Genomic DNA, 57,671 nt, shown 5'->3' with positions numbered 1-57,671 from the left:
AACACTGTACAGACAACTGATGTAATGATTCTCATCTCTGTTTATATCCCGATGTCACAGTTCCCGGATGCAACATCTATATTACAATAAAAGCGTGGGAACTGTTGCCACTATCTGTCAAAGAGGTATCGCCAAACACCCAGATGTAGATAATAAAGACAACAGCCCACGCCCAAGTATATATGTGGATATATACAACGAGCATGAGCGTTTTGTTGCCTATTACTCTCACATCATTTTTGAAATTGGCGATTTCCTTTGACGAGAATAATATGGTAAACGCTTCTAACTATTTATGTTATAAATCCTTAGAAATATATTAGAACATTCCTAAAGACGTTGCAAAGTTAATGAATAATTTATAAAAGCCAACAACGACCTTATCTTTTCTCATATTATGAGGAGATAAAGCCATTTCCTGAAAAGTTTTTAAGGTATGGGGAAAAGGGGATAGTCAATCTTTTAATTCCTTCAAGGCTCTGTTTAGGCTTCGGATATCCACTCCCAGATAAGAAGCCATATCTGATTTTGATAATTGGAGATTTTGCTTGGCTTGTAATTCAATCAGCTTTGAGACTGCGTATTTTATGGTATATAATTGCTGGTAGGCGGCTCTGCTGCTGGTATTGTAAATACGTTCCGCCAGTTCATCGAGAAGCAGATTACTGAATGAATGTTCCTTCTCCAATAAGGACTTAAAGTAGGAAGTGGCAAATGTATAAGCCTGGGTATCAGATACTGCTTCTACGCTGCACAGGCATTTTATGTTGCGCAACGCTTCGATTTCTCCAATAATTTCTCCTTTTCCCAAGAATTCAAAGATATAATCCTTACCGTTTTCTTTGCTGTTGAAACATTTCACAAATCCTTCCTTCAGAATTGAAACCCTACGGGGCATCTCGTCTTGTTTGTACAAAAGAGTCCCTTTGGGATAAGTTCTCAGAACGATGTTCTTCTGCTCCGGTTCATTGTAGAGCTCTTCGATAAATGACAAAAACTGAATATTGGTTCGTAACATTTGGCGGTTTCAGGACATTTGTCCTTTTTTATAATTGGATACTGACGTAACTTTGCACGCAAAGATAAACAATAACCCTAAAATAAAGGATGTATGAAAGATAAAATCAAGTTTATAGCCTTTGATGCCGATGACACACTCTGGGAAAACGAACTTTACTTTCAGGAATTTGAGCAGAAGTTCTGTAACCTGCTGAGTCCGTACCTGTCTGCCGAGTCCGCTTCACAGGAGTTGTTCAGGACTGAAATGAAAAACCTGCACATGTATGGATACGGGTTGAAAAGCATGATGCTCAGTATGATTGAAACGATGTGCCGGGTGACGGAGGGAAATGCCGACGTCCATTGTGTGGATGAGGTTATCCGGCTGGGGCAGGAACTTTTGGGAAAACCCGTAGCTTTGTTGGAAGGTGTGCAAGAAGTGTTGTCGGAACTTCAGGGAAAGTACCGGCTGGTATTGGCAACAAAGGGGGATTTATTCGATCAGAAACGAAAAATAACGAACTCCGGGTTAAAGCAGTATTTCTGTCACATTGAAATTATGAGTGACAAAAGGGAAGAAGATTATAGAAAATTACTTGCTCATATAAACTGTCGGCCGCAAGAGTTTCTGATGATTGGAAATTCAGTTAAGTCGGATATCCTTCCTGTATTGGAACTGGGCGGATATGCGGCCCATGTATCCCATGATGTAACTTGGCAATACGAGCACCATGAAGGAGAAGTACAGCATCCCAATTATATCCGTCTGGAAAGTATCAGGGAAGTATCGGACTTCCTGTAACATTCACCGGAATAGCAAAAGGAGTGTGTCGGGGACTTGTTTGCCCGACAACACTCCTTTCTATGTTTAACTAAAAAGAAATATTGTTTTGCTCTGTCTTAGAACTGGAAGAATTTCTTGGCATTGTTATAGCTGATATCTTCAATCATCTGATTGACACGTTCCATTTCCGATGCAGGAATTTCACCATTTTCCACATCACGGCCTACAAGGTTACACAAGGTGCGGCGGAAATATTCATGACGCGGATAGGAGAGGAAGGAACGGGAATCGGTCAGCATACCTACAAAGCGGCTCAGTAGACCCAGAACGGAAAGTGCATTCATCTGCTTTTCCATACCGTCTTTCTGGTCAAGGAACCACCAGCCTGAACCGAACTGTATCTTTCCTGCAATAGTACCATCCTGGAAATTACCCAGCATCGTAGCGATTACCTCATTTGCGCACGGATTCAGGTTATAAAGAATTGTCTTCGTCAGTTTACCCGCTGAGTTCAGGCGATCGAGGAATTTGGACATTGCCTTTGCCGTTGTAAATTCACCGATTGAGTCAAAACCCGTATCAGGGCCGAGTAACTTGAACATCTTGCTGTTGTTGTTGCGGATAGCTCCGTAGTGGAACTGCTGTGTCCATCCTTTTTCCCAATCCATTTCGCCAAAGACAACCAACATGGCAGACTTGAACTTCAAGATTTCTTCTTTACTCAATGCCGTACCGCCATATACCTTATTAAAGATAGCCTTGATTTCAGCATCGGTGTAGTCTTCCGCATAGAATTCTTCGATACCGTGGTCGGATAACTTACAACCCTGTTCTGCAAAAAAATCGTGGCGTTTACGCAGCGCAGCAACCATATCGTCGAAACCGGAGATCGATACCCCGCTTACCTCAGATAGCTTTTCTACGTATGCGCGGAAATCGGCAGGAACTTCTACCGCCATTGCTTTGTCGGGACGCCATGTAGGCAGCATCTTGATTTCAAAACCGCTTTCACGTGTCTTGATGTGGTATTCCAAAGAATCAATAGGGTCGTCGGTAGTACATACTGCCTCTACATGATAACGGCGCATCATGCCACGGGCAGAATATTCAGGTTGTTTTAGCTTTTCATTACATTCATCGTAGATTTCACGGGCAGTCTTCGGGTTTAATATCTTATCAATACCGAAAGCCGTTTTCAGTTCCAGATGAGTCCAGTGATACAACGGGTTACGGAAAGTATAAGGAACAGTCTCTGCCCATTTCTCGAATTTCTCCCAGTCTGTCGTGTCTTTTCCGGTGCAGTAACGTTCGTCCACACCATTGGTACGCATGGCACGCCACTTGTAATGGTCGCCTCCCAACCAGATTTCAGTTAATGACTTGAATTGATAATCATCTGCTACCATTTGAGGAATTAAGTGGCAGTGATAGTCGATAATCGGCATTTTAGCCGCATGTTCGTGGTACAACTTCTGAGCAGTTTCTGTTTGCAACAGGAAGTTTTCGTCCATAAAGTTTTTCATCTTCTTGTGTTTTAAGTATCTAAAAAAATTACTTTCCGTTTATAGTACCTATATAGTATTGATTGTAAAGCTAATAGGCATGATATTGGTTTTTGCTTTTATTAACCGTTATCGAACACAAAAGTAGAAATTTTACTTGGAGAAACAAAATAATTCGTATCTTTGCGGCAAATATTTATAATATTTAAGTTTTAAAACATCGAACCTTAATCACCCTGAAAGGGCAGCGATATGGAAAGCAAGAATTATACCATCAAAGACATTGCCCGTATGGCAGGTGTATCTGCCGGAACGGTAGACCGTGTACTCCATAACCGGGGAGACGTTTCTCCTGCGAGTCGTGAAAAAGTGAAGAAAGTCCTTGATGAGATAGACTATCGCCCCAATATGTTTGCCATCGGGCTGGCTGCCAAGAAACGCTATCACATTGTTTGCATTATACCTTATTATATAGAGAATGATTACTGGCATGCGGTTTCGTGTGGAATTAATCGGGCGGCACAAGAGTTGCAACCGTTCAATGTAGGGGTAGATTATTTGTACTACAACCATGCCGACCGGATTTCTTACGAAGAAGCGTGTTCCGGGTTAGAACAATTGAAAGCGGACGCCGTCCTGATTGCTCCTAATTTCAGGGAAGAGACGCTGAGACTGACTGCCCGTCTAGAACAAGAGGGGATACCTTACGCATTTATCGATTTCAATATAGAACAGACGCATGCGCTCTGCTACATCGGACAAGATTCCCGGAGGAGCGGGTATATCGCCGCCAAAATCCTGATGCGCCATTACGAGGAAGGGCAAGAACTTGTACTTTTCCTGCATAACCGGAGGAACAGTCCCGCAGAAATACAGATGCAACGCCGCATGGAAGGTTTCATGCAATATCTTGCTGAAGACTACAAGCATCTGACGGTACATGATGTTGTGCTGCATAAAGAAGACGCTTCCATTAACAAGCGGTTATTGGATTGCTTTTTTGCCGGGCATCCGCAAGCTGTGTTGGGGGCGGTATTCAACTCCCGCATCTATCATGTGGCAGACTATCTGCATGAGAGAGGACTGAAACTGAATGGTTTTGTAGGCTACGACCTTTTGCAGAAGAATGTGGATTACCTGAAGTCCGGTGAAGTGAACTATCTTATCGGTCAACGTCCTGGATTGCAGGGTTACTGCGGAGTGAAAGCTTTGTGCAATCATATCGTTTTCAAACAGGAGGTGGCGGTTGCGAAGTATATGCCCATTGACATCCTGATGAAAGAGAACATCGATTTCTACTTTGAATTTGAATAAAAATAATCATATCAATCATTTAAATCATTTTTTAAGATGAAAGCATTAAACAAGCAGACGGCACCTAAGTCTGTATCTCCCGAGAGAATTATTCAGTTTGGCGAGGGTAACTTCCTTCGCGCGTTTGTAGACTGGATTGTGTACAATATGAATCAGAAGACCGATTTCAATAGTAGTGTTGTAGTGGTTCAACCTATCGAAAGAGGTATGGCTGAATGGTTGAACGGTCAGGATTGCCTTTACCACGTCAACTTGCAAGGCCGGTTGAACGGCGAAGCCGTGAACAGCCTGACACGTATTGATTGCATCAGCCGTGCATTGAATCCCTACTCACAAAACTCCGCATTCATGGCGCTTGCCGACCAACCGGAAATTCGTTTTGTCATCTCCAACACTACGGAGGCGGGTATTGCTTTTGATGCAAGCTGTAAGTTTACCGATGCCCCCGCATCTTCTTATCCGGGCAAACTGACCCAATTGCTGTATCGCCGTTTCAAAACCTTCAAGGGTGACAAGACCAAAGGACTTATCATCATGCCTTGTGAGCTGATTTTCCTGAACGGACATCATCTGAAAGAATGTATCTACCAGTACATCGAATTGTGGAAAGAAGACTTCGGTGCAGATTATGAAAAATTCAAGACTTGGTTTACGAAGTATTGCTATGTATGCGCTACGTTGGTAGACCGTATCGTTCCGGGTTTCCCACGTAAAGAGATTGCGCAAATCCAGAAGAAAATCTGTTATGCGGACAACCTCGTTGTACAGGCCGAAATCTTCCATTTGTGGGTTATCGAAGCTGCTGAAAACCTCTCTTTGCGCCAACTGGCGGAAGAGTTTCCTGCAAACAAAGCCGGACTGAATGTGCTTTTCGTGAAGTCTGAAGCTCCTTACCACGAAAGAAAGGTTACATTGCTGAACGGCCCGCATACGGTACTCTCTCCGGTGGCATACCTCAGTGGCGTAAACATTGTGCGTGACGCTTGCAATCACCCGGTAATCGGTAAATATATCCATAAGGTGCAGTTCGATGAGCTGATGCAGACACTGAACTTGCCGATGGATGAACTGAAGAAGTTTGCCGGTGACGTATTGGAGCGTTTCAACAATCCGTACGTTGAACATCAGGTAACCAGCATCATGCTGAACTCCTTCCCGAAATTCCAGACTCGCGATCTGCCGGGATTGAAGACTTATCTGGAACGCAAAGGCGAACTGCCGAAAGGTCTGGTACTCGGTCTTGCAGCTATCATCACCTATTATAAGGGTGGTGTCCGTGCCGATGGTGCCGAAATCGTTCCGAACGATGCACCCGAAATCATGCAGTTGCTGAAAGATTTGTGGGCAACCGGAGATACCCGCAAGGTAGCTGAAGGCGTGTTGGCTGCCAAAGACCTTATCTGGGGCGAACATGGTGACTTGAACGCGATTCCGGGATTGACGGAACTGGTTGCCGGTTTCCTGAACTCCATTCAGGAGAAAGGTATGTTGGAGACGGTGAAAAGTATTTTGTAAACCGAACATAAATGAGTAGGATAATAGGGTAAGGTGAAAGTCTTGCCCTATTTTTGTAATAAGACATTGTAGATTTAAGATTATTTCATCTAACTTTACCGGATAAAACGATATTTATCAAAATCCAAGTAAATGATGGAAAACAATTCTGGCTTTAACGAAAAATTAGCCCGATACATTTTGTGTCTCAATAACCAATGCACACAGGCGGAAAATTGCCTGCGTCACAATCTGATGCAATACAATACGAAACAGATCTCTCATGTGTCTGTCGTTAATCCTCTCTGCTATCCCGAAAAAGGGAAAGAGTGTCCATTTTTTCGTACCGACAAGAAAATACGTGTAGCATGGGGCTTTAAGCATTTATATGACGATATGCCTGCCCGTGTTTCACGTGCCGTTCATTCGAACTTGGAGGGTATTTTCAGGCATTCTCCCTATTATCGGTACCGAAATCAGCAGTTGGGACTCTCCCCGCAGCAACAGGAAATCATCTGCCAAGTATGCCGGAGGCATGGATGGAAAGGGGAGGTGAAGTTCGATCGCTATACGGAAGAATATGATTGGTGACACCGATAAAATATTACTCTTTCGGTGAAATGACGTTTGTCTATCGGGATAAGTAGGATACCCTTGCAGGATATTCAATATACCTTCGGTTGGTATTCAATATACCTTGCTATGGTATGTCTTGTACCTTAGTGTGGGATGTGCCGTATCATAGTAAGGTATAAGACGTATCAACCGTTGGTACAAGACGTACCAGGACGTGGCATTTTTAGGTATATGTATATGTCTGACGAACAGAAAAATAGCTCAAGACAAATTTGCGAACAAATTTTTTATACTTTTGTTGCCTATGCTAATAATATAGTTAAAAGTAAAGTCATGAAATACGGAGTCAATAGAAAAGTTTTACTTATTACAGCCGGTATCGTATGGATTATAGCGGGTGCCAACATTCTGCGGATTGGTATAGTGACATGGCTCAGCGATTCCGAATACTGGCTTTTCAAGATAGGAGAGGCTACGATTGTGTTCCTCCTGTTCTTTTTATTTGTATTTAAAAAGCTCTATTACAAGCATACTCGACGGATTGAACGGAAAAAAGACAAGAATTGCCCTTTTTCTTTCTTTGATGTAAAAGGATGGATCGTTATGGCTTTTATGATAACGTTCGGTATCATGATACGTTCTTTTCATTTATTTCCCGATGCTTTTATATCTGTGTTTTACACCGGATTGTCTTTGGCACTGATGTTTACCGGCGTACTTTTTATCCGCTATTGGTGGAAAAATCGTCAGGGAAGTTCTCTTACTCTGCCGCACGCAGAATGAAAGTGGTGGCGCCGATAGTGACAATCGCACCATCTTCAATGCGGATGCGGTCTTTATCGTTTAAAATCTCATTATTCAGGAAAGTACCTGTCAGACTAGGGGCATCACGTAGTGTGTAAATCAGTATTCCTTGTTTATTACGCTTTACATTGATGACGCAATGGCGGCGATCCATACTCATGTCCGAAGTTTCTATCGGTACATTGATAACGGTTCCTACACAACGGCGACCAATCACATTGTCACCCTCCTGTAAAGGCAATATTTGCTTGAAACCAAATACATTTTCAATGACGGTAATGCTGCCAAAAGCTTCCCGAAATTCTGTCTCATCCGGTTTTTCTTCTTTTTGGGGAACTTTCATCTTTGTTTTTCCCAAACGGATGCTGAATTGTTTCTTACATTGTTCACAGACGAATACCAATGACTGCCCTTCGCTGTATTTAGTTTCATCGAAGGTTAGATAATTCTCACATTTGGGACAACGGATACGTTTCATGCGGCAGATTAATTGAAAGTTGATAATTGATAATTCGCTTCCTGTTATTTTTTCAATACCCAGGCATTCTGGTAAGCTGCATTCTGGCGAATTTTATTTAAAGCTCGGTATGCTTCTTCCTGTGTGGCACAAGACTGAATGCTGACACGCATCTTGCCGTCGCCAATGATGGCTTTTGCACCAGAGAAACCATTTTCAATCAGCCTTTTGGCCATCATTTCAGCATCTTTTTCGGTACCTACGCTGGCAATAATGATATGATAATACTTTTGGGTAACTTGTACGGGCTGTGTTGATTGTGTTTCCTTGAGTTGAGGAGCAGCTGTCGGAGATTGTTGTTGGTTTATCTTAACTTCTTTGACGGCAACCGGAACAATCACCTTTTTTCTTGGAGTTTGAGAAAGCTTCGATTGAGAAGATGTCGCTTTTTTATTCTGTTGATGAACCACTATCGGAGTAATAATCAATGATTGTTTCTCTATTTTCTCGAAAAGTTCGTCGGGAAGAAGCTGCGCATAATTGGCTTCGATTACTTCCGTATTCTCTACCGGAGTGGAAAAAAAGAAAAATAATGCGATGATTGCAATCGTGGCAACAGTATTTACCAAATAAGAACGTTTAATTCCAATTTCAAATCTACGCTTTTTCGTTTCAGCTACTGCTGGCACATTGAAAGGAATTGTTTTTCCGGTAGGTTTCTGCAATTCAGACAGCTCTTGTATTTCAAAGCTATCGAGGCCATATAAATAAGGAGTAGTTATTTTATTGTCGTAAGGAATAAAATCGTAAGTGTCGTAAATAGAATAACGCAATTCACCTACATTAGGCAAATCAATTTTACCATCATCATGGAGAACAACAAGCAAATCTTCTACCGTTTTATCTACAATTTTAGTGGCATCGGAGAAGTTTGTTCCATAAACAGACATATATGATTGCACCAGCAATCCGTCATTCATCTTCAGTTGGGGATTAAAACCAATGATACGGGTTGGTGGCAGAAATATATTTTCTTCAACCACTCTCACTGCCGGAGTATAATGGGCGACAAATCCACCCAAACCCGGAACAATGACACAATCATTCTCCAATAACAATACTTCTATGTGTTGTGCTAATTCAATCATGTCACAAAAGTAGCGGATTAATCGGAAATACGCCACTTTCATGTACTTTTTCTTATTAACAATTTATCAACTCATATACTATTTGGAAACTCATTTGCTTCAAAACCGGATATATTGGATTTTTTTCCTAATTTTGCATCGTTTTTACACATTATCAATTATTATGCGTATCTCAATTTGTTTATTAGCTCTTATGTTCGCCGGAGGCAGTGTTGCCACAGCACAAGTTTCTTCTTTCGTAGAATATGGAGCAACCGTACATACGGGAGACAATACCCCGCTTTGGCAAGTTAGCAATCAGCAAGGACTCGGTTCTATTTATAATAACACCTACATACGGGGAGGCGTGGATTATAAACATAACTTGGGTAAGTGGAAATTTGAAGAGAAACTGGATATGGTGACAGCCGTCGGTATGAACTTTAAAAGCGATAAGGATATTTATATTCAGCAGGCGTATGTGGATGTACGCTACAAATGGCTCGGCTTGTTTGCAGGAAGTAAAGAAAGATGGGCAAACTTGCTGAATAATACACTGAGTAGCGGTGGAATGACTTGGTCGGGAAATGCGCGCCCTATTCCTCAAATAATGGTAGGTATTCCCGAATATCTTTATATACTTCCCCGATTGGCTATAAAAGGGGAAATATCATACGGCTGGTTTACGGATGATAATTATCAGAAGAAGAAAGTGGGTGAGGGGTATTGGTATACGAAAGGTATCAAATATCATCATAAAGAAGGTTTTATCCGTGTTGGTATCCCTGAAGGCAAATGGCAATTCGATTTGGGAATGACGCTGGATACTCAGTTTGGTGGTTATCAGGTAATCGGAGCTACTGAAACGGATTTGGGTAACAAGTTGAAAGATTATTTCAGAGTGTTCATTCCGGGGGCAGGTGATGAAGACAAGCCCGCCAACGACAATATGTTTTATCAAGGAAACTTCTTAGGTAGCGAATATTTGAGAATGACCTATCGGAGTAAAGACTTCTCGGTTAGTGCCTATCTGCATAATCATTTTGATGACTTTTCTGCTATGGGTAAACAGAACGGTTGGGATGGTTTATGGGGACTTGAATTTAATTTCAGGTATTTTCGCCCAATCAATGCGGTTGTACTGGAGTATTTGCAGACGACGAATATGAGCGGACCGTTGCATGGTTTACATGAACCGTCAGAAGGTCCCGTACATAAGACTGGAGGTTCTGACAATTATTATAATAATGGTTTATATCCCGGTTGGTCACATTGGGGGATGATGATAGCCAATCCATTGATTGCATCACCTATTTATAATGAAGACGGGAACTTGTCTTTTATTTATAACCGTGTAAAAGCTGTACACGTAGGATGGAGCGGAGATATCAGTTCTGAATGGCGTTATGTGGCAAAACTGAGTCATAACAGGACGTGGGGAACTCCGGGTAGACCGACATTGGATATATTGGAGAACTTTTCGGCGTATGCTTCGTTCTATTATTCTCCGAAAAAATGGAAAGGATGGGATTTTAATGTATCTCTTGCCTTGGACATGGGAGATATATATGGTGATAATTTAGGATTTCAACTGAAGGTACATAAAACATTCTGAAACAATGAACTATATACAAACAGAGATTGATGGCGTCTGGGTCATTGAGCCCAAGGTGTTTAACGATGACCGTGGTTACTTTATGGAGGCATTCAAGGAGGAAGAGTTTCGTGCTAATATAGGAGATGTACATTTTGTACAGGATAATGAGTCGAAGTCTTCTTTTGGCGTGTTGCGTGGACTCCATTATCAGAAAGGTGAATATAGTCAGGCTAAATTGGTGCGTGTTATTAAAGGTAAGGTTTTGGATGTTGCTGTAGATTTGCGAAAGTCATCTCCTACATTCGGTAGGTATGTCAGTGTAGAGTTGAGCGAAGAAAACAAACGCCAGTTTTTTATTCCCCGTGGTTTTGCCCATGGATTCCTGGTGTTGAGTGATGAAGCGATTTTTACATATAAAGTAGATAATATGTATGCTCCGCAGGTTGAAGCTTCTATCCGTTTCAATGATGAAACGATAGGTATAGACTGGCCTGTTACAGAAGAACAACTTTTATTATCTTTAAAAGACGGACATGCCGTGTCTTTTAAAGATGCGGTTTATTTCGAATAAGATATGAAAATAGCCATTGTCGGTACAGGGTATGTCGGTTTAGTGACTGGTACTTGTTTTGCGGAAATTGGTGTCAACGTTGTTTGTATAGATACAAACTGTGCAAAAATTGAAGCACTGGAGAAAGGAATTATTCCTATCTATGAAAATGGATTGGAAGAAATGGTAAACAGGAACATGAAAGCCGGGCGTTTAAAGTTTATCACTTCTTTGGCAAACTGTTTGGATGAAGTAGACGTTGTGTTCAGCGCCGTAGGTACGCCACCTGATGAAGATGGTAGTGCAGATCTGAGCTATGTGCTTGAGGTAGCACGTACCATAGGTCGTAACATGCGGAAGTACATTTTGGTAGTTACCAAGAGTACAGTTCCCGTAGGTACCGCGAAGAAAATACGTGCTGCCATTCAGGAAGAATTAGATAAACGGAATGTACAAATTGAGTTTGATGTGGCTTCTAATCCAGAGTTTCTGAAAGAGGGTAATGCCATTAATGATTTTATGAGCCCTGACCGGGTAGTGGTAGGGGTGGAGTCTGAACGTGCCAAGAAGCTAATGACTAGACTATATAAGCCGTTCTTACTGAATAATTTTCGTGTTATCTTTATGGATATTCCTTCGGCTGAAATGACAAAATATGCGGCAAATTCTATGTTGGCTACCCGTATCAGTTTCATGAATGACATAGCCAATCTTTGTGAATTGGTAGGGGCAGATGTAAATATGGTACGTAGTGGTATTGGTTCGGATACCCGGATAGGTCGTAAGTTTCTCTACCCGGGTATCGGGTATGGCGGTTCATGTTTTCCGAAGGATGTAAAAGCTTTAATTAAGACGGCTGAGCAAAATGGTTATCAAATGCGTGTACTTCGTGCTGTGGAAGAGGTGAATGAAAGACAAAAAAGTATTTTGTTCGAGAAGTTGCAAAGATATTTCAATGGTGATTTGCAGGGGAGGATAATAGCTTTATGGGGATTGGCCTTTAAACCGGAAACGGATGATATGCGTGAGGCTCCGGTTTTGGTTTTGATAAATAAATTGTTGAATGCGGGATGCAAGATACGTGCTTATGACCCTGCTGCTATGCAAGAATGTCGTCGGAGAATAGGAGATGTTATCTATTATGCTAAAGATATGTATGACGCTGTTTGGGATGCAGATACTTTGATGCTGGTGACCGAGTGGAAGGAATTCCGTTTGCCATCTTGGGCAGTCATCAAGAAAACGATGCAGCTCCCAGTAATATTGGATGGCCGAAATATTTACGACAAAAAAGAAATAGAAGAACTTGGATTTACTTATCATTGTATAGGTAAATAAAAGAAGAAATCAACAATGAAAAAGTTTATCATAGCAGTATGTTCCATCATACTGCTATTTGCTTGTAGCAACAGTAAGGATACAAAATCTGCGGAGGAAGATTTTACTGCCAAAACTCTGCTTCAGGGTATTTGGATAGATGATGAAACCGATATGCCTTTATTGCGTATCGAGGGAGATACGATTTATTATACTAATCCACAAAATATCCCTGTGGCATTTAAAGTAATCCATGATACTATATACATATATGGTAATCAAACTGTAGCCTACAAAATAGACCGGCAGACTGGGGATAATTTCTGGTTTCATTCTTTAGCTGATGATATTGTAAAATTGCATAAATCAGAGAATGTGGAAGATACGTTATCTTTTATTAAACAGGAAGTGGAAGTAATACCGGGTACTACAGAGGTGACAAAGAAAGATAGTGTAGTGATGTATGGTGGTAAACGTTATCGCGGATATGTCTATATTAATCCTTCCCAAATGAAGGTTATCTGTACTTCTTATTCGGAAAATGGTATTGGCGTTGATAACGTCTATTATGACAATGTAATACATATCTGTGTTTACAAAGGCAAACAGATGCTTTATGGAAAGGATATTATCAAAAAGGATTTTTCTGATATCTTTTCCGTGGAACTTTTAAACCAGATGATTCTCGCTGATATGAATTTTCTGGGAATAAACAATAAAGGTTATCATTATCAGGCGACTCTTCGTATTCCGGAAAGTTCTGTATACAATTTAATAGATATAACTATCGGTTTTGACAAACAGTTGAAAATAAAAAAAGCGGAATAAATCCGCTTCATTTTATTCTTGTTTTTTAGTAGGTGACCGCTTGCCTCCTTTTCTGTTCTTGTTTCGGAAATTACCTTTTCCATTTCCATGGTTACTGTTTCCATATTTCTTGTACCTTTCATTGGAACGTGGTTTGAATTCTGGAGCTTCACCAAGTTCTTCCGGTACTGGAATTTTATAGATATCTTTTTCCAAGAAGGTTTCTATACTCTTAAAGTAGGTTTGTTCTTTTTCACAGACAAAAGTCAAAGCGACGCCATCATTATTAGCACGTGCCGTACGACCAATACGGTGTACATAGTCTTCACTGTCATGCGGAACATCATAGTTGATAACCAACCGAATATCATCTATATCAATCCCTCTTGCCACAATATCCGTAGCTACCAGTATATTAATTCTTCCGGCTTTGAATTCATACATTACTTCTTCTCGTTGCGTTTGCTCTAAATCAGAGTGCATTTCTCCAACATTCAACTGCATTTGTTTTAAAGCTTTGGTTACTTCTTTTACTTTCAGTTTGGAAGAAGCAAATATAATAACGCGTTCCGGTGCTTGCTCCGCAAAAAGACTACGGATAATACCTAATTTCTGGTTTTCATAACAAATATAAGCAGCTTGAATGATTTTTTCAGCAGGTTTGGATACCGCTAATTTAACTTCTACGGGATTGTTTAAGATGGTGTTGGCTAATTGTTGTATTTTGGCAGGCATTGTTGCTGAGAACATGACCGTCTGTCGTTCTTTCGGTAGAAATTTGACAATCTGCATAATGTCATCATAAAAACCCATATCCAACATACGATCCGCTTCATCTAAAATGAAATAAGATACACGCGAAAGATCTACATATCCTAAACTTAGATGAGCTATCAATCGGCCGGGAGTAGCAATAACCACATCAGCTCCCAAAGTCAGACCTTTTTTTTGCTGTTCAAAAAGTATTCCGTCGTTACCGCCATACACTGCTACACTACTGATCGGCATAAAGTAAGAAAAACCTTCCATTTGTTGGTCTATTTGCTGCGCCAACTCGCGGGTGGGAGCCATAATGATGCAATTAATGGCATCTTCAGGATGTCCTTCTTCTGAGAGTCTGTTTAATATAGGCAACAGATAGGCTGCCGTTTTTCCTGTACCAGTTTGTGCTACGGCAATTAGGTCTTTTCCTTCGAGTATGACGGGAATTGATTTTTCTTGTATTGGAGTGCACTCCTCAAAACGCATCGCTTCAAGTGCTTCAAGCACTTTATCATTTAGTTGTAGTTCGGAAAACTTCATGTTTCTTTATTAATTTGTCAACAAAGATAGAAAAAAAAGAGTTAATTGGGAATATCTATATAGGAATCTTTGAACCCTAAGAAATAAAGAACTCCGTCTAATCCAATTGTGTTGATAGATTGTTTGGCATTTGCTACAACTTTCGGTTTGGCATGGAATGCAATTCCTAGTCCGGCAATGCCCAACATAGGTAGGTCGTTTGCTCCGTCACCTACAGCAATTGTTTGGGCAATATCCACTTTCTCTACTTGAGCGATTAGGCGTAGGAGTTCAGCTTTCCGTCTTCCGTCTACTACATCGCCCAGATAACGGCCAGTCAATTTTCCATTTTCAATTTCCAATTCATTGGCATAAACGTAGTCTATTCCGTATTTCTTTTGCAGGTATTGTCCGAAATAAGTGAAACCACCGGAGAGAATGGCTATTTTATAGCCATATTTTTTCAATACATACATCAAACGGTCAACACCTTCGGTAATAGGTAAGTTTTCTGCAATTTCCTGCATCACGGACTCGTCTAATCCTTTCAATAGCGCCACACGTTCACGGAAGCTTTCTGTAAAATCAATTTCTCCGCGCATGGCACGTTCTGTTATAGCTTTCACTTGGTCGCCTACACCGGCACGCATTGCCAGTTCATCGATTACCTCTGTTTCAATCAAAGTAGAGTCCATATCGAAACAAATTAATCGGCGCATACGACGATACATATTATCCAGTTGGAAAGAGAAATCCATTTCTAGTTCACTTGCCAGTTTCATAAGTTGTTCTTGCATAGCTATACGGTCTTTGGGTGTACCACGAACTGAAAACTCAATACAAGCGCGTGTCCTTGCTTCACATTCGTCTAGCGGGATACGTCCTGTCAGGCGCTTGATGGCATCAATATTCATGCCTTGTTCTGCAAGGATACGGGTAACGGCTGAGATTTGGCGGGCAGATAGTTTACGTCCGAGTAAGGTAAGGATATATCGGTTTTTACCTTGCATGTTTACCCAATCCTCGTATTCTTTTACCGTGATGGGATAGAAGCGGATGGTGACTCCCAGGGAAGAAGCTTTAAAAAGTAGTTCTTTCATGATGAATCCGGAATGTTGTTCTTCCGTCTTGCACAAAATGCCTAATGATAAAGTATTATGAATGTCTGCCTGACCGATGTCAAGAATAGTCGCGTCATATTTGGCAAGGATTTCAGTAACCGAGGCTGTTAATCCCGGACGGTCTTCGCCCGTAATCCGGATAAGAATTAATTCAGTGTTCAATAGTTGCATAAGCTATCTTTAAAAGAATAATATAGGTTACAAAAGTAAGGAAAATTCTTGCTATTTATGCTAAATAACATAAAAATGTATATTAAAATAACGAGAAAATTACTTGTTTATTTGGAACTTACTTTAATATTTACTTACCTTTGCACCCGATTTCAGAATTAAAGGCTTTGATTATCAATGAATTCCTCTCATTGTAAAGCCAGAGAAGACGATGTTCTGGGAAGAAATCACTGTCATAGAGGACAGTCTCCCAGATAGTATTAACTAAAACCGCGTTACATGAAATATGTAAAATGGATTTTTGTTGTATTACTAGTAAGTTCCTTAACATCTTTCGTAGAAAAAGACAAACCTACAGGAGGTTTGAATGTGGGTGACATAGCCCCAGATTTTAAAATCGAAACTATGTCGGCTGAGCAGCCATCTGCCGAGCTTTCTGGTATGAAAGGTAAATATGTACTGCTTAGTTTTTGGGCAAGTTATGATGCGCATTCCCGGATGCAAAACGCAAGTTTTAGTAACGCGCTTCGTTCCGATCCCTTTAATAATAATGTGGAAATGGTTTCTGTTTCGTTTGATGAATATCCATCCATCTTCAAGGAAACCATTCGTAAGGATCAAATAGTTACGCCCACTTGTTTCGTGGAAACTAAAGGCGAATCTTCCGGCTTATTTAAAAAATATCGTTTGAGCCGTGGATTTACAAACTATTTATTGGATGATAATGGTGTAATTATTGCCAAAAACATCTCTGCTGCAGAACTTTCATCTTACTTGAATTAGAGTTTCAATGAAGTTAACTATGAACACTTAAAGAACCTGTAAGACGAAAGTGAGGGTTCTTCTGAAAATAGACAGATATAACTATCTTGTTTGTTGAAAGAAAGGACAAAACAAAAGAGGAAATAATACAACAAAAAAGCCCTCCCGCACTTGTAAAAACACAAGAGTAGGAGGGTCTCTTATTTTTTATAATTATTTCTTGTTATTTCAGAACATGTTCTTTTTATCCGGTATTCTACTGTCCTTACTTCGGTGCTTTCTTATATAGATAGAATGCAATGAATGCATATAGCATATTAGGTATCCATACAGCAACAAATGGCGGAACATTACCGTTTATGGCGAAAGTGGATGCGATTGTCTGAAATAGAATATACGAGAAACTTAACCCCAAACCTATACCTAAATGCAATCCCATACCTCCTTTGGTCTTTTTTGAAGAAAGAGACACACCTATTAACGTCAAAATGAATGAAGCAAATGACATGGCGATACGCTTGTGATATTCTATCTCAAATTCCTTGGTATTAGCAAAACCACGCTGACGTTGTCTGTCAATATATTCGCTTAGCTGAGGACTAGTCAACATTTCTTGTTGGTTTTTCATTATCAGGAAATCAGCAGGTTCCATAAACAAGGTAGTATCAATTCGTTCACCTTTAATAATACTCTCTTTCATGCCGTCCATCTGGCGAATCATGTAATCTTTAATCGTCCATTTATGTACACATGCCGTATCATACGTGATACTACGCGCTGTCAAATGAGATACCAATTGTTTATCCTTGAATTTATCTAATGAGAAGCGATAACCTGTTTTGCTGTAATCTTCAAACCGTTCGATATAAGCTATTACACCGGAATCAACTTCCAGTTGAATATTTCGTGCTGTCGTTTCTTTACGAGGTTTGTAATATTTATCTTCAAAATTAAGACGCGTCACACTACCTTTAGGAATAACATACGAACCTAAGCAAAAAGTAACCACGGCAATGATTGCAGCTGATACCATGTAAGGTCGAAGCATACGTTTGAAACTCATTCCTGTGGAAAACATCGCAATAATTTCAGAGTTCTCCGCTAATTTAGATGTAAAGAAGATTACAGCAATAAATACGAACAACGGACTGAAAAGGTTGGCGAAGTAGGGGATGAAGTTCATATAATAATCGAAGACAATGGCTTTCCATGGCGCTTCATGCGACATAAAACGATCCATTTTCTCATTGAAATCGAATACTACTGCAATAGAAATAATCAGAGCGATGGCAAACACATACGTTCCCAAGAATTTCTTAATGATGTACCAATCCAACCGTTTTAGGAACTTATCCCTTCCGACAGGCATCTTTATATCCTTAAATATTTTCCAGTCGATTTTTCTCATAATCTTGTCGATACACGTTTTATCATCATTGGTTTCCAAGTTGAGAAATCACCGTCAATGATGTGTTTACGGGCTTCTCTCACCAACCACAAATAAAACGCCAAATTATGAATGGAAGCAATCTGCATTGCCAGTAATTCTTGTGCATGGAACAAATGACGCAAGTATGCTTTACTATATAAGGTATCTACGCAGGATGCACCATCAGTTTCGATGGGAGAAAAGTCCGTCTCCCATTTCTTGTTACGCATATTGATGATACCATCTTTGGTGAACAGCATACCGTTACGTCCGTTGCGGGTAGGCATCACGCAGTCAAACATATCCACTCCACGTTCAATACCTTCCAATATATTTACTGGCGTACCTACACCCATCAGGTATCGTGGTTTGTCTTTCGGAAGGATTTCGTTGACCAGTTCTATCATTTCATACATCTTCTCTGTAGGTTCACCTACTGCCAATCCACCGATAGCATTTCCTTCAGCTCCTTTAGAAGCAATGAACTCTGCCGATCGTTTCCGCAGATCAGGATAAACGCATCCTTGGACAATAGGAAAAAGAGCTTGGTGATATCCATATTTAGGCTCAGTTTCATTGAAACGTTTGAGACAACGGTCTAGCCAGCGATGAGTCATTTCCATTGATTTTTTTGCGTATGCATATTCTGCATCTCCAGGAGTACATTCATCAAATGCCATCATAATATCTGCTCCGATAGTACGTTCAATATCCATCACTTTTTCCGGTGTAAAGATATGCTTACTACCATCAATATGAGAGCGAAATTCAGCACCTTCTTCTCGTAGTTTACGAATACCTGCCAGAGAAAAGACCTGAAAACCACCACTGTCAGTCAGCATCGGACGATCAAAGCCGTTGAACTTATGCAGTCCACCGGCTTTTTCAATAACATCTAATCCCGGACGAAGATAAAGGTGGTATGTATTACCTAGAATAATCTGTGCCTCAATATCTTCTTTCAGTTCTGTCAAATGTACTCCTTTTACAGTTCCTAACGTACCTACCGGCATAAAGATAGGCGTTTTAATCTGCCCGTGATCGGTAGTAATCAATCCTGCACGTGCATTTGTCTTGCTGTCTGTATACTGTAACTCAAATGTCATTCTTCTTTCTTTTCAGTCTTTTCTTTTTTTACGGACAAATCAATTGCATCGGCTACCTTTTCATTAGTAAGTGCAATGGCAAATACTTCTTTCACATCTTTCACATAATGGAAAGTTAGTCCTTTCAGGTAAATATCCTGAATTTCATCAATATTTTTACGGTTTTCTTCGCTCAAAATAATCTCTTTGATCCCAGCACGTTTGGCAGCCAAAATTTTCTCCTTAATTCCACCCACAGGAAGTACTTTTCCACGGAGTGTTATTTCACCTGTCATGGCAAGATTTGCTTTCACTTTACGCTGAGTGAGGGCAGAAGCCAATGATGTAGCCATGGTGATACCCGCAGAAGGACCATCTTTGGGAATTGCTCCTTCCGGTACATGAACATGGATGTTCCAATTATCAAAAATATCCTCATCCAAATAGAGCAATGATGCATGTGCTTTGATATATTCCAAAGCCAGCATTGCTGATTCTTTCATTACATCACCCAAATTTCCGGTTAATGTCAGACGACCACCTTTTCCACGACTCAAACTGGTTTCAACAAAAAGAATTTCACCGCCTACAGCTGTCCATGCTAAACCGGTCACAACACCTGCGTATTCATTTCCCTGATATTTGTCACGGGTATATTCAGGAGCTCCGAGGAAATCGTACAAATCTCCTGGTTTGATTTCTGTTTTTACAAAATAACCGTCTGTAGCATATTGACGTGCGGATTTACGCAATATTTTTCCAATTTTCTTTTCAAGTTCGCGTACACCACTCTCACGGGTATAAGATTCTATAATTGCTTCCAAAGTATTTTTTGGAATTTTAATATCATTCTTTTTCATACCATTAGCTTCTAATTCTTTAGGAACCAGGTGACGACGAGCAATTTCTATTTTCTCTTCTGTGATGTAACCACTTACCTCAATCAGCTCCATGCGATCGAGCAATGGCCCGGGGATAGTATTCAGATTATTGGCAGTAGCGATAAACATGACTTTTGACAAGTCATAGTCCACATCTAGAAAATTATCATGGAAAGTCGTATTCTGTTCAGGGTCGAGTACTTCCAAAAGGGCAGAGGAAGGATCACCCTGACGGTCTGCACTTACTTTATCTATCTCATCTAAAATAAATACAGGATTAGAAGAACCTGCTTTAATTAGGTTTTTGATAATCCGTCCGGGCATAGCACCGATATATGTTTTACGATGTCCACGAATTTCAGCTTCATCATGCACCCCCCCCAAAGACATACGAATATATTTTCGTTTCAGAGCCGCGGCAATAGAACGTCCTAAAGATGTTTTTCCGACTCCCGGCGGACCATACAAACAGATAATGGGTGATTTCATGTCACCTTTTAACTTTAGTACAGCAAGATGTTCTAGAATACGCTCCTTAACTTTCTCCAAACCATAATGATCTTTGTTTAACGTTTTTTCTGCATTTACCAAGTTCAGATTATCCATAGTATATATACCCCAAGGCAGGCTAAGCATGGTTTGCAGATAATTTAACTGTACACTGTAATCTGGCGACTGCGGATGCGTACGTTCCAATTTATCTACTTCTTTCAGAAAAAGAGCTTTCACTCCTTCACTCCACTTGATGGTCTCAGCTTTTTTACGCATTTCTTCGATTTCCTGCTCTTGACCACCACCACCCAATTCATCCTGAATGGTTTTAATTTGTTGTTGTAAGAAATACTCGCGCTGTTGTTGGTCGATATCCTCACGTGCACGCATCTGTATAGATTCTTTTATTTCGGCAAGCTGTACTTCGCGATTTAGAATTTCCAGTAATCGGTAAGTACGAGCACGCAATGAATCAATACGAAGCAATTCAATTTTTTCATCTTTTTTTAAAGGTAAATTCGTACAGATAAAGTCTACCAGAAACATTGGATTCGTGATATTCTTGATTGCAAACGAAGAGTCCTGAGGAAACATGTCGGACGATTTTATATAACGTACAGACAAGTCTTTACAAGCCTCTACCAAAGCTTGGAACTCTTTATCGTCTTTTGCAGGTATTTCTTCATTTAATGTGCTTATATGTCCCTTCAAATAAGGTATAGTATCTGTAATATCCTTTAATTCCATACGTTTGGAACCCTGTAAAATAACAGTCGTTGTTTGATCTGGCATTTCCAGTACACGAACAATCTTGGCTATAGTACCTACACTATGTAAATCTTCAAACAGAGGAGATTCTGTTTCTGCAATTTTCTGGCATACTACAGCTATATAGAGATTTTTCTTCTCCGCTTCGCGTATTAATTTTAAAGAAGCCTTTCTTCCTACAGATACAGGCATAAACACACCCGGAAATAAGACCATATTCCGAAGAGGTAATACCGGTAGGATTTCATCAACCTCTATATCCATCAATTGTTCTTCACTTCCCTCAAAATCAGCAATCACAGAAAATGCATTTTCTCTCCTATCTTCGATATCACTAAAGTAATTTCTTTTCTTCATTTCTTTCCTTTTTAGTTTATGTCATATTGGCAGACCTATAAAGTGTTTGCAAAGTTAAGCTTATTTCTTCATTAAATGGCTGTTCCTTTCTTTAAAAAGACAAAAACGATGCCAAAATTGTAACTCTTTTCTTGTCTTTGATTATTTTTGAGCCCGATTAACAGAGATAAACTATGTCAAATTCTTGTTTTAAGTTTAAACAATTTACCATTTATCATGATAAATGTGCAATGAAGGTCGGTACAGATGGTGTACTTTTAGGAGCATGGGCTCCGGTTGATGATATAAAACAGATACTCGATGTGGGTACTGGTACTGGGTTGATAGCATTACAATTAGCTCAACGAAATCAACAAGCAAGAATAACGGCTATTGAAATTGATGAAGTGGCTGTAGAGCAAGCTAAAGAAAATATAGCTTGTTCTTCTTGGGCCGACAGAATAGAGGTGGTATGTAATGATTTTAGATATTATCAACCTGAAAAGAAATTTGATTTGATAGTTTCAAATCCACCTTATTTTATTGATGCATTGAAATGTCCAGATGAACAGCGTCGGATGGCTCGTCATACTGGAAGGCTGAATTATGAACTTTTATTTTGTAATTCGGCGTATTTATTGTCTGAAAAAGGTTTTGTTAGTATTATCATTCCTGTAGAAGTAGAAAAGGAAGTTGTTGATACTGCCTGGAATTATAATTTGTATCCACATCATCGTTTACATGTATATACAAAACCTGGAAAGCCTTGTCGTCGGGTATTAATTACTTTTGGATTTCTGGAAAAAGTATGTAAAGAGGAAGATCTTTGTATTGAAATAGAACATAATCGGTATACTCCCGAATATATAGCTTTAACCCGTGATTTTTATCTAAAGATGTAGTAGAGAGACTTTATAACACTCCGAAAGAAAAATGCAACCAGTTAATTAATAACCGATTGCATTTCTTTTAGTCGGGGTAGCGGGATTCGAACCCACGACCCCCTGCTCCCAAAGCAGGTGCGCTAACCGGACTGCGCTACACCCCGAGTGCTTTACTTCCTAAAAGCGTGTGCAAAGGTAAATACTTTTTTTATATGAACCAAATATTTTTATTATTTTATATTCAAGAATTTTATAATAGACTGAAATGCAATAATCAACGATAATAAAAAAATCTTTTCTTTGCTTTATTTTTTTTTCTATCTTTGTAAAAAGAAAATCTATAATATTCTAAAAATATGAATGTAATCAAACAGACTTTATTTTTTTCCATTATCTCGTTGGGATGTATCTCTTGTAAGAGTAAGGCGGAGAAGTCAGTAGTAAATACTGAAACGAAGATAGTTGTTGCGGATGATTCGTTGTGTCATGTACAAGGTGTAGTGATAGATGCTACAATGAATGGTTTTACAATGATAACATCGAAAAACGATACATTATATTTCAGTACCATGGATCAGAATATATCTTTGGAAGGTGGATTGCTTTTGGGAGATACTTTGGATGTTTCTTATACGGTTACAGATGATGAACCGGGCATTAATATGATTTCATTTGTAAAAAAAGTACATTAAAATTACATTTAAATAAAATATATTATGAAGAAACTTATTTTAGGAGTTGCTGTGTTTGCAATGGTATTCGTAGCTTGTGACAGTAAAAAGAGTGCAGACTCTGTTGTCGGTTCATGGGTGATGCCTATTGAGGGACAGCCGGGAAAAATGCAAGGAATTAAGCTGGAAGAAGGGGGTGAAGCATCTTCCATTAATATGGCAACGTTAGTATATAAGTATTGGGAACAACAAGGTGATAACTTACTTTTGACAGTTAAAAGTATTGGTAATGGTATTGAAATAGAGGGCATAGATACCTTGAAAATAGAAAAGCTGACTGCTGATTCATTAATTTTAAACTCTAATTACGGATACACATTGCGTTACGTAAGAGAGAAATAATTCTGGTCAAAAAGATTTGTACCACAGTAATCTGTGGTACAACTGTATCATCCAAATTGTAGCGTAAAGCAACTGCCTTTTCCTACTGTCGATTTTACTATAATATTTCCTCCATGTCGATTCATTATCTGTTTGCATAGACTGAGTCCGATGCCTGAACCTGATACCTTTGTTGTGAAAAATGGAACAAATATCTTATCCTGTATTTCCGGTAACATTCCGTCCCCATTATCATCAACGACAATCAAACATTGCCATGAAATGGAAGGAAGCATTTTTATTTTGATTTCCGGTTTGTTTTTCTTGCTACATGCTTCCCGTGCATTCTTAATCAGATTGATGAGTACTTGTTCTATTTGAGTTCTGTCAATTTGTAAAATTCGGTCTTTCTTGGGTATTTCAATATGGATATATCTTTCGGGAAACAGCTTTTGCAAATCCAGAAAAAGTTCGCTAACAGATACTGGATGACGGACAGGAGCGGGTAGACGTGTTAATCGACGATAATTTTCTACAAATTCAAGTAATCCTTTGCTACGTCTGTAGATTGTCTTCATACCTTGCTGCATCACAGGGTAATTTTTTTCTGTCACCTCCCGTTCACTTAAAGTTTCAGAAAGAGATAGAATCGGAGTAATCGAGTTCATTATTTCATGCGTCAATACTCTAATAAGTTTTTGCCAAGCTTCCATTTCATTCCGTTCTAATACGCGTGTACGGAAGTTCTTCATTGCCTCTGAAAGTTCATCGACCATTTCTTCCATGGAACGATTACGATAAGGAGAATGGAACGAAAGCATCATGTCATCATAACGGAGACTTTCTGCCAAGTGACGCATCATTCGTACTTGCATCATCTGAAGATGATACAAGTGTACGACCGTTAACATCAATAGCATAGTTATCATTAACATACTAAACCACAATCTGGCATCCATCAGCAGATACAATCCTATCGACATCAGTACAATACCGATAATATGTAGTATGACTACAAAAGAATAACGTTTCATAAGCCTAATTTTTCAAGTTTACGGTATAAGGCGAAGCGTGTGATACCCAGATATTCTGCTGCACGAGTTACGTTACCTTCACTCAGACGCATCGCCCTTTCTATAGCTTGACGCTCCAATCGCTCCAGATTGAGTATGTCTTCATCTTCCTTTATACGGGGAGTAACAGCCTGAAAAAGAAAGTTGTCCGGTTGAAGCAAAGAGCCATCTCCTAGTATTACCGCTCGTTCCATAGTATGTTGTAGTTCTCGTACATTACCCGGCCAGACATATTTCAAAAGTTTATTTTTCGCTTCGCGAGTTAACCCTCGCATTTCTTTTTGGTATTTTCGGGCATAACGTTGAAGGAAAAACTCAGCCAATAAAATAATATCATTCCCACGTTCTCTTAATGGAGGAATGTGTAACTCAATGGTATTGATACGATATAATAAATCCTGTCGGAAAGTACCTTCTTCCACTAAGCGGCAGATATCAGCATTGGTGGCACAAATCAATCTTACATCGATAGACATAGTCTGTGTACTTCCCAAACGGTTGATTTGACGTTTTTCAATGGCAGTCAATAGTTTAGCCTGCATAGGAAGCGATAGATTTCCTATCTCGTCCAAAAAAAGTGTACCTCCTGTCGCCACTTCCATACGTCCAGCTTTGGGTTTTCGGGCATCGGTAAATGCCCCTTTTTCATAACCGAATAATTCACTTTCAAACAATTGTTCTGGGATACTACCAAGGTCAATGGTTACAAATGGTTTTCCGAAACGTGGAGAATTACGATAGAGTAAACGAGCTATAATATCTTTACCCGTACCGTTTTCGCCTAATATCAGGATATTGGCATCCGTATCGCGCAGTTTCTCCACTGTCAAGAAAACATCTTTCATTACTTTGGACTCACCGATGATTATATCTTCTATGTTTCCTACTGCTCCGTTACTCAGGATCTCGACTTGTTCTTTTAACAGATTGATTTCATACCGCGAACGTCGTAACTTCATGCCTGAAGATAAGGTTGCCAGCAATTTTTCTTTTTCCCACGGTTTAGGAATAAAATCCGTAGCACCTGCTTTGATGGCACGTACGGCTTTATCCGTATCAGCATATGCTGTCATAAAGATAACAATGGCTTGCGGGTCGATATGTAGGATTTGTTTCAAGCTTTCAAACCCTTCTTGGCCACTTATTGCGTCACGGCTGAAATTCATATCTAATAATACGATATCCGGTTGAAAAGTAGTCATAAAATGTTCGATACGATCAGGCGTAACAGCTACTTTTATTTTTTCTACGTAAGGTTCTAATAATAAATTGAGGGCAAAAAGTACATCCTCATTATCATCAACTACTAATATTTTTCCTAATTGTTCCATATTATTTACTTATGGGACAAAGATAGGAAATATATCAATGTGTTGTACGTGTGAATTCGCACTGTTTTTGTGCGAAAATGCACATTGAGAAAATGTCAAATTTATTAGTAATGTATTGATTAATAGTATATAATCTGTTTGGCACAAGATTTGAATGTTTTGCAGAAAAACATACTATGCAATTAAATATATATTTATCCTTACTGACTTGTATTACTTTCATTTCTGTCTCGGCTCAGGAACATGAAATGAGACTGACACTGCAACAGACTGTGGAATATGCCTGCCGGCAATCGCCTGATGCGCAAAATGCTCGCCATAGTTTTCGTTCTGCCTATTGGAATTACAAATACTATCGAGCCAATTATTTACCAACACTTAAACTGACATCAACCCCTTATTTAGACCGAGCTATTAATAAGGTGACATTGGGAGATGGTAGTGTGAAGTTTATAGAACAGAATTTATTGAATAGTGATCTAACTTTGAGTTTGACGCAAAATATTCCTTGGACCGGTGGTAAATTGTTTGTGGAAACAGCAGCCCAACGAATAGACTTGTTCAGCAATGACAGTCATTCGTGGCAAACGTCTCCTGTCAATATCGGTTACAGTCAATCATTGTTTGGATACAATAATCTGAAATGGGATCGTCGTATAGAACCCATACGTTATCGGGAAGCTAAAAAAAAATACATGGAAACTTTAGAATTAGTTGCCGCCCGTGCTACGGAGAAGTTTTTCGACCTTGCCCGTGCACAAAGCAATTATGAGATAGCCAATACCAATTACGCCAACGCAGACACCTTATATATATATGCTGCAGGACGTTATAATATCGGTACTATTTCTGAAAATGAAATGCTCCAACTGGAGCTTAATAAACTTACTGAAGAAGCCAATCAGATGAATGCACGTATTGATATGGACAATTGCATGCAGGAACTTCGTTCTTATCTCGGCATCCAGGAAGATATAGAACTGAAGACTGATATTGACGATCATGTTCCGGATTTGAACGTAGACTTGAATACTGCACTTTTATTAGCGAACGAAAACAGTCCGGAAATCCAAAGTATGTTACGCCGTAAGTTAGAAAGTGAGAGTGCCGTTTCAAAAGCACGTGCTAATGCCGGACTTAAAGCTGATATTTATTTACGTTTTGGATTGACCCAGACTGCCGAGAAACTGAAAGATGCTTATCATAATCCTTTGGAGCAACAATATATCAGCTTGGGTATCAGTTTGCCTATTCTGGACTGGGGGCGGGGAAAGGGACAGATACGTGTGGCTCGTTCTAACCGTGACTTGGTTCACACACAGATAGAGCAAGATAAGACGGATTTCAACCTTAATGTAAGAAAATTAGTCAAGCAGTTCAATCTGCAGGCGCAACGGGTACACATTGCTGCCCGTACAGATGAAACTGCGCAAAGACGCGCTGAAGTTGCCCGTCGGCTCTATTTATTGGGAAAATCTTCCGTACTCGATTTAAACGCTTCCATTACAGAAAAAGATACTGCTCGGCGGAATTATATAACAGCCCTCTACAATTACTGGAGTCTGTATTATACTCTTCGGAGCCTGACACTTTATGACTTTGAGAAGAACAGTCCACTAACAGAAGATTTGAACAGGATTATTGAAGAAAAATTTACACAGTAGAAAGAAAAGAGAATTTTTAGTAAAAATAGAATGAAGATTTAGTAAGAATTCCGTCCCTATTTAAAAGATGTTTTTAGGTAGGGATAAATTGAAAATAAATATAGATTATATATTTGACAAATCATGGATATTAAACTTGAAAAGAAACCTTGGTATATTCGTTACCGTTATTATTTGGCAGGAAGCATCCTTTTTTTTGCTTTCCTCATTTATGTGATTAGTCTTTCTTGGGGTCCCAGCAAATTACGTATCGAAAAAGATAATATACAGATAGCTGAAGTGAAAAATGGGAAGTTTATGGAATATGTTGATGTGGAAGGACTGATTCAACCTATTCTCACTATAAAAATCAATGCTCGCGAAACTGGGAGTGTGGAACGTATCATTGCGGAAGAGGGAAGTTTGTTGGATAAAGGTGATACTATACTTGTACTAGAGAATCCTGATCTGCTACGAAGTATAGAAGATCAACGCGACGATTTGGAAAAGCAATTGATAACGTATCGTGAAAAGGAAATAGAAATGGATCAGCAGAGTCTTCATCTTCAACAACAGACATTGCAAACTAACTATGAATTGGAACGGTTACGCAAAAGTTTTCAGCTTGATCGTGAAGAATATAGAATGGGAATTAAAAGTAAAGCGCAATTGGAGGTTTCTGAAGACGAATACAATTATAAAGTAAAAACTGCTCGTTTGCAACGTGAAAGCTTACAGCATGATTCTGTCGTTACCGTCATTCGTAAAGACCTTATCTGCAATGATCGCGAAAGAGAGCGGAAAAAATACGAACGTGCATGCGAACGGATGGATAATTTGATTGTAAGATCTCCTGTCGCAGGACAACTTAGTTTTGTAAAAGTAACTCCTGGACAACAAGTTAACTCAGGAGAAAATATTGCTGAAATCAAAGTGCTGGATCAATACAAAGTACACACTGCTTTAAGTGAATATTACATTGATCGTATCACTACGGGATTACCTGCCACTATCCATTATCAAGGAAAAAAGCACCCGTTACGTATCAGTAAAGTGGTACCAGAAGTGAAAGATCGTACCTTCGATGTGGATCTTGTTTTTACGGAGGACATGCCCGATAATGTGAGAGTAGGAAAGAGTTTTCGTGTACAGATAGAACTTGGACAGCCGGAAGAAGCACTCGTCATTCCTAGAGGTAATTTCTATCAAAATACCGGAGGACAATGGATTTATAAGTTAAATGCATCTCAAAGTAAAGCCATCCGTGTTCCGTTGAACATAGGTCGCCAAAATCCGCAACAATATGAAATTACAGATGGTTTGCAACCGGGAGACTGGGTTATTACGACAGGATATGATAACTTTGGCGAGGTGGAAGAATTGATCTTGAAATGAATGTAAACAGAATTATGATACAATATCATCTAAAAATAGCATTTGTAGTTTTCTCGTGTACTTATCTGGTAATGTCACATGAGTATCTGTGTTTTTTCGCACGGTATTCGTGCGGAATTGCACAGATTTTGAAAGTAAATAAGATTATTTAGTATTGATTATTAGAGATTTGTATTCTGGCATATAATTTGATTTTATATTTTGTAAACACACATATTATGATATTACATTATTTTAAAACAGCATTCAGAAACTTATTGAAACACAAAACACAGAATGTAATTTCCATTATTGGATTGTCGGTAGGTATATTATGTTTTAGTATTTGCATTTATTGTAGCCGGTTTATAAATTCGACCAATCAATGTTTTATTCATCACGAACACATTGTAGATATAAATTTGTATCATACTTCGGCCAAACGTTCTTTTTCTGGTATCCCTGCTACATTAATTGAAGAATTGCGCCGGATACAGTTCAACGAAGTAGAACAATTTGCTTTTGTTACTTATCCTCGTTCACGTAGTTATAATGTAGAAACATTGGATGGAAAGAAATTACCCTATGAAGATTTGTATACTATGGAAGTAGATTCTTCCTATTATAGTGTGTTTACTCCCAAAGTACTACAAGGTTCATGGGAAGTTGCTTCGCAGACTCCCAATACTGTGATATTGACACGCTCTTTGGCACAGAAGATATTTGGTATTAAAGAAAATCCGATCGGAAAACAGATGATTTTGGCTCAGCGATTATTTTCTTCACCTAGTACTACACCGAGGACAGGAGGTATTACTTATACAGTTCAAGCCGTGATAGAAGATATTCCACTCAATACCAGTCTGAGTTTTCTTAAGAAAGTTGATATGTTGACGTTGAACGACAGTGAGGGGCTTATGCAATTTAAAAAGCGGAATAATATGAGTGGTGGTTTCGGATTTGCTTTGTTGCGTCCGGGTACACTCCCTCTAGAGTTGGAGGCACATTTTCGTACTATGAATTTGAAGCATTCATTTGTCGATAAGGAATATGTTGTGACAGCTTCTACCTTTGGAAAGAATTTTCAGGAGGGATCCGTGGCTCCTTATTTTGCCAGAATAACGTTCATTGTTGGAGTACTTATTTTACTAATTGGATTACTTAATTTCTTTCAATTTCTGGCAGGTAGCTATTTAAATCGTTCACATGAATTCGGTATACGTAAAGTTACGGGTAGTGGTAGTCGACAGTTATTCCAGTTACTTTTTATCCAAGCTATTGTTATATTACTGATTGCTTTTTTCCTGACTTTTTGTTTGATAGAGATACTTAGTCCATTATTGTCATTCTCTCTGTTCAATTTTACATTAATAGTAGAACAAAATATATTATTGATACAGACGGCAGAATACATGGCTGCTATTATTTTACTATGTTTATTACTTTGCCTTTTCGTTGTATGGCGGATGAGGCATATTTCTATTCATGTAAGTATCTCCATAAATAAATCCAGACGTCACAAACGGATTACGCGGAATTTACTTTTAGGTATCCAGTTCTTCATTTGCTGGTTGTTCATTGTCTTTGCAGTTGCCCTTTATTTACAAGCGAAAAAGACAGGATCCACTCTATTCTATACGTTAACTGAAAAAGAGAAGTCAGAAATTATAAGTATTTCATTGGATTACCGTTTTATGAAAAATGATGAGAAGTTTGCTTTGATAGAACGTATCTGCCAACATTCGGGTGTAAAGGATAAATTGCTGACTGATATAAACTATTTAGAAGGGCTTTCGGGTACCGGTATGCAGACAGAAAAGAATAATCGAGATAGTTATATAGAGGTGAATATTATGCGTGTACCAAATAACTTCTTTGATTTTATGAATATTCCTGTTATCGTTGGTCATGCATTGGAAACGGATAAAGATATGGTAATAGACCATAGATTAGCAGAACGTATGAAGAAGGATTGGCTGGGTACTACCTTATATAATAATGAGGATGATTACACCGTATGCGGTATTTGTTCCGATTTCATAGTCTGTACTTATAATCGAAGCGAGGGATTTGTCTTTCCATCTTCTGATTTCAGCGATTATGTAGGTCATTGTTATCTGAAGTGTGAACCCGGAAAAGTAGAAGAAGTGAAAGTTTTCGTTGAAAAGATGTTGAAAGAGAATCTTCCATCAAGTGTACAACCACAGATCTCTACTTTACGGGAAGATATATACCAGGCACAAGCTATGGAGAATAAAATGAAAGGTATTGTCCTGTTCTTTTCTATTGTCAGCCTGATAATTACCTTGCTGGGTGTTTATTCAGCCATTACTTTGGATACGGAACGTCGACAAAAGGAAGTAGCTATCCGTAAGGTAAATGGGGCAGGGGTGAAACAAATCATCATGTTGTTTGCCCACATGTATATAAGTTTACTTGTATTATCGGCAGTAACAGCATTTCCGTTATGCTATGCCATATTCCAGTTATGGAAAAAAATGTATATTGTATTCTTTAATGATGGACCGTTATTTTGGATTTCAATCTTTATGATAGTGGCTGTCATTACTATTTTTACTATTATTTTTCGTATTCTGAAGATAGCGAGGAGAAATCCGGTAGAGGTAATAAAGAACGAATAAAAAATGCAATAAAATGATAAAACATTACTTCATTGTAGCATTGCGTAATTTGTTGAAATATAAGTTACAGACTATTAGTATCGTAAGTATTGCTATTGGCTTTACTTGTATAGCTTTATCGTTATTTTGGAATTATTATGATTAATGGTACAAACTAGCGAACAAAGGCGTAAAGAAATAGCTATTCGGAAAGTAAATGGTGCACGAGTGAGAGACATATTGTTTTTATTTTTTTAAGAATATCTGATACAAGTCGTTATAGCTGCCCTCATTGCTTTATAAATAGGTTATTTTTGATGAAAAACTGGCTGGAAAATTATGAAAGACAGATAGTTATCAGTGGATGGATCTTCCTATACATCTTTGTTGCTATTATCATGATGATTATTGTTTGTATTAGTTGGCGGGTATGGTGTACTGCTAATGAAAATCCGGCTGAGGTTATTAAAAGTGAATAAGAGAATTAATATATTATAAATTATAAAAACAAAGCATTATGATTAAAACAGTAAATTTGCAGAAAATTTTCAGAACCGAAGAAGTACAAACTTTGGCTTTGAATGATGTGAATATTGAAGTAAAAGAAGGTGAGTTTGTGGCGATTATGGGACCTTCTGGTTGTGGTAAATCAACTTTGCTCAATATTTTAGGATTGTTGGACAATCCCACAAGCGGAGAATATTATCTAAATGGGATAGAAGTTTCCAAATACACAGAAGCTCAACGAACTAATTTGCGTAAGGGGATTGTCGGCTTTGTATTTCAAAGTTTTAATCTGATTGATGAACTGAATGTGTATGAAAATATCGAACTTCCATTATTATACATGGGTATCCCTTCCGCCGAACGCAAGCGTCGCGTAGAAACTACGATGGAGCGTATGGCTATCATGCACCGTAGTAAACATTTTCCGCAACAGCTTTCCGGAGGTCAACAGCAACGTGTGGCCATAGCACGTGCTGTTGTTGCCAATCCGAATTTGATACTGGCCGATGAGCCTACTGGTAATTTGGACTCCAAAAACGGAAAGGAAGTAATGGAGTTGTTGAGTGAATTGAATAAAGAAGGTACTACTATTGTTATGGTAACCCATTCACAACATGATGCAGGATATGCAGGACGTACCATCAATTTGTTTGATGGACAGGTAATGACAGAAACTAATTTGTAACAGATATCTGTCTACATACTGGGGGGACACAGGAAGAATAAAAGTAAGGCTGTACCTCCATTTCCTATTACAATAAAAAATAAAGCTATGAACTCTTGTCTTTCCTTGAAATTAATGATAAGAAGCTGGAAACGGAATAAATTGTTTGTTGCTATCTCTCTTATTAGTTTGGTCATTGGTATTGCTTGTACCATTTTATTAATGGCATTTGTGATACATGAGTATAATATTGAAAGTAATAATCCAAACAGAAATCGTATTCTTCGATTAATTCAAAGTCTACCTTTTGCTCAACAAGAAGTAGAGGGGACATTTATTTATGGTGGGAGTGTTCCGCAGATAGTATCAGAGTTTTCCGAAGTAGAATCATATCTACGTACACAAACATTTGGTAATGCAAGAGTAAAAATAGACGGACAGGAATTTCAGGATTGGAAAATAGTTGCAGCAGACTCAACGTTAATAGACTTTTTCCCTTTTCGTAATATAGCCGGAAATGTACAAGATGCTTTACTTAAACCCGGAGAAATAGCTGTTAGTGAACAGTTTGCTAGAAAATGCTTTGGTACAAAAGATTGTATAGGGAAAAATGTGGATATTTTATTATCAGGGGTGTCTACAAATCGTATTGTTGCGGTTTATAGTCAACCGGAACAAAGTATGTTACAAATGGATATTCTTTTATCATTGGAAGCTACTAAGGGGGCTGATTGTATGCTTTTACTTAGAGAAGGAACTGATATTAAAAGTTTTCGGCAACGATTTGAGCAAACTGAATTACCGACTTTAACGGGTAAGGGATATTTCCGTACACAAACATTACAAGAATCTTACTTTGATTCTACGGTAAAAGATAGTAATCAGAATATGAGGCATCAGCAGAGTACCTTACTAAACGTGGGATTGCTGTCTGCCATACTTATTTTGTTCATTGGCTGTTTTAATTTTATAAATCTCAGTTTTTCTCGCCTGTTACGGCAAGTGCACATGCTTCATATTGAATCTGTGATGGGAGCTACTAAAAAACAGATACGTTACCAACTATTTCTGGATACTTTCTTGATGGTTTTTGTAGCATTTCTTTTATCTCTATTATTGATGAGCGATCTGTTGTCGGTGTTTAATGGTATTGTTTCCACACACCTGACAATGGCTTATTTGTTTTCGTGGCAGATATTTTCCTTTATTTTACTATTTATAGTTATACTATCAGTTATACCAGCAAGTTATATGAGTCATAAATTACATTCAATATCTGAAACCAATTATCGTAACTTCTTTACCGGACGTAAGAAACGTTTCATCGTAGGTGTATTGGTTATATTACAATTTATGATTTCTATTGGATTGATGGGTGCTTTCATGATTATCCGTGCACAGATGCATTTGATTGAGCGAGAGGGAGAACGTTATGAGAATATTATTAACATATACTCTGAAACACATACAGATACTCCTATAAAAACATGGATGAATGAAGTGAAGAATATAGAAGGAGTCGAGAATGTTGTAGTTTCAAACAAAGGGATTTATCCTATGAGTTTAGCTATTCCTGGTAAAGATAACATTGACGAAAATTTGTTGATGTTGGAATTATATGAAGAAACTATTGACTTCCTGACAATCCATCATCTTGAGTTGTTGGATTCCACTCAAACATTTCACCTTATATCCCGGGTTCCACAACCGACATTGGTCAATGAGACATTTATACATTTACTTGTTCCAGAAGGAGAAAATCCTATAGGACAACCTATTTCCAAGTATATAGGTTTAAAAGAAGAGCTGGCAAAAGGTATAATAATCGGAGTAATGAAAGATTTCAAGAAGTATTCTATGACAGATCAGGTAGCTCCATTACGTATGTTTCTTTACGATACTCCGCAAGATAATTTCTCAGTTTTAGTTATAAAAGTAAAATCTGGTTATAAAGATGGAATAGTCAATCAATTATGTGGGTTATATGAGAAAAAATATCCAGGTGTCCCTTTCAAATATAAGGATATACATTCTGAATTCGTATCATATAATCAGAAGGTTTCAAGTTTTTCGCATATTTTGTTGATGTATGCTTGTATCAGCCTGTTCCTTACTCTCTTTGGATTGTTTGGTATCACTCGTTATACTATAGAACAGCGTAAATATGAAATTAATATCCGAAAAATACATGGTGCATCCATTCTCCAAATCTTATGGCTTATTAATTATCCATTTCTTAGTTATATAGGAATTGCATTTCTAGTAATTATTCCTATTACTTATTATTTTATGACTGGTTGGCTACAACAGTTTGCATATCATATAACTCTCAATATATACCATTTCCTGTTGCCTTTACTTTTCACGATTGGTGTCACTCTGTTTACGGTATGTTTAAATGGATATCGTACAGCTATTACTTCACTTCATCCGTGCAGCAATAGCTAAAAGTACTCCGAGAACTACTCCTAAGATGGCAGCAAAAAGTACCCGCATTTCTCCAGGAAGGAGAAATGTGATAGTGTGTGCCGGATACCAGAAGAAAGGAATTGTTTTCTTAAAAACAAAATTCCACTGGGAATTCCAATTCAGGTGCGTGATGATACGTGTCATTGGGATAGGGGTGATTATGCTAAGAAGAGAACCACCACAATTCAATATGTGTATATCTGTAATTTTATGGAATGTCATAAATACAGGGGCGAATATCGTATTCATTGTAACGGAAATAGCAAGTGCCACCCATAGTTTATCTAAACAGAAGTCACCGTTGATAATGGTTGAAGCGTCTGTCATTCCCATATATATCATGAATTGTGGAACTCCTTTTGAGAAAACGATCATAGCCATATTGATACCCATCCCTAGTACTCCCCATACAATAGCACGAGGAAAAACACCAAATCCTTTTCGATTGTATACTCCGGCACTGATACGAAGCCCTAACATTTCACCCAATGTTGCAAGGATACCAAACTTTAGAAAACTCATTACCATACCATGTGATGCATTGAATGACTTATACCAATCATAAATGGGCTCACTTATAAAGAATGGCAAAAAAAATGCAATCAATGCCAAAACGAAAAAAAAATCTTGTTTTCTCATGCGAAAGATGTGTTTTTCATTAATAATGTGACAAAGATACTTAATTATCAGAAATTTAAAAGAGAAAAGATATAATATTTAAAATAAAGTAAGCAGTATGTTAAAAGTATATTCCCTATAAAAGAAAAAGAGGTAAAAATCATTTGTTTGATTTTTACCTCTTTAAAAATATTCTTATAAAATTTATTTTATCACTCCAAGTGATTTAAAACATTTAGTCAGTTTATCTACTGCATAATCTACTTGCTCCTTGGTGTGAGTAGCCATCAAAGCTACACGTACCAATGTATCCTGAGGTGCACATGCAGGCGGGATAACTGGATTAATGAAAATTCCTTCATCAAAAGCCATTTTTGTTACTACGAATGTTTTCTCGGTATCGCGTACATATAAAGGTATAATAGGAGATTCTGTTTCACCTATCTCGAAACCTGCATCACGGAATTTTTTTAATGCATAGTTGGTGATATCCCACAAACGCTGGATTCGTTCTGGTTCAGATTTAATAATATGAAGTGCCTCACGAGCAGCAGCTGTTGCAGCTGGAGTACTACTTGCTTGGAATATATAAGAACGAGCATTATGACGCAACCAATTAATAACCTCTTTGTCACCGGCAACAAACCCACCGATAGAAGCTAATGATTTACTGAATGTTCCCATAATTAAATCAACATCTTCAGTAACTCCAAAATGGTCACAAACACCACGACCTTGTTTTCCGAAAACACCTAAACCGTGGGCTTCATCTACATAAATGCTGGCATTATATTTCTTCTTCAGGCGAACAATTTCCGGTAAATTAGCTAAATCACCTTCCATAGAAAATACTCCGTCAACAACAATCAACTTTATAGCATCCGGTTCACATTTTTGGAGTTCCTTTTCAAGATCTTCCATATCGTTGTGCTTATACTTCAGTTGTGTGGCAAAAGATAGACGGCGTCCATCTACGATAGAAGCGTGGTCACGATCATCACATATAATATAGTCACCACGTCCTACAACAGCGGGGATAATACCTTCATTAACAGTGAAACCGGTGGAGAAACAGAGAGATTCATCTTTTCCAACGAACTCGGCCAATTCTTTTTCCAGTTCAACGTGTATATCAAGAGTACCATTCAAAAAACGGGAACCAGCACAACCTGTACCGTATTTTTCTGTAGCGGCTATTGAAGCGTCAATAATTCGTTTGTCATAAGTAAGTCCCATGTACGCATTCGAACCGAACATCAGAACTTTCTTGCCATCCATCATTACTTCAGTATCCTGATGGCTATTAATTGTACGGAAATAAGGATATACGCCTTTTGCCATAAACTGTTGCGGCAGGTCGTATTTCGCAAATTTGTCTTGTAGTAAACCCATGAAATGTCTATTATATAATGAATATTTAATTCTATTAAATACGAGTCCTTAAAAACAGGGGGCAAAGATAGCAAAATATGTTGTTATATGTTCCATTTACTCTAAAAAATCTGCTTCTATTCGTTTTAAAACAGTCAGATGGTTAATTTTTAAAGGAATTATATTACTTTTGCAAGACTAGAGAATTGCATTATAACATTTCTTTCGCATGGAGGATAATAAGAAAAGAATATCATTTATAATAAATCCGATATCTGGCACACAAAGTAAGGAGCAGATTTTGAAATGGCTTGATCAAAAACTGGATAAGGATAAATATATTCCCGAAGTTATATATACTGAATGGGCAGGACATGCTGTGGAGATAGCTGCGCAAAAAGCTAAAGAAAAGGTTTTTGCAGTTGTTGCCATTGGTGGAGATGGAACGATCAATGAAATAGCCCGCTCATTGGTGCATACAAAAACTGCTTTAGGTATTATCCCTTGTGGTTCAGGGAATGGGCTTGCACGTCATTTGCAAATTCCGATGGAAATAAAAAAAGCGATTGATATAATCAATGATGGTCTGATAGATATTATTGATTATGGTAAAATAAATGATGTACCGTTTTTTTGTACATGTGGTGTCGGTTTTGATGCTTTTGTCAGTCTGCAATTTTCAAAAGCAGGTAGAAGAGGACCACTGACTTATTTGGAAAAAACATTGCTGGAGAGTTTAAAGTATCGTCCTGAAACTTATGAACTTGAAATGGATGGTAACACTTCACGCTATAAAGCTTTTCTGATAGCTTGTGGAAATGCTTCGCAATATGGTAATAATGCTTATATTGCTCCACAAGCTACTTTAAACGATGGTCTATTGGACGTTACGATATTAGAACCTTTTACAGTGTTGGATGTACCCGCCTTGTCTTTTCAATTATTTAATAAAACGATTGACCAAAATAGCCGTATCAAAACTTTCCGTTGTCAGACACTTCGTATACATCGCACTAAACAAGGGGTAGTACATTTTGACGGTGATCCAATGATGATGGGAGAATATATAGATGTAAGGATTATCCAGAAAGGATTACAGGTTATTGTTCCTCGGAATGTAGAGAAAGATACGTCTAACGTTTTACAACGTGCTCAAGATTATATAAACGGACTCAAACAGATTAATGACTCCATTATGGAAGACATTACACATAAAAATAGAAAAATATTGGATAGAAGTAAGGAGCAATTAAAAAAGTTCACAAAGAACTGATTACACCATAATTTATATGTATTGATACTATGGCTAAAATAATCTTTTCTTAATTTGATGTCTCTATAATAGTTTTATGTATTTTTGCATGATAATTATACAAAGTATATTAAATGTATAGTCAAATTGTAAATCAATAAATTTAGATATAAAAATGTATAGATCACACACCTGCGGAGAATTACGTATCTCCGACGTTAATAAACAAGTGACATTGGCAGGTTGGGTACAGCGCAGCCGTAAAATGGGAGGTATGACTTTCATTGACCTTCGCGATCGTTACGGAATTACCCAATTAGTATTCAATGAAGAAATAAACGCTGAGCTTTGTGACCAGGCCAATCATCTGGGGCGTGAATATGTCATTCAGATTACAGGTACAGTAAATGAACGTTTTAGCAAAAATCAAAATATTCCTACTGGAGATATTGAAATCATCGTTTCAGAATTGAATGTGTTGAATGTAGCTTTGACGCCTCCTTTCACTATCGAAGAGAATACAGATGGTGGTGATGATATACGTATGAAGTATCGTTATCTGGATTTACGTCGTGCAAACGTGCGTAAGAATTTGGAACTACGTCATAAGATGACGATCGAAGTCCGTAAATATTTGGATAATCAAGGTTTTATCGAAGTAGAAACCCCCATTTTGGTCGGTTCTACTCCGGAAGGGGCACGAGATTTCGTAGTGCCTTCACGTATGAACCCGGGACAGTTTTATGCTTTACCTCAAAGTCCACAAACTCTGAAACAATTGTTAATGGTTTCCGGATTCGACCGTTATTTTCAGATTGCAAAGTGTTTTCGTGATGAAGACCTGCGTGCTGACCGTCAACCTGAGTTTACCCAGATTGACTGCGAAATGTCTTTCGTTGAACAAGATGATATCATTAACCTTTTTGAGGGTATGGCTAAATATTTGTTCAAGGAAATTCGTGGTGTGGAATTGACTGAACCATTTTTACGTATGCCATGGGCAGATGCCATGAAATATTATGGTAGCGATAAGCCTGATCTCCGATTTGGTATGAAGTTTGTAGAGCTGATGGATATCATGAAAGGTCATGGTTTCTCTGTTTTTGATAATGCCGTATATATTGGCGGTATTTGTGCAGAAGGTGCTGCACACTATACCCGTAAGCAACTGGATGCATTGACCGAATTTGTGAAAAGACCGCAGATTGGTGCCAAAGGTATGGTTTATGCCCGTGTGGAAGCTGATGGAAATGTAAAATCGAGTGTTGACAAGTTCTATACTCAGGAAGTTTTGCAGGAAATGAAAGCTGCGTTCAATGCACAGCCGGGCGATTTGATTCTGATTTTAAGTGGTGATGATGCCATGAAGACCCGTAAACAACTGAATGAGTTGCGTCTTGAAATGGGTAATCAATTAGGGTTACGTGATAAGAATAAATTTGCTCTTTTATGGGTGGTTGATTTTCCAATGTTTGAATGGAGTGATGAAGAGGGGCGTCTGATGGCAATGCATCATCCGTTCACCCATCCTAAAGATGAAGATATTCCTTTGTTGGATACAGATCCGGCTGCGGTTCGTGCTGATGCATACGACATGGTATGTAATGGCATTGAAGTAGGTGGTGGTTCTATTCGTATCCATGATGCACAGTTACAGGCCAAGATGTTCGAAATTCTTGGATTTACTCCGGAGAAAGCCCAGGAACAATTTGGCTTCTTAATGAATGCTTTCAAGTACGGTGCACCTCCTCATGGTGGTTTAGCATACGGACTCGACCGTTGGGTAAGTATCTTTGCCGGTCTTGACAGTATCCGTGACTGTATTGCATTCCCGAAGAATAATAGTGGACGGGATGTTATGCTGGATGCTCCTTCAAGTATCGATCAGAAACAATTGGACGAATTAAATCTGATTGTCGACATCAAAGAATAAAAATATAGAACAGGAGAGAGTGAAAGAGTCCACACGAATTTTCCGCTTTATGATAGTCGGTACGTTGAATGCCTTGATTATGGCAACCACTATCTGGATAATGATGGATGAATTGGATATCAATTACATGCTCTCCAACATAACTGCTTATACACTAGCGCAGATACATAATTTTATCTGGTGCAAGTATTGGATATTTCCTACAGAAAAAAGAGGCAACACTTGGCGTCAAGTGTTGCTCTTTTCTGTGGCTTTTGGAATGGCCTACGGAGCACAATTCCTCTTTTTGATCGGACTGGTCGAAGGTTTGAATTGCGATGAATACCTATCTCAATTTCTGGGTTTATTTGTCTATGGAGGAGTTAATTTCTTGATGAATAAACGGGTTACATTCAAATAAATTAATCTAAAAATCGTTTCGTCAATCCTTCGTATGCATCTATCCTGCGATCGCGCAAAAAAGGCCACCAACGGCGTACGTTTTCAGAACGTTCCATATCTATTTCTACCACAATATTTTCAGGACTATCATTTCCGGCCTGTGCAAGAAATTCCCCTTGGGGACCGACGATAAAACTGTTTCCCCAGAACAGTATACCGTTAGTCTGCATGGACGGATCAGGTTCATGCCCCACGCGATTTACCGATATTACCGGCAAACCATTGGCTACCGCATGTCCACGTTGTGAAATAATCCAGGCATTCAGCTGACGTTTTTTTTCTTCGTCTGTATCGCTGCTTTCCCAGCCGATGGCAGTAGGATAAATCAATATTTCAGCACCTTTGAGTGCCATCAGGCGGGCTGCTTCGGGATACCATTGATCCCAACAGACCAATACGCCTAGTTTTCCAAGTGAGGTTTGAATAGGCTCAAAACCGATATCTCCGGGAGTGAAATAGAATTTTTCATAATAAGCGGGATCATCGGGTATGTGCATCTTCCGATATTTGCCTGCGATACTTCCATCACGTTCAAATACAACAGCCGTATTATGATACAAACCTGGAGCACGTTTCTCGAACAGAGAGGTAACAAGCACAATATCGTTGGCTGCTGCCAGTTCCGAATAGAAACCTGTGGAAGGTCCGGGAATTGTTTCCGCCAAATCAAACAATTGTGTATTCTCCGTCTGACAAAAGTACAAAGAGTTGTGTAATTCCTGTAAAACGACCAATTGTGCCCCATGTACGGCACATATTTCAATACTTTTTGCCAAATTTATCAGATTTGTACGTATATCCGAAGTATTGGCTTGCTGAATTATACCAACTTTTATCTTTCTTGCCATATGCATATTTGTTATTTTACGATTTATAAATTAACAGTTTCGTTTCTGTAATCTAATATTATTTTAATACTCCAACAGGATATTGCATTGTGACACAATGTAATGACCCATGTTGTTTTATCAAGGCACAGCAATCTATACCTATAATTTCGTGATTGGGGAACGCTTCCTGTAATACCTCTTTGGCACGTGCGTCATTACTTGGTTGGTTATAGGTTGGATATAGTATCACATCGTTCATAATCAAAAAGTTAGCATATGTAGCAGGTAACCGTTCACCTTCTACTTCAATCTTATCAGCCATAGGTAACGCCAACAAACGATAAGGTTCTCCGTTCAAAGTGCGGAATGTTTTCAGTTGTTCTTCCATTTTATGAAGTTCTTCATAATGTTCATCTTGTACATCATTACATTGTACATAAACAATCGTATTGGTAGAACTGAAACGGGCAAGCGTATCAATGTGGCTATCGGTGTCATCTCCGACTAAATAACCATAATCAAGCCAAAGTATCCGTTCCAAATGGAAGGTAGAACGAAGAAATTCTTCAATTTCCACTTTATTCATCTGTCCGTTTCTATTGGAAGACAATAGACATTCAGAAGTAGTAAGCAAAGTACCTGCACCATCGCTTTCGATAGAACCGCCTTCCAGGACAAATCCCAAACGATTGACATATTTTCCTTTTAAAACTTCGGCTTCTACAGCTCGGCGGGTAATTTCATTATCTTTATCTGAAGCAAACTTCAGCCCCCAACCATTGAATGTAAAGTCAAGCAGGGAAGGTCCGTCAATATCCAACATAGTAATGGCACCGTGATCGCGTGCCCAAGTATCATTTGTGTCACATTTCAGAAAACGAACATTCTCCATATTCACTGTTGCAGAGATTTGCTTTCTCACCTCATCGGGGGTAGGAGTCACGATAAGTAATAATTCGCGTTTAGTAATCTCGGTAGCAATCGTAACAAAGCATTTTTGGACTTCTTCAAGCATATAGGCCCAGTCCGTACCGATGTGAGGCCAAGTCAACTGTATGCCACTCTGCATAGCCCACTCTGCCGGCAAATACGGAGCACGTATTTCTACTTGAATGCTTATGTTCTTACCAAACTGCACCTGATAATCCTTTTCAGATGCTCCACCATGTGGCAATCCAACGACAATTCCCATGTATTTTAATGCGTTAATTTATTTTTCTTCTTTAGGTTTTCTATCAAAGAACGGATTTTTGGAAGATGCACTCACTGGAATGGCAAATACGGTCTTACAGTTCTTCAACCACTCCAACCGTTGTACGGCAAGTCCGGCAGAGAACATCACACGGGTATCTACCCGCATATCAGCCGCCATTGCACAAGCAGAGCCCAAAGCAATGCCTACATCAACCGTGTTCAAGGCACATGGTACACCCTCAAGACGTTCTACACAAGTAGGGAAACCGCAGTGTCCACAGTTCAATCCTTGTGCCTGTTCGCGCGTACCTATTATAATTACACATTCTGCCTGCAGAATGTTTCCGGCATCACGCAGAAAAAACTTCATACCTAGTTCTTCGGCCATGGCAATCATCTTGTTCGATAACTTTTTGAGGTCGTCACCTGTAACCAAAGCAGTCTCAATTACATCAATACCTTTACCTTTGGGTGCTGTACGTGCAGCAGTCATCATTTGCCTTGCCACATTCAATACATGTTCATGGCGGCAATCCCTTTCGTTCTGTATCATATTTTTTTCTAAATTAATTAGTGAGACAAAGATAGTACAATTATTTTTTCTGTACTTTTGTAAATATAGAAAGATTAAAGAAAAATATTCATGTTACAAATAGAAAATGCCAGTATTGCATATGGTAACGAAGTACTCTTTTCCGGTTTCAACTTACAAGTAGATAAGGGGGAGATAGTGAGTATTTCTGGCTCTTCGGGATGTGGGAAGACTTCTCTGCTAAATGCCATATTGGGATTTATCCCTTTGAAAGTAGGTCGAATTACAGTAAACGGTATCCTGCTGGAAAAGAATAGTATAGATCACATTCGCAAACAGATAGCTTGGATACCACAAGAGTTGGCTTTGCCATTGGAGTGGGTGAAAGATATGGTACAACTTCCTTTCAGCTTGAAAGCCAATCGGAATACTCCTTTTTCAGAAGAACGTCTATTTGCCTGTTTTCAAGATTTGGGTTTGGATCGTGAGTTATATTACAAACGGGTCAATGAAGTTTCCGGCGGTCAGCGTCAACGTATGATGATAGCCGTGGCTTCGATGATTGGCAAATCTCTCACCATCGTTGATGAACCAACGTCTGCACTCGATTCAGATACTACCGGAAAAGTCCTTGCGTTTTTTCGGAAACAGACCGAAAAAGGAAGTGCCATACTTGCAGTGTCTCATGATGAGGGCTTTGCAGAAGGATGCGACCAGCATATAATTATGAAATAAACAAATATACTATGAGCTTTGCAGGATTTGTTTTCGATATGATACGGCGTGATAAGGAGAACCGTGACATGCGTAACCTTCGCCGGGAACGTTTGAACGAACGTTTGAATAAGATGTATGAAAAAAGTAATGGTATACCTCAGAATACCACTTTCGAAGACATGGAAGAAATAGCGAAGTTGACAAAGAAGAAAGAACGATCGGAACTCAATTACAACGTAATAATGACCTTGATTTGTGTCAGTGTCTGTATTATTATTGCTTCGGTATTGGTAATTATATTCATCCGTTGACGGTTTGTATATGTAATCTGTATTTGAATGGTATATTACTAAAAAGTAGTTAAATTGTTTCATGGGAACCATAGACATATCTTATCTTAGTTTGGGTATCGGGCTGCTGTTATTACTGATACCCTTGTTCTATATCTGGAAATTCAAAACCGGATTGGTACGTGCAACCATTGTAGGTACGGCACGTATGATTGTACAACTTTTTTTTATAGGAGTCTATTTGAAATATCTTTTCTTGTGGAATAATCCGTGGATAAACTTCCTGTGGGTGATTGTTATGATATTCGTAGCCTCACAAACCGCTTTGTCGCGTACGCAACTGAAGCGTAAAGTTTTGCTTATTCCTATTTCAGTAGGGTTTCTGTGTAGTGTGGTATGTGTAGGAATGTATTTCATCGGTATCGTACTTCGCCTTGAGAATATATTCAGTGCTCAATATTTTATTCCCATTTTCGGTATATTGATGGGAAATATGCTGTCTAGTAATGTGATAGCTCTCAATACTTATTATAGTGGACTGAAACGCGAGCAACAACTATATCGTTACTTGCTTGGTAATGGGGCTACCCGTGCAGAGGCGCAAGCACCATTCATCCGTCAGGCCATCATCAAGTCATTCAGTCCCTTGATAGCCAATATTTCTGTAATGGGTTTGGTCGCTTTTCCGGGAACAATGATAGGCCAGATACTGGGAGGAAGTAGTCCGAATATTGCTATCAAATACCAAATGATGATTATGGTAATCACTTTTACGGCATCTATGCTTTCATTGATGATTACTATTTCATTGGCATCGCGCAAATCGTTCGACGTATACGGCAAACTATTACCGGTTATGATAGAGAAGAAGAAATAGCCTGATTATTGTAACTTTTCCGGCATATAGCGGATTTGTACATACTGTACGCCCGGTTTTACAAAACCACTATCCAACATTGCCTTGGTAATTCTGAATACTTCTAATCTTTCTTGTAAATAGTGCTTCACGCGGTTCTTCTGGGGTTTCGTGTATGACAGAATTTCTACTTTGCCCGATGTGTGAATGTTGGCTTTTACTTTTACCGTACGTACAGGGATTGGAAAGTCGTCTTTCTTACCACCACTATTTTTTTTGTCTACCCAAAGGATAGTCGTAGCTTTCGGCGTGGTATCCACATATTGTTCATCGGAATCTTGTCTGTCATTTTGCGTCTGTCCTGTATAACGGCAGGAAGATAATGTTATAAACAAAGAGAAAAACAAAAGTATTAGTATCTTCATAATGGTTATATTGGGTTTTGTCGACTTCAAATATACAAAAAAAGCGTAAAAGCTCCCTTGAATTCACCACTTTTTGCTATATTTGCAACCAAATTTTCTACTAATAATGAAAATTAAGGAGATAGTTAGCGCCCTTGAACGGTTCGCGCCTCTGCCATTGCAAGACGGATTTGATAACGCCGGTTTGCAAATTGGATTGACAGATGCGGAAGCAACAGGGGCTTTGTTGTGTCTTGACGTTACTGAAGCCATACTGGATGAAGCGATTGCGTTAGGATACAATCTTGTCATATCACATCATCCTCTCATTTTTAAGGGTTATAAGTCCATTACTGGAAAGGATTATGTGGAACGTTGTATATTGAAGGCCATTAAAAATGATCTTGTGATATATTCTGCCCATACTAATCTGGACAATGTGGTAGGAGGGGTGAACTTTAAGATTGCCGAGAAAATAGGTTTGAAAAACGTGCGCATATTGGAAGTTAAGGAAAATGCGTTGCTGAAGTTAGTAACTTTTGTTCCTACGGCTTGTGCTGAAAAAGTACGTGAAGTATTATCATCAGTCGGATGTGGATGTATTGGCAATTATGATTCGTGCAGTTATAATGTGGAAGGTGAGGGAGTGTTTCGTGCGAAGAAGGGGGCACATCCCTATTGTGGAGAGATTGGAGAATTGCATATTGAAAAAGAAGTGCGCATAGAAACTATATTACCTGCTTATAAAAAAGAGGAAGTCGTTAAAGTATTGCTCGCTACACATCCTTATGAAGAGCCTGTATTCGATCTTTATCCTTTGCAGGACTCTTGGACACAAGCCGGAGCTGGTATTATCGGTGAATTGGAAACTCCTGAAACAGAACTTGAATTCTTGAAACGTATCAAGAAAACATTTGAGGTGGAATGTTTGCGCCATAATAAACTGACCGGACGCGAAATCCAGAAAGTAGCCTTGTGTGGTGGTGCGGGAGCATTCCTTATGTCATTGGCCATCGGCAATCATGCGGACGTTTTTATTACCGGTGAAATAAAGTACCATGACTATTTTGGACACGATTCGGACATCCTGTTGGCAGAGATAGGACATTACGAAAGCGAACAATATACAAAAGAAATTTTTTATACAATAATCCGGGATTTGTTTCCTAATTTTGCGGTTCAAATGACCAAAGTGAATACAAATCCCATAAAATACATGTAAGTAAAATGGCTAAAGAAGCAAAAAAAGATCCCCAGGAATTGACAGTAGAGCAAAAGTTGAAAGCTTTGTTCCAGTTGCAGACAATGCTGTCTAAAATTGATGAAATCAAGACGTTGAGAGGTGAACTTCCTTTGGAAGTACAAGACTTGGAAGACGAAATTGCCGGTTTGAGTACCCGTATTGAAAGAATAAAGGCAGAAGTTGCCGAACTGAAATCTGCTATCGCCGGTAAGAAGGTGGAAATTGAAACAGCAAAAGCTTCCGTAGCAAAATATAAAGAGCAACAAGAAAATGTACGTAACAACCGTGAGTACGACTTCTTGAGCAAAGAAATCGAATTCCAGACTTTGGAAATCGAACTTTGTGAAAAGAGAATTAAAGAATTTTCCGAACAAGAAGTTGAAAAATCCGCTGAAGCGGCAGAAAGTATTGCTGCTCTTGAAGAAAGGCAGAAAGATCTTGATGTAAAGAAGAACGAATTGGATGAGATTGTATCTGAAACCAAGCAAGAAGAAGAAAAACTGAGAGATAAAGCTAAAGACCTTGAGACTAAAATCGAACCGCGTTTGCTCCAGTCATTCAAGCGTATCCGTAAAAATTCACGCAACGGTTTGGGTATTGTATATGTACAACGTGATGCCTGTGGTGGATGTTTTAACAAAATCCCGCCTCAGAGGCAGTTGGATATCCGTTCTCGTAAGAAAATTATCGTTTGTGAGTATTGCGGACGTATCATGATTGACCCGGAATTGGCGGGTATAGCTCCGGAGATTAAAGAGGAACCGATAAAAGAAAAAGCAACAAGAAGCAGAAAGAAAGCCACAGAAGCTTAATGTATCTGCAGTAATTGCGATAAACAAATAGAGGTTTAGGTTGTTATGATCCCAATATTATAACAACCTAAACCTTTTTTTATGAATATAAAAAGCTGGAGCAGTATGCTGCTCGTTTTATGTCTATGTTCTGCGGCATTGGCTCAGAAAGGCAACCGCTATTTGGGAACAAAGCTTCCGCAAGGTTGGGGGATTTCGAGAGATGATAATCTGTTTAGTGAACAGATACAACCCGTAGACGACAAATGGTGGGAAGTCTTTGCCGACCCGGTGTTGGACTCGCTTATCTCAGTAGCATCTACACAAAATTTTTCCGTATTATCTGCTATGGATCGTATAAACATGGCGCAGGCGAATTTGCGGATACAACGAGGTGCTTTCTTTCCTTCTATTTCATTGGATGCCGGGTGGGAACGGGAGCAGAGTAGTGGAAATGTAAGTTCACTTCCCAAATCTATTTCTTCAGTTTATAGCGCTTCTCTTAATACTAGTTGGGAGCTGGATGTATTTGGCAGTATCCGTCAGCGGGTTAAAGCACAGCGGGAAAATTTTGCGGCCAGTAAAGAGGAGTATACCTCTGTCATGATTTCCTTGTGTGCCCAAGTGGCATCTGCCTACATCGGTTTACGGGAGTTACAACAAGAACTGAAAGTCGTAACTGATAACTGTAATACTCAAGCGGCTGTACTCGGTATTACTGAAACGCGTTATAAGACGGGACTTGTGTCTAAACTGGACGTATCACAAGCCAAATCTGTATATTACAGTACTAAAGCTTCTATTCCGCAATTGGAATCGGGTATCAATCAGTATGTTACAGCCCTTGCTGTCTTGTTGGGTACTTATCCCCAATATATCCGTCCTATATTGGAAAGAACCTCGAAGCTACCTGACTATATAGAACTCATCGGGATGGGAATTCCTGCTGACCTGTTACTTCGCCGTCCTGATATTCGCCAAGCTGAACGGCAAGTCAATGCACAAGCCGCCCTGTTAGGTGCCTCGAAAAGCGATTGGTTGCCTCAGTTTTTCCTAAAAGGTTCTATCGGTTATTCTTCGCGTGATATAAAAGATTTAACCAAACAGAACAGTATGACTTTTGAGATAGCCCCAAGTGTCACTTGGACATTATTCAGTGGTACCAAGTTGGTGAATGCTACTCGATTGGCACGTGCACAACTGGACGAAACGATCCATCAGTTTAATCAGACGGTACTTACTGCCGTACAAGAAACGGATAATGCCATGAACGGATACCATAATTCCATACAACAGATTGTTGCTTTGCGTGAAGTATGTAACCAAGGTGAAGAAACGTTGAAACTGTCTTTGGATCTGTACAAACAGGGGTTGTCACCTTTTCAAAATGTATTGGATGCTCTTAGGTCATTGCTAACTTACCAAAATCAGCTTGTACAGGCACAAGGTGGTTCATTACAACAGTTAATATCACTTTACAAAGCATTGGGAGGAGGATATGAGTTAATTGATAATTGATAATTTAAGCCGAAACATATATATGAAAAATCAAATGTATATCACTTTATTTATCTTGCCGTTATTGGCAGGGTGTGGGAATAAAAAAGAAACGGTACGTACAATACCTGTTCCGGAAATAAGTGTGGCCCGTCCATCTGTGCAAGACATTACATTGACGAAAGAATACCCGGGCTATCTGACTTCTGAAAAGACGGTGGATCTGGTAGGCAGAGTTAACGGAACTTTACAAACCATAGCCTATGCACCGGGTAGCCGGGTACGTCAGGGACAAGTACTTTTTGTCATCGAACCTACGGTATATCTGGATAATGTGCATCAGGCAGAAGCTACACTTAAAACGGCCCATGCCAATCTGGAATATGCACAGAATAACTATGAACGTATGCAGGAAGCTGTAAAGACGGATGCGGTCAGTCAAATCCAAGTATTACAGTCCAAATCGAATGTAGCAACTTCACAGGCTGCCGTAAGCAACGCAGAAGCAGCACTGAATACGGCTCGTACCAATTTGAGTTATTGTACCATTCGCGCCCCGTTTGACGGGACTGTCAGTCGCAATCGGGCTGATGTTGGAAGTTATATCAGTGGAGGAATACAACCTGTAACATTGGCCACTATCTACAAGGATGATCATCTGTATACTTATTTTAATGTATCTGATAATCAGTGGATTTCTATGTTGATGCAACAAGGAGACTCCATTCCGCGGAAAGTGGCTGTCAGTCTGGGAAAAGACGGAGTTTCGAGTTATCCGGCTACTTTGGACTATCTTTCGCCTAACGTAAACCTGAATACCGGAACGTTGGATATTCGTGCCCGTCTGGATAATCCCAAAGGACTATTGAGAAGCGGATTATACGTCAGTATCACTCTACCTTACGGGGAACAAAAACAAGCGGTACTGATACCCGATGCTTCTATCGGTACCGACCAGTTGGGAAAATATATCTATATCGTCAATGATTCGGATATTGTCCGCTACCGGCATATTGAAACCGGACAATTAGTAGGAGATAGCCTTCGCCAGATAAAGGAAGGGCTTTCTCCGCAAGAACGCTATGTTACCAAAGCATTGATGAAAGTAAGGGACGGGATGAAAGTTCATCCCGTTGGCAACTGATTATTGACTCATTTTAATAAATAAGACCATATGTTCTCAAAGTTTTTCATAGACCGTCCTATATTCGCTACCGTACTGGCGTTGCTTATCGTCGTGGCAGGATTGGTCACACTCAATATCCTTCCTATTGCACAATATCCTGAGATAACGCCTCCCACCGTACAGGTGAGTGCCGTTTATCCGGGAGCCAATGCGCAGACAGTAGCCCAAACGGTGGGTATCCCTATCGAGCAACAAGTCAACGGAGTAGATGGAATGCTTTATATGTCTTCCAATTCTTCTTCTTCAGGAGCTTACTCTTTGACAATTACTTTTGCAGTAGGTACGGACATCGATATGGCTACCGTACAGGTACAAAATCGTGTCAGTGTAGCCCAGTCCTCATTGCCGACTCCTGTTGTGGTACAAGGTGTCACGGTACAGAAGCAGTCGAGTAACATAGTGATGTTTCTCACGATGAAATCAGACAGTAAAGATTACGATGGATTATACCTTAGCAATTATGCCAAACTGAACCTCGTAGACCAGTTGACGCGTGTTCCCGGTGTGGGGGCAGTCAATGTAATGGGGGCGGGCGATTACTCCATGCGTATTTGGTTGGATCCCGCTGCCATGCGTATCCGTAATCTTTCACCTGTTGATGTGTATCAGGCCATTCAGGCGCAAAACGTAGAGGTGAGTGCCGGAAACGTGGGACAACCCGTTGGCGATGATAATAAAAATGCATACCAATATAGTTTGACCGTAAAGGGCCGGCTTACTTCTCCCGAAGAATTCGGTAATATTATTTTGCGTACCGAAGCGGGAGGGAAGATACTGCGGTTGGGTGATGTGGCTAAGATTGATCTTGGTTCAGCTTCGTATAGCGTTGTTTCACAGCTTGATGGAAAACCTACTGCTGCCATTGCCATTTATCAGCAACCGGGTAGCAATTCGCTGGATGTATCCAAAGGGGTGAAGGCGAAGATGCAGGAACTTACGCAGAATTTTCCGGTAGGTATACAATATGATGTAACGCTGGATACAACAGACGTTATCCATGCTTCTATTGACGAAGTGATGGTGACTTTTCTCGAAACTACCATCCTTGTTGTATTTGTTATCTTCCTTTTCCTCCAGAACTGGCGGGCGGTTATCATACCTTGTATCACAATTCCCGTGTCACTGGTTGGTACGTTGGCAATTATGGCATTGTTTGGCTTTTCTATCAATACATTGACGTTGTTCGGGTTGATACTTGCCGTAGCCATCGTGGTAGACGATGCCATCGTGGTGGTGGAGAACTCCACCCGTTTATTGGATACGGGAAAATACTCAGCACGCCAGGCTGTTACGGAGGCGATGGGGGAGATTACAGGTCCTATTGTAGGAGTAGTTTTGGTGTTGTTGGCAGTATTCATACCGACTACGCTGGTGAGTGGTATTTCAGGGCAGCTATATAAACAATTTGCTTTGACAATTGCCGCCAGTACCGTATTGAGTGGAATAAACTCATTGACACTTACACCGGCACTTTGCGCATTGATGCTGCAACCTACAAAACCTTCTAAATTTCCTCTTTATAAAGGATTTAATCACTTGTATGATAAGACACAAGGTGCGTATGACAAAATAGTAAACTTTCTGCTGAAACGTCCGTCGGCAGCAGTATTGTCTTATGCTGTTTTCACGTTGATTGCCATTATGATGTTCGTTAAATGGCCCTCTACATTTATTCCTGAGGAGGATGATGGTTATTTCTTGGCTGTGGTACAACTACCTCCGGCTTCAAGTTTGGAACGTACTCAAGTGGTTGGCCGACAAATCAATGCGATATTGGATACCTATCCGGAAGTAAAAGATTATATCGGCATTTCCGGCTTTTCGGTAATGGGAGGAGGTGAACAAAGTAATGCCGCTACCTATTTTGTCGTGTTGAAGAACTGGGATCAGCGTAAAGGTAAGAAGCATACGGCTGCCGCCGTTGTCCAACGTTTCAATATGGAGGCATATAGTATACAAGAAGCTGAAATATTCGCTATGGTTCCTCCCGCCATTCCCGGTTTGGGAGCTACGGGGGGCTTGCAGTTGCAATTGGAGGATCGTCATAACCTCGGTTCCACTGAAATGCAACGTGCTATAGAAACACTGATGGAGAATTATCATGATTATCCTGCATTGGCATCTGTCAGTAGTCAATATCAGGCAAATGTACCACAGTATTTCCTGGATATCGATCGTGACAAAGTGCAACTCATGGGGATTCCACTGAACGGTGTGTTTACTGCTTTGGGATATTATATGGGAGATGCATACGTGAATGATTATGTACAATTCGGGCATATTTATCAGGTAAAACTGGGAGCGGGTGACCACGCCCAGCGTATCATCGGAGATGTGCTGAATTTGAGTGTTCCAAATGCTTCGGGAGAAATGGTTCCTTTCTCGTCATTTACCCGGGTGGAGGAGCGGTTGGGCATGGATCAAATTAATCGTTATAATATGTATTCCACCGCTGCCGTTACTTGTAATATAGCTCCTGGAAGTAGTTCGGGAGAAGCTATCAAGCAAATGGAAAACCTGATAAAAGACCAGCTTGGCAATGAGTTCGGTTACGAGTGGACATCAGTGGCCTATCAGGAAACACAGGCGGGAACAACTACTTCCGTAGTTTTCATTATGGCATTGATTGTAGCATTCCTTGTTCTTGCTGCTCAATACGAGAGTTGGACCAGTCCGGTGGCGGCGGTTATGGGACTTCCGGTAGCTTTGCTCGGTGCCATGTTTGGATGCTACGTTATGGGGACACCGGTCAGTATTTATACTCAAATCGGTATAATTCTGCTTGTTGCTCTTTCTGCTAAAAATGGTATTCTGATAGTGGAATTTGCCCGTGATTTCCGCGCACAAGGTAATTCTATCCGCGATGCTGCTTTCCAGGCGGGGCATATCCGGCTACGCCCAATCCTGATGACTTCGCTGGCATTTGTGTTGGGTGTGATGCCATTATTATTTGCAACAGGAGCGGGAGCGGGTAGCCGTGTTGCCCTTGGTGCCGCCGTAGTGTTTGGTATGGCTTTAAATACATTACTTGCTACGGTTTATATTCCGAATTTCTATGAACTGATGCAGAAGTTGCAGGAGAAGTTCAGCAGTAAGAAGGAAGTGAAGTGAGAGGAAACGTAGTTTTCATATAAAGACTACCCAACTGAGACAAGATACATACAGCCCTTTGCGGAAAAAAATTCCCAATCAGGATCTTGCCATTATTCTTCCTGACGGGCGGAAATATTACATAGCCGTTTTCATCATGAATTCGTGTGAAACGGATGAAACCAATGCTGAGATCATTGCTCATGTATCGCGCATGATATATGATGTGATGAAATAAAGAGTGGGGGCTTTACCGTAATGATATGGTAGCTTAACTGTAATGAAATAGGGACTTATCCCCTTTCTGTTTTATACAGAATTCCCAAAACACCCGGATGTTACGCTGTAAAACATGGGGATGTTTTGAGTGATAACATCCGGGTGTTTTCATATAAAACATCCGGGTGTTTTGATGGAATATATCCGGGGGTTATTGCCTTTCGGTATGGTAGTGAAAAGGATTTGGTCCTGGCGAGAAAGACGTTCAAAGCTATAGGCTTTGATACTCAGGAATATCGTGCAGAAAAATATATGTGTTATGTTCGTAATCCATCCGGCAACAATAGTGCTGTAATCCGTTGCTGACAATGAGGTAATCTACTTTCAACACCATGTTGTAACGAGTTATCTGGTCGAAAACCTTCTGTGTGATTTCAATATCGGGAGCTTTGTACTCCACAATCATCCGGGCGGTAAGATCACGTCGGTAAAGCACCGTGTCGCATCGTTTCTTTGTACTGTTCAATTGAACCTGGACTTCGTTTGCCATAAGTGCCTGTGGATATCCTTTATGAGCAAGAAGAAAGTGTACGAAGTGTTGCCGTACCCATTCCTCAGGGGTGAGAGCAACATATCGACGACGTATTACGTCGAATATAACATTTTTTCCGTTCCTTGCGGCAATTTTAGCATCGAATGCTGGTAGGTTTAACGATAACATTTACTACATTTGTAAGTTAAATAATGGTCTCCCAAACCTTGGGGAATACAAATTTAATAAAATCTTATGAAAACAAAAGAAGAAATCGTAGCTAATTGGCTACCTCGTTACACAAAACGTAACCTGGAGGATTTTGGGGAGTATATTCTGCTGACTAACTTCAACAAGTATGTAGAAATATTTGCGGGGCAATTCAATGTTCCGATCCTTGGTAAAGACGCCAATATGATATCGGCCAGTGCAGAAGGAATTACTATTATCAATTTCGGTATGGGTAGTCCTAATGCTGCTATTATCATGGATTTGCTGAGTGCCATACATCCTAAAGCCTGTTTGTTTTTAGGTAAATGCGGTGGTATCGACAAGAAAAATAAGATAGGGGATCTTATTCTTCCTATTGCCGCTATTCGTGGTGAAGGTACTTCCAATGATTATTTTCCACCCGAGGTGCCGTCACTTCCGGCTTTTATGTTGCAGCGTGCTGTTTCTTCTGCCATCCGTGACTATGCCCGTGATTACTGGACAGGTACTGTATATACTACTAACCGGCGTATTTGGGAACACGACGAAGCATTTAAGGAATATCTGAAGAAAACACGTGCTATGGCTGTTGATATGGAAACTGCAACTTTATTCAGTTGTGGCTTTGCCAATCATATTCCAACCGGTGCTCTTCTGTTAGTGTCAGACCAGCCCATGATTCCTGAAGGAGTGAAAACGGATAAAAGTGACAATTTGGTAACCAAGAATTATGTGACCGAACATGTAGAAATCGGTATTGCATCATTAAAGATGATTATTGATGAAAAGAAAACTGTAAAACATCTGAAATTCGACTGGTAAACCAATATGGCAAAACAAGAGATTACTTGTGACGATATTTTGAAGGAGTTGAGAGCTAAACAATATCGTCCTGTCTATTATCTGATGGGAGAAGAACCGTATTATATCGATCTTATTGCCGACTATATTACAGATAATGTCCTGACTGAAACGGAGAAAGAATTCAATCAGACTGTTGTTTATGGCGCGGATGTAGATATAGCTACGGTTATCAATGCTGCTAAGCGATATCCGATGATGTCTGAGTATCAGGTTGTAGTGGTAAAGGAGGCTCAGAATATCCGTAATATGGAAGAACTTTCTTTCTATCTTCAAAAACCTTTGCTTTCTACTATATTGGTGATATGCCACAAACATGGCGTATTGGACAGAAGGAAAAAATTAGCAGCCGAAATAGAAAAATCAGGTGTTTTATTTGAATCTAAGAAGATGAAGGATGCCCAGTTACCGGCATTTATTTCTTCTTATATGAAACGTAAGGGAGTAGACCTCGAACCTAAGGCAACTGCAATGCTTGCTGATTTTGTAGGAACTGATCTTAGCCGTCTCACCGGAGAACTGGAAAAGCTGATTATTACACTTCCAAAAGGTCAGACACGTGTTACTCCTGAACAGATTGAGCGGAACATTGGAATTAGTAAAGACTACAATAATTTTGAGCTTCGTAGCGCAATCGTCGAAAAGGATATTTTAAAAGCCAATAAGATAATAAAATATTTTGAAGAAAATCCGAAAACAAATCCAATTCAAATGACTTTATCTTTACTTTTCGGCTTCTTCTCTAATTTAATGTTGGCATATTATGCACCTGAAAAAACAGAGCAGGGTATCGCTAATTTTGTAGGCCTGAAAAGTCCTTGGCAATCTCGCGAATATATATCTGCTATGAGACGGTATAGTGGAGTGAAAACAATGCAAATTATTGGAGAAATCAGATACGCAGATGCCAAATCTAAAGGAGTAGGCAATTCTTCACTAAATGACGGAGATATTCTGCGGGAATTGGTATTTAAAATCTTACATTAATTCTTTGAAAAGTGTATTGCTTTACTACGGGTAATGGGTGTACCCCTTTACCCAATATGGTTGTATCATTTTAAATTCTATAGCTAGATCCTTTTACCTAAATAATCCCTTCTTCTTTTATTCAAAAAGTAAAATCATTCAATTTTTTTATTTGGCGGTTGTTCTAAATCTTACAATATTGGGATAATGCATTGACATACAATTTATTGTGTTAAAAATAAGACTCTCAGAATTGTTTTTTTTCAATCAGTCGGAGATTTATACGGAAATAAAGCATTGTCAGCCAATTTTCATGTTTCCCAAAAGTATTTATAAGAAAATAAGAAAATTAATCGATGTGATAGTTGTTGTATGCAACTATGTAAGTTTATTATTGTAATATTTGACTATTACGTTTATATGGCAATCCCTTTTGTGATATTTCTTTTGTGAATATACTAAGCTGTTTACGGATGTAAATAATGTAAATTAAATCAAGGAATATATGTTTTACAAATGTTTATCTATACGGCTTAACAAGATGTATTTGTATATATAAACTTCTGAATATCTATTGAATATTATATTTTATTAAATAGTTTAATGAAGATAAGGAGAAGATGCCGATAAAACAAATGTAATATAGGCTTTTAAGTGAATATTATGAGATATAATATAATGAATTTCAGTATATTATAATATTTTGTTAGAGCTAAAATATAATGTTGTAAGTAGTTTGTTTTTGGCAGTAATAACTGTGTTATTAACTTTTGGAATATTCATTATACAAATGTAAAACCTTGGTATTTACAATTATAATTTGCATTTGTGATTTTCTTTTTTTACTTTTGTGATCAAGATTGATGAATATACAATTGTAATTATGCCTGTATTATGAGTATAAAAGACAGATTTAAAATGATTATGGATCGGGAGAAAATGACAGCTGGAGCATTTGCAGAAAGTATTGGAGTAGCTCAAGCTACTATCTCTCATATTTTAGGTCCCCGTAATAAGTATCCAAGTACGGAAGTTATTCTTCGGCTACATCAGCGGTATAATGACATAAATCTGGAATGGTTACTTACCGGCAATGGTAATATGAGTAATGATGGTAATAATTCCGATTTTGTTGAAGACGGTAGTTTCGACTACCCTTTATTTGCTGAGAATCCCGAAAATCTGTCCAATGGACCGAGTGCAGCGGAAAATCGCAAGGAAATTGCATCAGAAATGCTCCAAAAAGTACCTAAAGAGATTGTAAAACAAGAGATTATCTATAAAGAAAGACCTCCTAGGAGAATTACTGAAATAAGGATTTTCTTTGATGACAATACTTATGAAACATTTAAACCCGAAAATTAAG

At 39.1% G+C, this 57,671-nt stretch carries 52 protein-coding genes, 1 tRNA gene and 1 pseudogene (1 of these 54 cut by a window edge); 34 read left to right on the top strand and 20 right to left on the bottom strand.

Going from position 1 to position 57,671, the window contains the following annotated elements:
- Both C1A09_RS06245 and C1A09_RS06240 read right to left on the bottom strand, forming a co-directional pair.
- Positions 1-35: the start of a polysaccharide biosynthesis/export family protein gene (locus tag C1A09_RS06245; RefSeq protein ID WP_101542852.1), read on the bottom strand. It extends 757 nt beyond the left edge of the window; 35 of the gene's 792 nt are visible here — the first part of the coding sequence; it begins with the start codon at positions 33-35; its stop codon lies off the left edge, out of view.
- A gap of 419 nt (positions 36-454) precedes the next feature.
- A complete protein-coding gene (locus C1A09_RS06240) occupies positions 455-1,018 on the bottom strand; it encodes a Crp/Fnr family transcriptional regulator (RefSeq protein ID WP_101542851.1) in 564 nt (187 codons plus the stop codon).
- A 93-nt stretch (positions 1,019-1,111) separates the two neighbouring features.
- Here C1A09_RS06240 and C1A09_RS06235 point away from each other — a divergent pair, with 93 nt between their 5' ends.
- The gene (locus C1A09_RS06235; RefSeq protein WP_101542850.1) at positions 1,112-1,801 is read left to right on the top strand and encodes an HAD family hydrolase; all 690 of its coding nucleotides are present in this window, start codon (positions 1,112-1,114) and stop codon (positions 1,799-1,801) included.
- 98 nt (positions 1,802-1,899) lie between these two features.
- On the opposite strand, the gene uxaC is transcribed toward C1A09_RS06235, so the two are convergent.
- Positions 1,900-3,306: a glucuronate isomerase gene (gene uxaC, locus C1A09_RS06230; RefSeq protein ID WP_101542849.1), complete on the bottom strand. Its 1,407-nt coding sequence runs from the start codon at positions 3,304-3,306 to the stop codon at positions 1,900-1,902.
- A 231-nt stretch (positions 3,307-3,537) separates the two neighbouring features.
- Here uxaC and C1A09_RS06225 point away from each other — a divergent pair, with 231 nt between their 5' ends.
- The 4 genes from C1A09_RS06225 (at position 3,538) to C1A09_RS06210 (ending at position 7,452) form a co-directional block, all read left to right on the top strand.
- On the top strand, positions 3,538-4,599 hold the full coding sequence (locus C1A09_RS06225) for a LacI family DNA-binding transcriptional regulator (protein ID WP_101542848.1): 1,062 nt from the start codon (positions 3,538-3,540) through the stop codon (positions 4,597-4,599).
- 36 nt (positions 4,600-4,635) lie between these two features.
- Complete coding sequence (locus tag C1A09_RS06220; RefSeq protein WP_101542847.1) at positions 4,636-6,114, top strand: tagaturonate reductase; 1,479 nt, start codon at positions 4,636-4,638, stop codon at positions 6,112-6,114.
- 132 nt (positions 6,115-6,246) lie between these two features.
- Positions 6,247-6,684, top strand: coding sequence for a DUF6078 family protein (locus C1A09_RS06215; RefSeq protein ID WP_233519919.1), 438 nt, complete (start codon positions 6,247-6,249; stop codon positions 6,682-6,684).
- 318 nt (positions 6,685-7,002) lie between these two features.
- Complete coding sequence (locus tag C1A09_RS06210; protein ID WP_101542995.1) at positions 7,003-7,452, top strand: hypothetical protein; 450 nt, start codon at positions 7,003-7,005, stop codon at positions 7,450-7,452.
- Here the strand turns inward: C1A09_RS06210 and C1A09_RS06205 are convergent.
- Entirely contained in the window at positions 7,430-7,951 is a 522-nt protein-coding gene (locus tag C1A09_RS06205) for an FHA domain-containing protein (RefSeq protein ID WP_101542846.1), read from the bottom strand. The genes C1A09_RS06210 and C1A09_RS06205 overlap by 23 nt on opposite strands.
- A gap of 44 nt (positions 7,952-7,995) precedes the next feature.
- A complete protein-coding gene (locus tag C1A09_RS06200; RefSeq protein ID WP_101542845.1) occupies positions 7,996-9,078 on the bottom strand; it encodes an HU domain-containing protein in 1,083 nt (360 codons plus the stop codon).
- Positions 9,079-9,241: 163 nt separating this feature from the next.
- Here C1A09_RS06200 and C1A09_RS06195 point away from each other — a divergent pair, with 163 nt between their 5' ends.
- The 4 genes from C1A09_RS06195 to C1A09_RS06180 are packed head-to-tail and all read left to right on the top strand — an operon-like array spanning position 9,242 to position 13,349.
- Positions 9,242-10,672 carry a capsule assembly Wzi family protein gene (locus C1A09_RS06195; RefSeq protein ID WP_101542844.1) on the top strand — a complete coding sequence of 477 codons (1,431 nt, stop codon included), beginning with the start codon at positions 9,242-9,244 and terminating at the stop codon, positions 10,670-10,672.
- Between the two features lie 4 nt (positions 10,673-10,676).
- Complete coding sequence (gene rfbC, locus C1A09_RS06190; protein WP_101542843.1) at positions 10,677-11,225, top strand: dTDP-4-dehydrorhamnose 3,5-epimerase; 549 nt, start codon at positions 10,677-10,679, stop codon at positions 11,223-11,225.
- A 3-nt stretch (positions 11,226-11,228) separates the two neighbouring features.
- Positions 11,229-12,542: a UDP-glucose dehydrogenase family protein gene (locus C1A09_RS06185; RefSeq protein WP_101542842.1), complete on the top strand. Its 1,314-nt coding sequence runs from the start codon at positions 11,229-11,231 to the stop codon at positions 12,540-12,542.
- 15 nt (positions 12,543-12,557) lie between these two features.
- Entirely contained in the window at positions 12,558-13,349 is a 792-nt protein-coding gene (locus C1A09_RS06180) for a DUF4738 domain-containing protein (protein ID WP_101542841.1), read from the top strand.
- Between the two features lie 12 nt (positions 13,350-13,361).
- Here the strand turns inward: C1A09_RS06180 and C1A09_RS06175 are convergent, their stop codons facing one another.
- Positions 13,362-14,630 carry a DEAD/DEAH box helicase gene (locus C1A09_RS06175; RefSeq protein WP_101542840.1) on the bottom strand — a complete coding sequence of 423 codons (1,269 nt, stop codon included), beginning with the start codon at positions 14,628-14,630 and terminating at the stop codon, positions 13,362-13,364.
- Between the two features lie 41 nt (positions 14,631-14,671).
- The gene (gene serB / locus C1A09_RS06170) at positions 14,672-15,901 is read right to left on the bottom strand and encodes a phosphoserine phosphatase SerB (RefSeq protein ID WP_101542839.1); all 1,230 of its coding nucleotides are present in this window, start codon (positions 15,899-15,901) and stop codon (positions 14,672-14,674) included.
- A gap of 279 nt (positions 15,902-16,180) precedes the next feature.
- Between serB and C1A09_RS06160 the strand changes: the two genes are divergently transcribed.
- A complete protein-coding gene (locus tag C1A09_RS06160; protein ID WP_101542838.1) occupies positions 16,181-16,684 on the top strand; it encodes a redoxin domain-containing protein in 504 nt (167 codons plus the stop codon).
- A 244-nt stretch (positions 16,685-16,928) separates the two neighbouring features.
- On the opposite strand, the gene C1A09_RS06155 is transcribed toward C1A09_RS06160, so the two are convergent.
- From C1A09_RS06155 to lon, 3 genes are read right to left on the bottom strand one after another with little or no spacing between them, the layout of a single operon-like run.
- Complete coding sequence (locus C1A09_RS06155; RefSeq protein ID WP_101542994.1) at positions 16,929-18,071, bottom strand: LptF/LptG family permease; 1,143 nt, start codon at positions 18,069-18,071, stop codon at positions 16,929-16,931.
- Positions 18,068-19,198 (bottom strand): tRNA guanosine(34) transglycosylase Tgt, encoded by a 1,131-nt coding sequence (gene tgt / locus C1A09_RS06150; protein WP_101542837.1) that lies wholly within the window; start codon positions 19,196-19,198, stop codon positions 18,068-18,070. Before tgt ends, C1A09_RS06155 begins: the two co-directional genes overlap by 4 nt.
- Positions 19,195-21,675, bottom strand: coding sequence for an endopeptidase La (lon, locus tag C1A09_RS06145; RefSeq protein ID WP_101542836.1), 2,481 nt, complete (start codon positions 21,673-21,675; stop codon positions 19,195-19,197). Before lon ends, tgt begins: the two co-directional genes overlap by 4 nt.
- 173 nt (positions 21,676-21,848) lie before the next feature.
- Here lon and C1A09_RS06140 point away from each other — a divergent pair, with 173 nt between their 5' ends.
- Positions 21,849-22,556, top strand: coding sequence for a tRNA1(Val) (adenine(37)-N6)-methyltransferase (locus C1A09_RS06140; RefSeq protein ID WP_101542835.1), 708 nt, complete (start codon positions 21,849-21,851; stop codon positions 22,554-22,556).
- Positions 22,557-22,627: 71 nt separating this feature from the next.
- Here the strand turns inward: C1A09_RS06140 and C1A09_RS06135 are convergent.
- A tRNA-Pro gene (locus C1A09_RS06135) sits at positions 22,628-22,702 on the bottom strand.
- Between the two features lie 192 nt (positions 22,703-22,894).
- On the opposite strand from C1A09_RS06135, the gene C1A09_RS06130 reads away from it, so the two are divergent.
- Positions 22,895-23,230, top strand: coding sequence for a hypothetical protein (locus tag C1A09_RS06130; RefSeq protein ID WP_101542834.1), 336 nt, complete (start codon positions 22,895-22,897; stop codon positions 23,228-23,230).
- Positions 23,231-23,254: 24 nt separating this feature from the next.
- On the top strand, positions 23,255-23,611 hold the full coding sequence (locus tag C1A09_RS06125; RefSeq protein WP_101542833.1) for a lipocalin-like domain-containing protein: 357 nt from the start codon (positions 23,255-23,257) through the stop codon (positions 23,609-23,611).
- A gap of 47 nt (positions 23,612-23,658) precedes the next feature.
- Here C1A09_RS06125 and C1A09_RS06120 read toward each other — a convergent pair whose 3' ends face one another.
- A complete protein-coding gene (locus C1A09_RS06120; RefSeq protein WP_101542832.1) occupies positions 23,659-24,624 on the bottom strand; it encodes a sensor histidine kinase in 966 nt (321 codons plus the stop codon).
- Positions 24,621-25,994, bottom strand: a complete 1,374-nt coding sequence (locus C1A09_RS06115) for a sigma-54-dependent transcriptional regulator (protein ID WP_101542831.1) — start codon at positions 25,992-25,994, stop codon at positions 24,621-24,623. Before C1A09_RS06115 ends, C1A09_RS06120 begins: the two co-directional genes overlap by 4 nt.
- 176 nt (positions 25,995-26,170) lie before the next feature.
- On the opposite strand from C1A09_RS06115, the gene C1A09_RS06110 reads away from it, so the two are divergent.
- The 6 genes from C1A09_RS06110 (at position 26,171) to C1A09_RS06090 (ending at position 35,251) form a co-directional block, all read left to right on the top strand.
- Positions 26,171-27,658 carry a TolC family protein gene (locus C1A09_RS06110; protein WP_101542830.1) on the top strand — a complete coding sequence of 496 codons (1,488 nt, stop codon included), beginning with the start codon at positions 26,171-26,173 and terminating at the stop codon, positions 27,656-27,658.
- Between the two features lie 123 nt (positions 27,659-27,781).
- Positions 27,782-29,032, top strand: coding sequence for an efflux RND transporter periplasmic adaptor subunit (locus C1A09_RS06105; RefSeq protein WP_101542829.1), 1,251 nt, complete (start codon positions 27,782-27,784; stop codon positions 29,030-29,032).
- 218 nt (positions 29,033-29,250) lie between these two features.
- Positions 29,251-31,653, top strand: coding sequence for an ABC transporter permease (locus tag C1A09_RS06100; protein WP_101542828.1), 2,403 nt, complete (start codon positions 29,251-29,253; stop codon positions 31,651-31,653).
- A gap of 296 nt (positions 31,654-31,949) precedes the next feature.
- The gene (locus C1A09_RS16295; RefSeq protein WP_158557846.1) at positions 31,950-32,111 is read left to right on the top strand and encodes a hypothetical protein; all 162 of its coding nucleotides are present in this window, start codon (positions 31,950-31,952) and stop codon (positions 32,109-32,111) included.
- A 38-nt stretch (positions 32,112-32,149) separates the two neighbouring features.
- Positions 32,150-32,824, top strand: a complete 675-nt coding sequence (locus C1A09_RS06095; RefSeq protein WP_101542827.1) for an ABC transporter ATP-binding protein — start codon at positions 32,150-32,152, stop codon at positions 32,822-32,824.
- An 87-nt stretch (positions 32,825-32,911) separates the two neighbouring features.
- Entirely contained in the window at positions 32,912-35,251 is a 2,340-nt protein-coding gene (locus C1A09_RS06090; protein WP_101542826.1) for an ABC transporter permease, read from the top strand.
- Here C1A09_RS06090 and C1A09_RS06085 read toward each other — a convergent pair.
- Positions 35,225-35,911: a hypothetical protein gene (locus C1A09_RS06085; protein ID WP_101542825.1), complete on the bottom strand. Its 687-nt coding sequence runs from the start codon at positions 35,909-35,911 to the stop codon at positions 35,225-35,227. The two genes, C1A09_RS06090 and C1A09_RS06085, sit on opposite strands and share 27 nt — an antisense overlap.
- A 183-nt stretch (positions 35,912-36,094) precedes the next feature.
- Positions 36,095-37,282 carry a serine palmitoyltransferase gene (gene spt / locus C1A09_RS06080; protein WP_101542824.1) on the bottom strand — a complete coding sequence of 396 codons (1,188 nt, stop codon included), beginning with the start codon at positions 37,280-37,282 and terminating at the stop codon, positions 36,095-36,097.
- Between the two features lie 208 nt (positions 37,283-37,490).
- On the opposite strand from spt, the gene C1A09_RS06075 reads away from it, so the two are divergent.
- The 3 genes from C1A09_RS06075 to C1A09_RS06065 all read left to right on the top strand — a co-directional run bounded on the left by C1A09_RS06075 (position 37,491) and on the right by C1A09_RS06065 (position 40,846).
- Entirely contained in the window at positions 37,491-38,534 is a 1,044-nt protein-coding gene (locus C1A09_RS06075) for a diacylglycerol/lipid kinase family protein (RefSeq protein ID WP_101542823.1), read from the top strand.
- Positions 38,535-38,688: 154 nt separating this feature from the next.
- Positions 38,689-40,446, top strand: coding sequence for an aspartate--tRNA ligase (gene aspS / locus C1A09_RS06070; protein WP_101542822.1), 1,758 nt, complete (start codon positions 38,689-38,691; stop codon positions 40,444-40,446).
- Positions 40,447-40,465: 19 nt separating this feature from the next.
- Positions 40,466-40,846, top strand: a complete 381-nt coding sequence (locus C1A09_RS06065; RefSeq protein ID WP_101542993.1) for a GtrA family protein — start codon at positions 40,466-40,468, stop codon at positions 40,844-40,846.
- Position 40,847: 1 nt separating this feature from the next.
- On the opposite strand, the gene C1A09_RS06060 is transcribed toward C1A09_RS06065, so the two are convergent.
- The 3 genes from C1A09_RS06060 to C1A09_RS06050 are packed head-to-tail and all read right to left on the bottom strand — an operon-like array spanning position 40,848 to position 43,464.
- Positions 40,848-41,735 carry a carbon-nitrogen hydrolase gene (locus C1A09_RS06060; RefSeq protein ID WP_101542992.1) on the bottom strand — a complete coding sequence of 296 codons (888 nt, stop codon included), beginning with the start codon at positions 41,733-41,735 and terminating at the stop codon, positions 40,848-40,850.
- Between the two features lie 58 nt (positions 41,736-41,793).
- Complete coding sequence (locus C1A09_RS06055; RefSeq protein ID WP_101542821.1) at positions 41,794-42,909, bottom strand: agmatine deiminase family protein; 1,116 nt, start codon at positions 42,907-42,909, stop codon at positions 41,794-41,796.
- 18 nt (positions 42,910-42,927) lie between these two features.
- Complete coding sequence (locus tag C1A09_RS06050; RefSeq protein WP_101542820.1) at positions 42,928-43,464, bottom strand: ferredoxin domain-containing protein; 537 nt, start codon at positions 43,462-43,464, stop codon at positions 42,928-42,930.
- Between the two features lie 90 nt (positions 43,465-43,554).
- On the opposite strand from C1A09_RS06050, the gene C1A09_RS06045 reads away from it, so the two are divergent.
- From C1A09_RS06045 to C1A09_RS06035, 3 genes are all read left to right on the top strand, one after another.
- Entirely contained in the window at positions 43,555-44,178 is a 624-nt protein-coding gene (locus C1A09_RS06045) for an ABC transporter ATP-binding protein (protein ID WP_101542819.1), read from the top strand.
- Positions 44,179-44,189: 11 nt separating this feature from the next.
- Positions 44,190-44,471: a hypothetical protein gene (locus C1A09_RS06040; protein ID WP_101542991.1), complete on the top strand. Its 282-nt coding sequence runs from the start codon at positions 44,190-44,192 to the stop codon at positions 44,469-44,471.
- 61 nt (positions 44,472-44,532) lie between these two features.
- Positions 44,533-45,327, top strand: coding sequence for an ABC transporter permease (locus C1A09_RS06035; RefSeq protein WP_101542818.1), 795 nt, complete (start codon positions 44,533-44,535; stop codon positions 45,325-45,327).
- A gap of 5 nt (positions 45,328-45,332) precedes the next feature.
- Here C1A09_RS06035 and C1A09_RS06030 read toward each other — a convergent pair whose 3' ends face one another.
- Positions 45,333-45,731 carry a DUF4891 domain-containing protein gene (locus C1A09_RS06030; protein ID WP_101542817.1) on the bottom strand — a complete coding sequence of 133 codons (399 nt, stop codon included), beginning with the start codon at positions 45,729-45,731 and terminating at the stop codon, positions 45,333-45,335.
- Positions 45,732-45,837: 106 nt separating this feature from the next.
- On the opposite strand from C1A09_RS06030, the gene C1A09_RS06025 reads away from it, so the two are divergent.
- From C1A09_RS06025 to C1A09_RS06000, 6 genes and pseudogenes are all read left to right on the top strand, one after another.
- A complete protein-coding gene (locus C1A09_RS06025; protein ID WP_101542816.1) occupies positions 45,838-46,932 on the top strand; it encodes a Nif3-like dinuclear metal center hexameric protein in 1,095 nt (364 codons plus the stop codon).
- Between the two features lie 5 nt (positions 46,933-46,937).
- Positions 46,938-47,765 carry a zinc ribbon domain-containing protein gene (locus C1A09_RS06020; protein WP_101542815.1) on the top strand — a complete coding sequence of 276 codons (828 nt, stop codon included), beginning with the start codon at positions 46,938-46,940 and terminating at the stop codon, positions 47,763-47,765.
- A gap of 81 nt (positions 47,766-47,846) precedes the next feature.
- Entirely contained in the window at positions 47,847-49,262 is a 1,416-nt protein-coding gene (locus C1A09_RS06015) for an efflux transporter outer membrane subunit (protein WP_101542814.1), read from the top strand.
- A 22-nt stretch (positions 49,263-49,284) separates the two neighbouring features.
- A complete protein-coding gene (locus C1A09_RS06010) occupies positions 49,285-50,385 on the top strand; it encodes an efflux RND transporter periplasmic adaptor subunit (protein ID WP_101542990.1) in 1,101 nt (366 codons plus the stop codon).
- 30 nt (positions 50,386-50,415) lie between these two features.
- Positions 50,416-53,538, top strand: a complete 3,123-nt coding sequence (locus tag C1A09_RS06005; protein ID WP_101542813.1) for an efflux RND transporter permease subunit — start codon at positions 50,416-50,418, stop codon at positions 53,536-53,538.
- Between the two features lie 91 nt (positions 53,539-53,629).
- Positions 53,630-53,755: pseudogene (locus C1A09_RS06000) on the top strand (class A beta-lactamase); the annotation flags it as partial.
- Between the two features lie 252 nt (positions 53,756-54,007).
- On the opposite strand, the gene C1A09_RS05995 reads toward C1A09_RS06000, so the two are convergent.
- Positions 54,008-54,457, bottom strand: coding sequence for a type I restriction enzyme HsdR N-terminal domain-containing protein (locus C1A09_RS05995; RefSeq protein ID WP_101542812.1), 450 nt, complete (start codon positions 54,455-54,457; stop codon positions 54,008-54,010).
- Between the two features lie 66 nt (positions 54,458-54,523).
- Between C1A09_RS05995 and C1A09_RS05990 the strand changes: the two genes are divergently transcribed.
- The 3 genes from C1A09_RS05990 (at position 54,524) to C1A09_RS05980 (ending at position 57,670) form a co-directional block, all read left to right on the top strand.
- The gene (locus tag C1A09_RS05990; protein ID WP_101542811.1) at positions 54,524-55,300 is read left to right on the top strand and encodes an AMP nucleosidase; all 777 of its coding nucleotides are present in this window, start codon (positions 54,524-54,526) and stop codon (positions 55,298-55,300) included.
- 6 nt (positions 55,301-55,306) lie between these two features.
- Positions 55,307-56,326, top strand: a complete 1,020-nt coding sequence (holA, locus tag C1A09_RS05985; RefSeq protein ID WP_101542810.1) for a DNA polymerase III subunit delta — start codon at positions 55,307-55,309, stop codon at positions 56,324-56,326.
- Between the two features lie 873 nt (positions 56,327-57,199).
- Positions 57,200-57,670 (top strand): helix-turn-helix domain-containing protein, encoded by a 471-nt coding sequence (locus C1A09_RS05980; RefSeq protein ID WP_101542809.1) that lies wholly within the window; start codon positions 57,200-57,202, stop codon positions 57,668-57,670.
- The last annotated feature ends 1 nt before the right edge of the window (position 57,671 follow it).

This window comes from Bacteroides cutis, from assembly GCF_900241005.1.
Lineage (GTDB): Bacteria > Bacteroidota > Bacteroidia > Bacteroidales > Bacteroidaceae > Bacteroides > Bacteroides cutis.
Note: the sequence above shows the minus strand (reverse complement) of the source record. Positions and strands in the feature narration are given on the sequence as shown.

Coding starts and splice junctions, on each gene's coding strand:
- C1A09_RS06240 (WP_101542851.1), bottom strand. CDS start 1,018: ATGTTACGAACCAATATTCAGTTTTTGTCATTTATCGAAGAGCTCTAC.
- C1A09_RS06235 (WP_101542850.1), top strand. CDS start 1,112: ATGAAAGATAAAATCAAGTTTATAGCCTTTGATGCCGATGACACACTC.
- uxaC (WP_101542849.1), bottom strand. CDS start 3,306: ATGAAAAACTTTATGGACGAAAACTTCCTGTTGCAAACAGAAACTGCT.
- C1A09_RS06225 (WP_101542848.1), top strand. CDS start 3,538: ATGGAAAGCAAGAATTATACCATCAAAGACATTGCCCGTATGGCAGGT.
- C1A09_RS06220 (WP_101542847.1), top strand. CDS start 4,636: ATGAAAGCATTAAACAAGCAGACGGCACCTAAGTCTGTATCTCCCGAG.
- C1A09_RS06215 (WP_233519919.1), top strand. CDS start 6,247: ATGATGGAAAACAATTCTGGCTTTAACGAAAAATTAGCCCGATACATT.
- C1A09_RS06210 (WP_101542995.1), top strand. CDS start 7,003: ATGAAATACGGAGTCAATAGAAAAGTTTTACTTATTACAGCCGGTATC.
- C1A09_RS06205 (WP_101542846.1), bottom strand. CDS start 7,951: ATGAAACGTATCCGTTGTCCCAAATGTGAGAATTATCTAACCTTCGAT.
- C1A09_RS06200 (WP_101542845.1), bottom strand. CDS start 9,078: ATGATTGAATTAGCACAACACATAGAAGTATTGTTATTGGAGAATGAT.
- C1A09_RS06195 (WP_101542844.1), top strand. CDS start 9,242: ATGCGTATCTCAATTTGTTTATTAGCTCTTATGTTCGCCGGAGGCAGT.
- rfbC (WP_101542843.1), top strand. CDS start 10,677: ATGAACTATATACAAACAGAGATTGATGGCGTCTGGGTCATTGAGCCC.
- C1A09_RS06185 (WP_101542842.1), top strand. CDS start 11,229: ATGAAAATAGCCATTGTCGGTACAGGGTATGTCGGTTTAGTGACTGGT.
- C1A09_RS06180 (WP_101542841.1), top strand. CDS start 12,558: ATGAAAAAGTTTATCATAGCAGTATGTTCCATCATACTGCTATTTGCT.
- C1A09_RS06175 (WP_101542840.1), bottom strand. CDS start 14,630: ATGAAGTTTTCCGAACTACAACTAAATGATAAAGTGCTTGAAGCACTT.
- serB (WP_101542839.1), bottom strand. CDS start 15,901: ATGCAACTATTGAACACTGAATTAATTCTTATCCGGATTACGGGCGAA.
- C1A09_RS06160 (WP_101542838.1), top strand. CDS start 16,181: ATGAAATATGTAAAATGGATTTTTGTTGTATTACTAGTAAGTTCCTTA.
- C1A09_RS06155 (WP_101542994.1), bottom strand. CDS start 18,071: ATGAGAAAAATCGACTGGAAAATATTTAAGGATATAAAGATGCCTGTC.
- tgt (WP_101542837.1), bottom strand. CDS start 19,198: ATGACATTTGAGTTACAGTATACAGACAGCAAGACAAATGCACGTGCA.
- lon (WP_101542836.1), bottom strand. CDS start 21,675: ATGAAGAAAAGAAATTACTTTAGTGATATCGAAGATAGGAGAGAAAAT.
- C1A09_RS06140 (WP_101542835.1), top strand. CDS start 21,849: ATGTCAAATTCTTGTTTTAAGTTTAAACAATTTACCATTTATCATGAT.
- C1A09_RS06130 (WP_101542834.1), top strand. CDS start 22,895: ATGAATGTAATCAAACAGACTTTATTTTTTTCCATTATCTCGTTGGGA.
- C1A09_RS06125 (WP_101542833.1), top strand. CDS start 23,255: ATGAAGAAACTTATTTTAGGAGTTGCTGTGTTTGCAATGGTATTCGTA.
- C1A09_RS06120 (WP_101542832.1), bottom strand. CDS start 24,624: ATGAAACGTTATTCTTTTGTAGTCATACTACATATTATCGGTATTGTA.
- C1A09_RS06115 (WP_101542831.1), bottom strand. CDS start 25,994: ATGGAACAATTAGGAAAAATATTAGTAGTTGATGATAATGAGGATGTA.
- C1A09_RS06110 (WP_101542830.1), top strand. CDS start 26,171: ATGCAATTAAATATATATTTATCCTTACTGACTTGTATTACTTTCATT.
- C1A09_RS06105 (WP_101542829.1), top strand. CDS start 27,782: ATGGATATTAAACTTGAAAAGAAACCTTGGTATATTCGTTACCGTTAT.
- C1A09_RS06100 (WP_101542828.1), top strand. CDS start 29,251: ATGATATTACATTATTTTAAAACAGCATTCAGAAACTTATTGAAACAC.
- C1A09_RS16295 (WP_158557846.1), top strand. CDS start 31,950: ATGAAAAACTGGCTGGAAAATTATGAAAGACAGATAGTTATCAGTGGA.
- C1A09_RS06095 (WP_101542827.1), top strand. CDS start 32,150: ATGATTAAAACAGTAAATTTGCAGAAAATTTTCAGAACCGAAGAAGTA.
- C1A09_RS06090 (WP_101542826.1), top strand. CDS start 32,912: ATGAACTCTTGTCTTTCCTTGAAATTAATGATAAGAAGCTGGAAACGG.
- C1A09_RS06085 (WP_101542825.1), bottom strand. CDS start 35,911: ATGAGAAAACAAGATTTTTTTTTCGTTTTGGCATTGATTGCATTTTTT.
- spt (WP_101542824.1), bottom strand. CDS start 37,282: ATGGGTTTACTACAAGACAAATTTGCGAAATACGACCTGCCGCAACAG.
- C1A09_RS06075 (WP_101542823.1), top strand. CDS start 37,491: ATGGAGGATAATAAGAAAAGAATATCATTTATAATAAATCCGATATCT.
- aspS (WP_101542822.1), top strand. CDS start 38,689: ATGTATAGATCACACACCTGCGGAGAATTACGTATCTCCGACGTTAAT.
- C1A09_RS06060 (WP_101542992.1), bottom strand. CDS start 41,735: ATGGCAAGAAAGATAAAAGTTGGTATAATTCAGCAAGCCAATACTTCG.
- C1A09_RS06055 (WP_101542821.1), bottom strand. CDS start 42,909: ATGGGAATTGTCGTTGGATTGCCACATGGTGGAGCATCTGAAAAGGAT.
- C1A09_RS06050 (WP_101542820.1), bottom strand. CDS start 43,464: ATGATACAGAACGAAAGGGATTGCCGCCATGAACATGTATTGAATGTG.
- C1A09_RS06045 (WP_101542819.1), top strand. CDS start 43,555: ATGTTACAAATAGAAAATGCCAGTATTGCATATGGTAACGAAGTACTC.
- C1A09_RS06040 (WP_101542991.1), top strand. CDS start 44,190: ATGAGCTTTGCAGGATTTGTTTTCGATATGATACGGCGTGATAAGGAG.
- C1A09_RS06035 (WP_101542818.1), top strand. CDS start 44,533: ATGGGAACCATAGACATATCTTATCTTAGTTTGGGTATCGGGCTGCTG.
- C1A09_RS06030 (WP_101542817.1), bottom strand. CDS start 45,731: ATGAAGATACTAATACTTTTGTTTTTCTCTTTGTTTATAACATTATCT.
- C1A09_RS06025 (WP_101542816.1), top strand. CDS start 45,838: ATGAAAATTAAGGAGATAGTTAGCGCCCTTGAACGGTTCGCGCCTCTG.
- C1A09_RS06020 (WP_101542815.1), top strand. CDS start 46,938: ATGGCTAAAGAAGCAAAAAAAGATCCCCAGGAATTGACAGTAGAGCAA.
- C1A09_RS06015 (WP_101542814.1), top strand. CDS start 47,847: ATGAATATAAAAAGCTGGAGCAGTATGCTGCTCGTTTTATGTCTATGT.
- C1A09_RS06010 (WP_101542990.1), top strand. CDS start 49,285: ATGAAAAATCAAATGTATATCACTTTATTTATCTTGCCGTTATTGGCA.
- C1A09_RS06005 (WP_101542813.1), top strand. CDS start 50,416: ATGTTCTCAAAGTTTTTCATAGACCGTCCTATATTCGCTACCGTACTG.
- C1A09_RS05995 (WP_101542812.1), bottom strand. CDS start 54,457: ATGTTATCGTTAAACCTACCAGCATTCGATGCTAAAATTGCCGCAAGG.
- C1A09_RS05990 (WP_101542811.1), top strand. CDS start 54,524: ATGAAAACAAAAGAAGAAATCGTAGCTAATTGGCTACCTCGTTACACA.
- holA (WP_101542810.1), top strand. CDS start 55,307: ATGGCAAAACAAGAGATTACTTGTGACGATATTTTGAAGGAGTTGAGA.
- C1A09_RS05980 (WP_101542809.1), top strand. CDS start 57,200: ATGAGTATAAAAGACAGATTTAAAATGATTATGGATCGGGAGAAAATG.